General features: G+C 58.7%; 60 protein-coding genes, 2 pseudogenes and 1 other annotated feature (2 of these 63 running past the window's edge). Of the genes and pseudogenes, 46 read left to right on the top strand and 16 right to left on the bottom strand.

The window, feature by feature from the left end; all coding sequences use genetic code 11:
- The 3 genes in view from ACFSNN_RS32800 to ACFSNN_RS32810 are tightly spaced (at most 36 nt apart) and all read left to right on the top strand, a layout consistent with a single transcriptional unit that may run on beyond the window.
- On the top strand, positions 1-985 hold the 3' portion of the coding sequence (locus ACFSNN_RS32800; protein WP_134464712.1) for an acyl-CoA dehydrogenase family protein. It extends 170 nt beyond the left edge of the window; only the last 985 of its 1,155 coding nucleotides appear in the window; its start codon lies off the left edge, out of view; the stop codon is at positions 983-985.
- A complete protein-coding gene (locus ACFSNN_RS32805; protein WP_134464710.1) occupies positions 982-1,437 on the top strand; it encodes a MaoC family dehydratase in 456 nt (151 codons plus the stop codon). The genes ACFSNN_RS32800 and ACFSNN_RS32805 overlap by 4 nt, the downstream gene beginning before the upstream one ends.
- A gap of 36 nt (positions 1,438-1,473) precedes the next feature.
- Positions 1,474-2,376: an SDR family NAD(P)-dependent oxidoreductase gene (locus tag ACFSNN_RS32810; RefSeq protein ID WP_134464708.1), complete on the top strand. Its 903-nt coding sequence runs from the start codon at positions 1,474-1,476 to the stop codon at positions 2,374-2,376.
- A gap of 177 nt (positions 2,377-2,553) precedes the next feature.
- Here ACFSNN_RS32810 and ACFSNN_RS32815 read toward each other — a convergent pair whose 3' ends face one another.
- Both ACFSNN_RS32815 and ACFSNN_RS32820 read right to left on the bottom strand, forming a co-directional pair.
- A complete protein-coding gene (locus tag ACFSNN_RS32815; RefSeq protein WP_134464706.1) occupies positions 2,554-3,699 on the bottom strand; it encodes an acyl-CoA dehydrogenase family protein in 1,146 nt (381 codons plus the stop codon).
- On the bottom strand, positions 3,696-4,847 hold the full coding sequence (locus ACFSNN_RS32820) for a CaiB/BaiF CoA transferase family protein (RefSeq protein WP_134464704.1): 1,152 nt from the start codon (positions 4,845-4,847) through the stop codon (positions 3,696-3,698). Before ACFSNN_RS32820 ends, ACFSNN_RS32815 begins: the two co-directional genes overlap by 4 nt.
- A 358-nt stretch (positions 4,848-5,205) precedes the next feature.
- Between ACFSNN_RS32820 and ACFSNN_RS32825 the strand changes: the two genes are divergently transcribed.
- Positions 5,206-6,321: a porin gene (locus ACFSNN_RS32825; protein WP_134464702.1), complete on the top strand. Its 1,116-nt coding sequence runs from the start codon at positions 5,206-5,208 to the stop codon at positions 6,319-6,321.
- A gap of 77 nt (positions 6,322-6,398) precedes the next feature.
- Positions 6,399-7,145: an SDR family NAD(P)-dependent oxidoreductase gene (locus ACFSNN_RS32830; protein WP_134464700.1), complete on the top strand. Its 747-nt coding sequence runs from the start codon at positions 6,399-6,401 to the stop codon at positions 7,143-7,145.
- Positions 7,146-7,294: 149 nt separating this feature from the next.
- Here ACFSNN_RS32830 and ACFSNN_RS32835 read toward each other — a convergent pair.
- The 4 genes and pseudogenes from ACFSNN_RS32835 to ACFSNN_RS32850 all read right to left on the bottom strand — a co-directional run.
- Positions 7,295-7,459 (bottom strand): annotated as a pseudogene (locus ACFSNN_RS32835) (IS6 family transposase); the annotation flags it as partial.
- A 55-nt stretch (positions 7,460-7,514) separates the two neighbouring features.
- Positions 7,515-8,090, bottom strand: coding sequence for an S-(hydroxymethyl)glutathione synthase (gfa, locus tag ACFSNN_RS32840; protein WP_134464698.1), 576 nt, complete (start codon positions 8,088-8,090; stop codon positions 7,515-7,517).
- Between the two features lie 18 nt (positions 8,091-8,108).
- Positions 8,109-9,218 (bottom strand): S-(hydroxymethyl)glutathione dehydrogenase/class III alcohol dehydrogenase, encoded by a 1,110-nt coding sequence (locus ACFSNN_RS32845; protein ID WP_134464696.1) that lies wholly within the window; start codon positions 9,216-9,218, stop codon positions 8,109-8,111.
- 272 nt (positions 9,219-9,490) lie between these two features.
- Positions 9,491-10,165: a nitroreductase family protein gene (locus ACFSNN_RS32850; protein ID WP_134464694.1), complete on the bottom strand. Its 675-nt coding sequence runs from the start codon at positions 10,163-10,165 to the stop codon at positions 9,491-9,493.
- Between the two features lie 1,049 nt (positions 10,166-11,214).
- On the opposite strand from ACFSNN_RS32850, the gene ACFSNN_RS32855 reads away from it, so the two are divergent.
- From ACFSNN_RS32855 to ACFSNN_RS32880, 6 genes are all read left to right on the top strand, one after another.
- A complete protein-coding gene (locus tag ACFSNN_RS32855) occupies positions 11,215-11,448 on the top strand; it encodes a hypothetical protein (protein ID WP_134464692.1) in 234 nt (77 codons plus the stop codon).
- Positions 11,449-11,558: 110 nt separating this feature from the next.
- Complete coding sequence (locus ACFSNN_RS32860; protein WP_134464690.1) at positions 11,559-11,987, top strand: hypothetical protein; 429 nt, start codon at positions 11,559-11,561, stop codon at positions 11,985-11,987.
- A 953-nt stretch (positions 11,988-12,940) separates the two neighbouring features.
- Positions 12,941-14,020: a porin gene (locus tag ACFSNN_RS32865; RefSeq protein ID WP_134464688.1), complete on the top strand. Its 1,080-nt coding sequence runs from the start codon at positions 12,941-12,943 to the stop codon at positions 14,018-14,020.
- 667 nt (positions 14,021-14,687) lie between these two features.
- On the top strand, positions 14,688-15,881 hold the full coding sequence (locus tag ACFSNN_RS32870; RefSeq protein WP_166799373.1) for an NAD(P)/FAD-dependent oxidoreductase: 1,194 nt from the start codon (positions 14,688-14,690) through the stop codon (positions 15,879-15,881).
- Between the two features lie 12 nt (positions 15,882-15,893).
- A complete protein-coding gene (locus tag ACFSNN_RS32875; RefSeq protein WP_134464684.1) occupies positions 15,894-16,115 on the top strand; it encodes a ferredoxin in 222 nt (73 codons plus the stop codon).
- A gap of 17 nt (positions 16,116-16,132) precedes the next feature.
- Positions 16,133-17,335, top strand: a complete 1,203-nt coding sequence (locus ACFSNN_RS32880) for an aromatic ring-hydroxylating oxygenase subunit alpha (protein ID WP_134464682.1) — start codon at positions 16,133-16,135, stop codon at positions 17,333-17,335.
- 509 nt (positions 17,336-17,844) lie between these two features.
- On the opposite strand, the gene ACFSNN_RS32885 is transcribed toward ACFSNN_RS32880, so the two are convergent.
- The 3 genes and pseudogenes from ACFSNN_RS32885 to ACFSNN_RS32895 all read right to left on the bottom strand — a co-directional run bounded on the left by ACFSNN_RS32885 (position 17,845) and on the right by ACFSNN_RS32895 (position 18,727).
- Positions 17,845-18,285, bottom strand: a complete 441-nt coding sequence (locus ACFSNN_RS32885; RefSeq protein WP_244322997.1) for a TetR family transcriptional regulator C-terminal domain-containing protein — start codon at positions 18,283-18,285, stop codon at positions 17,845-17,847.
- A 24-nt stretch (positions 18,286-18,309) separates the two neighbouring features.
- A pseudogene (locus tag ACFSNN_RS32890) lies at positions 18,310-18,417 on the bottom strand (TetR family transcriptional regulator); the annotation flags it as partial.
- Between the two features lie 94 nt (positions 18,418-18,511).
- Positions 18,512-18,727, bottom strand: coding sequence for a hypothetical protein (locus ACFSNN_RS32895; RefSeq protein WP_134464676.1), 216 nt, complete (start codon positions 18,725-18,727; stop codon positions 18,512-18,514).
- A 715-nt stretch (positions 18,728-19,442) separates the two neighbouring features.
- Between ACFSNN_RS32895 and cofG the strand changes: the two genes are divergently transcribed.
- The 16 genes from cofG (at position 19,443) to ACFSNN_RS32975 (ending at position 35,652) form a co-directional block, all read left to right on the top strand.
- Positions 19,443-20,609, top strand: coding sequence for a 7,8-didemethyl-8-hydroxy-5-deazariboflavin synthase CofG (gene cofG, locus ACFSNN_RS32900; protein WP_208949591.1), 1,167 nt, complete (start codon positions 19,443-19,445; stop codon positions 20,607-20,609).
- Positions 20,606-21,886: a 5-amino-6-(D-ribitylamino)uracil--L-tyrosine 4-hydroxyphenyl transferase CofH gene (gene cofH / locus ACFSNN_RS32905; RefSeq protein WP_134464674.1), complete on the top strand. Its 1,281-nt coding sequence runs from the start codon at positions 20,606-20,608 to the stop codon at positions 21,884-21,886. The genes cofG and cofH overlap by 4 nt, the downstream gene beginning before the upstream one ends.
- A complete protein-coding gene (cofD, locus tag ACFSNN_RS32910; protein WP_134464672.1) occupies positions 21,879-22,856 on the top strand; it encodes a 2-phospho-L-lactate transferase in 978 nt (325 codons plus the stop codon). Before cofH ends, cofD begins: the two co-directional genes overlap by 8 nt.
- A complete protein-coding gene (locus ACFSNN_RS32915) occupies positions 22,853-23,602 on the top strand; it encodes an NTP transferase domain-containing protein (protein WP_134464670.1) in 750 nt (249 codons plus the stop codon). Before cofD ends, ACFSNN_RS32915 begins: the two co-directional genes overlap by 4 nt.
- Positions 23,595-24,374 (top strand): coenzyme F420-0:L-glutamate ligase, encoded by a 780-nt coding sequence (gene cofE / locus ACFSNN_RS32920; RefSeq protein WP_208949590.1) that lies wholly within the window; start codon positions 23,595-23,597, stop codon positions 24,372-24,374. The genes ACFSNN_RS32915 and cofE overlap by 8 nt, the downstream gene beginning before the upstream one ends.
- On the top strand, positions 24,371-25,048 hold the full coding sequence (gene npdG / locus ACFSNN_RS32925) for an NADPH-dependent F420 reductase (RefSeq protein WP_134464668.1): 678 nt from the start codon (positions 24,371-24,373) through the stop codon (positions 25,046-25,048). The genes cofE and npdG overlap by 4 nt, the downstream gene beginning before the upstream one ends.
- A 37-nt stretch (positions 25,049-25,085) precedes the next feature.
- A complete protein-coding gene (locus ACFSNN_RS32930) occupies positions 25,086-26,096 on the top strand; it encodes a TIGR03842 family LLM class F420-dependent oxidoreductase (protein ID WP_134464666.1) in 1,011 nt (336 codons plus the stop codon).
- Positions 26,097-26,149: 53 nt separating this feature from the next.
- The gene (locus ACFSNN_RS32935) at positions 26,150-27,394 is read left to right on the top strand and encodes a Zn-dependent hydrolase (RefSeq protein ID WP_134465621.1); all 1,245 of its coding nucleotides are present in this window, start codon (positions 26,150-26,152) and stop codon (positions 27,392-27,394) included.
- A gap of 64 nt (positions 27,395-27,458) precedes the next feature.
- Positions 27,459-28,583 (top strand): alanine dehydrogenase, encoded by a 1,125-nt coding sequence (gene ald / locus ACFSNN_RS32940; protein WP_134465620.1) that lies wholly within the window; start codon positions 27,459-27,461, stop codon positions 28,581-28,583.
- Positions 28,584-28,738: 155 nt separating this feature from the next.
- The gene (locus ACFSNN_RS32945) at positions 28,739-29,869 is read left to right on the top strand and encodes a Re/Si-specific NAD(P)(+) transhydrogenase subunit alpha (RefSeq protein WP_134464664.1); all 1,131 of its coding nucleotides are present in this window, start codon (positions 28,739-28,741) and stop codon (positions 29,867-29,869) included.
- Positions 29,860-30,177, top strand: coding sequence for an NAD(P) transhydrogenase subunit alpha part 2 (locus ACFSNN_RS32950; protein WP_134464662.1), 318 nt, complete (start codon positions 29,860-29,862; stop codon positions 30,175-30,177). Before ACFSNN_RS32945 ends, ACFSNN_RS32950 begins: the two co-directional genes overlap by 10 nt.
- A 1-nt stretch (position 30,178) precedes the next feature.
- On the top strand, positions 30,179-31,603 hold the full coding sequence (locus tag ACFSNN_RS32955) for an NAD(P)(+) transhydrogenase (Re/Si-specific) subunit beta (RefSeq protein WP_134464660.1): 1,425 nt from the start codon (positions 30,179-30,181) through the stop codon (positions 31,601-31,603).
- 530 nt (positions 31,604-32,133) lie between these two features.
- Complete coding sequence (locus tag ACFSNN_RS32960; protein WP_134464658.1) at positions 32,134-32,568, top strand: hypothetical protein; 435 nt, start codon at positions 32,134-32,136, stop codon at positions 32,566-32,568.
- A gap of 89 nt (positions 32,569-32,657) precedes the next feature.
- Positions 32,658-32,846 carry a hypothetical protein gene (locus ACFSNN_RS32965; RefSeq protein WP_134464656.1) on the top strand — a complete coding sequence of 63 codons (189 nt, stop codon included), beginning with the start codon at positions 32,658-32,660 and terminating at the stop codon, positions 32,844-32,846.
- Between the two features lie 1,176 nt (positions 32,847-34,022).
- Positions 34,023-34,826, top strand: coding sequence for a hypothetical protein (locus ACFSNN_RS32970; RefSeq protein ID WP_134464654.1), 804 nt, complete (start codon positions 34,023-34,025; stop codon positions 34,824-34,826).
- Positions 34,827-35,055: 229 nt separating this feature from the next.
- The gene (locus ACFSNN_RS32975; protein WP_134464652.1) at positions 35,056-35,652 is read left to right on the top strand and encodes a hypothetical protein; all 597 of its coding nucleotides are present in this window, start codon (positions 35,056-35,058) and stop codon (positions 35,650-35,652) included.
- 292 nt (positions 35,653-35,944) lie between these two features.
- On the opposite strand, the gene ACFSNN_RS32980 is transcribed toward ACFSNN_RS32975, so the two are convergent.
- The 3 genes from ACFSNN_RS32980 to ACFSNN_RS32990 all read right to left on the bottom strand — a co-directional run bounded on the left by ACFSNN_RS32980 (position 35,945) and on the right by ACFSNN_RS32990 (position 40,414).
- Positions 35,945-37,179 (bottom strand): IS3 family transposase gene (locus ACFSNN_RS32980; protein WP_377747598.1). Its coding sequence is split into 2 segments (ribosomal slippage): positions 35,945-36,888 and positions 36,888-37,179, totalling 1,236 coding nucleotides; the frame shifts between segments, so codons are not numbered across the junction.
- Positions 36,785-36,901, bottom strand: a sequence feature (AL1L pseudoknot). It overlaps the preceding gene by 117 nt.
- Before the next feature lie 1,161 nt (positions 37,180-38,340).
- Positions 38,341-38,799: an HAD domain-containing protein gene (locus tag ACFSNN_RS32985; RefSeq protein WP_134464648.1), complete on the bottom strand. Its 459-nt coding sequence runs from the start codon at positions 38,797-38,799 to the stop codon at positions 38,341-38,343.
- Between the two features lie 391 nt (positions 38,800-39,190).
- Positions 39,191-40,414, bottom strand: coding sequence for a tyrosine-type recombinase/integrase (locus tag ACFSNN_RS32990; RefSeq protein WP_134464646.1), 1,224 nt, complete (start codon positions 40,412-40,414; stop codon positions 39,191-39,193).
- A gap of 581 nt (positions 40,415-40,995) precedes the next feature.
- Between ACFSNN_RS32990 and ACFSNN_RS32995 the strand changes: the two genes are divergently transcribed.
- The 19 genes from ACFSNN_RS32995 (at position 40,996) to ACFSNN_RS33085 (ending at position 50,798) form a co-directional block, all read left to right on the top strand.
- Positions 40,996-41,163, top strand: coding sequence for a hypothetical protein (locus ACFSNN_RS32995; RefSeq protein ID WP_166799372.1), 168 nt, complete (start codon positions 40,996-40,998; stop codon positions 41,161-41,163).
- A 97-nt stretch (positions 41,164-41,260) separates the two neighbouring features.
- Entirely contained in the window at positions 41,261-41,530 is a 270-nt protein-coding gene (locus tag ACFSNN_RS33000) for a hypothetical protein (protein WP_134464644.1), read from the top strand.
- A complete protein-coding gene (locus tag ACFSNN_RS33005; RefSeq protein WP_134464642.1) occupies positions 41,530-43,362 on the top strand; it encodes a replication endonuclease in 1,833 nt (610 codons plus the stop codon). The genes ACFSNN_RS33000 and ACFSNN_RS33005 overlap by 1 nt, the downstream gene beginning before the upstream one ends.
- Before the next feature lie 71 nt (positions 43,363-43,433).
- Complete coding sequence (locus ACFSNN_RS33010; protein ID WP_134464640.1) at positions 43,434-43,763, top strand: hypothetical protein; 330 nt, start codon at positions 43,434-43,436, stop codon at positions 43,761-43,763.
- A 68-nt stretch (positions 43,764-43,831) separates the two neighbouring features.
- Entirely contained in the window at positions 43,832-44,038 is a 207-nt protein-coding gene (locus ACFSNN_RS33015) for a hypothetical protein (RefSeq protein ID WP_134464638.1), read from the top strand.
- Complete coding sequence (locus tag ACFSNN_RS33020) at positions 44,029-44,517, top strand: hypothetical protein (RefSeq protein ID WP_134464636.1); 489 nt, start codon at positions 44,029-44,031, stop codon at positions 44,515-44,517. Before ACFSNN_RS33015 ends, ACFSNN_RS33020 begins: the two co-directional genes overlap by 10 nt.
- Positions 44,517-45,158 (top strand): hypothetical protein, encoded by a 642-nt coding sequence (locus ACFSNN_RS33025; RefSeq protein ID WP_134464634.1) that lies wholly within the window; start codon positions 44,517-44,519, stop codon positions 45,156-45,158. The genes ACFSNN_RS33020 and ACFSNN_RS33025 overlap by 1 nt, the downstream gene beginning before the upstream one ends.
- A gap of 215 nt (positions 45,159-45,373) precedes the next feature.
- Positions 45,374-45,502, top strand: a complete 129-nt coding sequence (locus tag ACFSNN_RS33030) for a hypothetical protein (RefSeq protein WP_279631181.1) — start codon at positions 45,374-45,376, stop codon at positions 45,500-45,502.
- A 4-nt stretch (positions 45,503-45,506) separates the two neighbouring features.
- Positions 45,507-46,328: a major capsid protein P2 gene (locus ACFSNN_RS33035; RefSeq protein WP_134464632.1), complete on the top strand. Its 822-nt coding sequence runs from the start codon at positions 45,507-45,509 to the stop codon at positions 46,326-46,328.
- 9 nt (positions 46,329-46,337) lie between these two features.
- Positions 46,338-46,691, top strand: coding sequence for a hypothetical protein (locus ACFSNN_RS33040; protein ID WP_134464630.1), 354 nt, complete (start codon positions 46,338-46,340; stop codon positions 46,689-46,691).
- Positions 46,691-47,119 carry a hypothetical protein gene (locus ACFSNN_RS33045; RefSeq protein WP_134464628.1) on the top strand — a complete coding sequence of 143 codons (429 nt, stop codon included), beginning with the start codon at positions 46,691-46,693 and terminating at the stop codon, positions 47,117-47,119. The genes ACFSNN_RS33040 and ACFSNN_RS33045 overlap by 1 nt, the downstream gene beginning before the upstream one ends.
- Positions 47,101-47,541 carry a hypothetical protein gene (locus ACFSNN_RS33050; RefSeq protein ID WP_244322995.1) on the top strand — a complete coding sequence of 147 codons (441 nt, stop codon included), beginning with the start codon at positions 47,101-47,103 and terminating at the stop codon, positions 47,539-47,541. The genes ACFSNN_RS33045 and ACFSNN_RS33050 overlap by 19 nt, the downstream gene beginning before the upstream one ends.
- Positions 47,538-48,128 (top strand): hypothetical protein, encoded by a 591-nt coding sequence (locus ACFSNN_RS33055; RefSeq protein WP_134464626.1) that lies wholly within the window; start codon positions 47,538-47,540, stop codon positions 48,126-48,128. Before ACFSNN_RS33050 ends, ACFSNN_RS33055 begins: the two co-directional genes overlap by 4 nt.
- Complete coding sequence (locus ACFSNN_RS33060) at positions 48,125-48,883, top strand: hypothetical protein (protein WP_134464624.1); 759 nt, start codon at positions 48,125-48,127, stop codon at positions 48,881-48,883. Before ACFSNN_RS33055 ends, ACFSNN_RS33060 begins: the two co-directional genes overlap by 4 nt.
- Positions 48,883-49,512 carry a lysozyme gene (locus ACFSNN_RS33065; RefSeq protein ID WP_134464623.1) on the top strand — a complete coding sequence of 210 codons (630 nt, stop codon included), beginning with the start codon at positions 48,883-48,885 and terminating at the stop codon, positions 49,510-49,512. The genes ACFSNN_RS33060 and ACFSNN_RS33065 overlap by 1 nt, the downstream gene beginning before the upstream one ends.
- Positions 49,509-49,958 carry a hypothetical protein gene (locus tag ACFSNN_RS33070; protein ID WP_134464621.1) on the top strand — a complete coding sequence of 150 codons (450 nt, stop codon included), beginning with the start codon at positions 49,509-49,511 and terminating at the stop codon, positions 49,956-49,958. The genes ACFSNN_RS33065 and ACFSNN_RS33070 overlap by 4 nt, the downstream gene beginning before the upstream one ends.
- Before the next feature lie 3 nt (positions 49,959-49,961).
- Positions 49,962-50,372, top strand: coding sequence for a hypothetical protein (locus ACFSNN_RS33075; RefSeq protein ID WP_134464619.1), 411 nt, complete (start codon positions 49,962-49,964; stop codon positions 50,370-50,372).
- Positions 50,373-50,436: 64 nt separating this feature from the next.
- A complete protein-coding gene (locus ACFSNN_RS33080; protein ID WP_134464617.1) occupies positions 50,437-50,625 on the top strand; it encodes a hypothetical protein in 189 nt (62 codons plus the stop codon).
- Positions 50,625-50,798, top strand: a complete 174-nt coding sequence (locus tag ACFSNN_RS33085; RefSeq protein ID WP_166799371.1) for a hypothetical protein — start codon at positions 50,625-50,627, stop codon at positions 50,796-50,798. The genes ACFSNN_RS33080 and ACFSNN_RS33085 overlap by 1 nt, the downstream gene beginning before the upstream one ends.
- 91 nt (positions 50,799-50,889) lie before the next feature.
- On the opposite strand, the gene ACFSNN_RS33090 is transcribed toward ACFSNN_RS33085, so the two are convergent.
- The 4 genes from ACFSNN_RS33090 to ACFSNN_RS33105 all read right to left on the bottom strand — a co-directional run.
- Complete coding sequence (locus tag ACFSNN_RS33090) at positions 50,890-51,069, bottom strand: hypothetical protein (RefSeq protein ID WP_134464615.1); 180 nt, start codon at positions 51,067-51,069, stop codon at positions 50,890-50,892.
- Between the two features lie 28 nt (positions 51,070-51,097).
- Positions 51,098-51,553 carry a hypothetical protein gene (locus tag ACFSNN_RS33095; protein ID WP_134464613.1) on the bottom strand — a complete coding sequence of 152 codons (456 nt, stop codon included), beginning with the start codon at positions 51,551-51,553 and terminating at the stop codon, positions 51,098-51,100.
- 363 nt (positions 51,554-51,916) lie between these two features.
- Positions 51,917-53,290, bottom strand: a complete 1,374-nt coding sequence (locus tag ACFSNN_RS33100; protein ID WP_134464611.1) for an alkaline phosphatase family protein — start codon at positions 53,288-53,290, stop codon at positions 51,917-51,919.
- A 181-nt stretch (positions 53,291-53,471) separates the two neighbouring features.
- Positions 53,472-54,362 carry the 3' portion of a quinone oxidoreductase family protein gene (locus ACFSNN_RS33105; RefSeq protein ID WP_134464610.1) on the bottom strand. The gene runs 69 nt beyond the window's last position, so 891 of the gene's 960 nt are visible here — the last part of the coding sequence; its start codon lies beyond the right edge, outside the window; the stop codon is at positions 53,472-53,474.

The following is a 54,362-nucleotide window of genomic DNA, read 5'->3' on the forward strand; positions in this document are numbered from 1 at the left end:
GCCCGAGTGCTGTGGCGGCTTTGACGGTTCGCTGATCGACACGGTGTTGATCGCCTCGGAACTCGGTCGCGGACTCGTCGTGGAGCCTTACCTCGGCTGTGCGGTGCTGGCGGCGCAAACGCTCCTCGCGGGCGCCACGCGGGCGCAACGCGAGCAATGGCTACCGGCGCTCGCCGACGGCTCGCGCAAGTTCGCGCTCGCGTATGGCGAGGCGCAGTCGCGTGGCTTTCCCGAGTTGGTCGAAACGAGCGCGACGCCGACGCCGGATGGCTACTCGCTCACCGGCTGCAAGACACTCGTGCTGGGCGGCGCGGATGCCGACAGCTTCATCGTATCGGCACGTGCGCAGGACGCCGACGGCATCACGCTCATGCTGGTGCCGGCGCACGCACCGGGCCTTTCTCGCCGTGTGCTGCCTTTGCACGACGGCAGCTTCGCCGCCGAACTGACGTACGACGGCGTGCGCGTGCCCCGTGAAGCGGTGCTCGGTGTGCCGGGACACGGACTCACGGCGCTCCAGCACGCACTCTCTCACGCGACAGCGGCGCTCGGCGCGGAACTGGTCGGTGTGATGGAAAGGTCCATCGAACTCACCGCCGAATATCTGAGCGTGCGCAAGCAGTTTGGCGTGCCAATCGGCAGCTTCCAGGCGCTGCAGCACCGTCTCGCGGACATGGCGGCGGAAATGGAACTCGCGCGCTCGATGCTCTATGCGCTGCTCGGCTCGCTTGAAAACGACGCGCCACCCGCTCGCCTGCGAGCGGTCTCACAGGCCAAATCGGTGATCGGCCGCGCCGCGCGCTTCGTGTGCGGCCAGGCGATCCAGTTGCATGGCGGAATCGGCATGACCGAGGAATACCAGGTCGGTCACTACTACAAACGGGCGGTCGTCGCCGACGTGCTGTTCGGCAGCAGCGACCAGCACGATGCCGCTTGCGCCGCGCAGTTGCAGAACGAATTGCTTCAAAAGGAAAACCACGCATGAAGAGTTTCCAGAAAATCACCGATCTGCGGCCGCTCGTCGGCGAATCGCTCGGCACGAGCGAGTGGCTGTTGATCGATCAGCAACGCGTCAATCAGTTCGCGGACGCAACAGGGGACCACCAGTGGATCCACGTCGACGTGGAGCGCGCGCAGAAAGGTCCGTTCGGCGGCACGATCGCGCATGGTTTCCTCACGCTGAGCCTGCTGCCCGCGTTCTTCGCGACCGCCTTCGAAATCAGGGAAACGAAAAGTGGCCTGAATTACGGGCTCGACAAGGTGCGCTTCATCGCACCGGTCCCGGTCGGCAAGCGGCTGCGCGCGCACTTCAAGCTCATGGAGTGGGGCGAGTTGAAAGGCGGCGGTGCGCAGATGAAAATCGAAATGACCGTCGAATGCGAGGGCGCGGACAAGCCCGCGTGCGTCGCTGAGTCGATTACGCGCCTATTCCCCTGATATTCCATGACTGACAATGTTCGAGGAGATTCAAGCATGAGTATTCGTTTCGATGGCAAGGTCGCGATCGTGACCGGCGCGGGCGCCGGCCTCGGCCGAGCACATGCGCTGGCGTTCGCGGCGCGTGGCGCGAAGGTGGTCGTCAATGATTTCGGCGGCGCGCGCGATGGCACGGGCGGTTCGTCCGAAGCAGCGCTCGCGGTGGTCGAAGAGATTCGCCAGGCAGGCGGCATGGCGATCGTCGACGGCGCGAACGTGGCCGACTATGAGCAGGTGCAGGCAATGGTCAAGCGCGCGGTGAGCGAGTTCGGCCGCGCCGACATTCTCGTCAGCAACGCGGGCATTCTGCGCGACAAGAGCTTCACGAAGCTCGAAATGGCTGACATCAAGGCGGTTCTCGACGTTCATCTGATGGGTGCGATCAACTGCTCGAAGGCGGTATGGGACGTCATGCGCGAGCAGAACTACGGCCGCATCGTCATGACTACTTCGTCGTCCGGCATGTACGGCAATTTCGGGCAATCGAACTACGGCGCGGCGAAGATGGCGGTGATCGGCCTGATGAACGCGCTCACGACCGAAGGCCGGAAGAACAACATCCTGGTCAACACGATCGCACCGGTTGCGGCGACACGCATGACCGCCGACATCCTGCCCGAAGCAATGCTTGAGCGTATCCAGCCGGAGCGCGTGACGCCGGCCGTGTTGTTCCTCGCGAGCGAGAACGCGCCGTCGAAAACCATCATCGCAGCGGGCGGCGGTGCATTCGCCGCGGCGACCGTCGTCGAATGCGCGCCGGTGCTGCTGGCCGATGACGACGTCACGCCGGAAGGCGTCGCCGCTCGCTTCGGCGATATCGCTGACTGGAGCAGCGCGCGTGCGTACGGCGAGTCCGGCGAACAGGTGCAGCGTTTCCTGAAGCTCGTCTGCGACATATAACGGTATCAACGTGACGTGAACCGAACGAACCGCCGCTTTTGCGGCGGTTTTTTTGTCGCTCAAGCGTTTGCTCAAAGCAATTCAACGGAACGTGCAAACGATGGGCGAAAAAAAGCTTGCATGAAGTTCTTTCATGCAAGCCAGACTTCTCTTCGACCTTAGAGCCTCAATGGCCGCTCAATCCAGGTTGCGCGAAATGATCAGCTTCTGGATGTGGCTCGTTCCTTCGTAGATCTTGCAGATGCGGACATCGCGCAGATAGCGTTCGACCGGGAAATCGGTCAGGTACCCATACCCGCCATGAATCTGCAAAGCGTCGGAGCATACCTTCTCCGCAATCTCGCTCGCGAACAATTTGGCAATGGACGCTTCCTTGATGCAGTCGAAACCGGCATCGCGCAGACGTGCGGCGTGAAGGCAGTATTGCCATGCAACGTCGACCTGCGCGGCCATATCCGCAAGATCGAAAGCGACGGCTTGAAGTTTGGTGAGCGGGGCGCCGTACGCCTCGCGTTCGCGCGCGTACTTGACGGCGGCGTCCAGCGCCCCCCGCGCTACGCCCGCCGAGATGAACGCGATGCCGATACGGCCGTCCGAGACACCCCCCATCACAGTGCGATAGCCGTTGCCCTCCAGACCAAGCAGGTTTTCCGCCGGCACCCGGTAGTCTTCGAGCGCGATTTGTGCCGTGTGCGCAGTGTGCTGACCGAGCTTGCTTTCGATACGAGTGACGCTGTAGCCCGGCGCCTTCGGGTCGATGATGAAGGTGCTCGCGCCGCGTTTGCCCGCTGCCTTGTCAGTAATGGCGAACGCAATCCCGACGCCGGCCTCGCTGCCGTTCGAAATGAACTGCTTGGTGCCGTTGAGCACGTAGTGGTCACCCTCGCGGCGGGCACTCGCGCGCAGCGCCGCGGTGTCGGAGCCCGCGTGCGGCTCGGTCAGCAAGAACGCGCCGATCGACTCGCCGCGCGCCATGGCGGGCAGGTAGCGCTGCTTTTGCGCTTCGGTGCCGTGCTCGACGATCGTGAGCGCAGTGAAATTGTGCACGTGCAGGATGGTGGCGAGCCCGGCATCGACTGCCGCGAATTCGTGCTGCGCGATGCAAAAGTCGAGGATGCCCGCGCCGGATCCTCCGTATTGCTCGGGGATCAGCATGCCCAGAAAGCCGAGTTCGGCGAGCGCCTTCAATTCGTTGCGCGGCCAGGTGGACTGGAGATCCCGTTCGGCGGCGGTGGGTGCGATGATTTCGTTCGCCACTCGGCGGGCGGTGTCGCGAATCAACGTCTGTTGCTCGGTGAGGAACGAGCGGTTGGTGTCGGTCATGGGTGTGTTCCGTTCACGTTTGAGGCAGGTTTCGGTTGGTTGAGCAGCCAGTCGCCCAGCACGTTGTCCTGGTGCTCGCCGCGCCGCGGGATCGCCCCGGGCCGGCCAGCTGGGGTTGCCGAAAAGCGCGGCGCCGGCGCGGCTTGCAGCACACCGTCTTCACGCGTATAGACACCGCGTGCATGCATGTGCGGATGGGTGGCCGCCTCGTCGGGGCTGAGCACCGGCGCAAAGCAGGCGTCGGTTCCTTCGAGTAGCACACACCATTCATCGCGGCTGCGCTCGGAAAAAAGCGCGGCGAAACGTTCGCGCAACTGCGGCCAACTGCTCGCGTCATAGGGCTTGTCGAAGAGCGGGTCGGCACCGAGGCCGAGCTTTTCGCGCAGTTCACGATAAAACTTGGGTTCGAGCGAGCCGACGGAAATAAAGCCGCCATCGGCGCAGCGATAGGTGTTGTACCAATGCGGGCCGTCCAGCAGGCTTTGGCCGCGCTCGCTGCGCATCTGCCCCGATGCCTGCAATGCAAGTAGCAGCGTCGTCATGTGCGCGCTGCCATCAACGATGGCAGCGTCCACCACCTGGCCCACGCCAGTCGCGCGCGCGTTCATGATTCCGGCGAGCAGGCCCACCGCGAGATACATCGCTCCGCCGCCCACATCGCCAACGAGGCTTGGGGGTGTCACGGGCGCTTCGCCGGGTTGTCCTGCATACCAGAGCGCACCAGACAGCGCGATGTAATTCAGGTCGTGGCCGGCCGCGTGAGCGAGCGGGCCGTCCTGCCCCCAGCCTGTCATGCGTCCGTAAATAAGGCGCGAATTGCGCGCGAGACAAATGTCGGGACCAAGGCCGAGTCGCTCCATTACGCCGGGACGCATGCCTTCAATGAGGGCGTCGCTCTGCTCGATGAGACGCAACACGGTCTCGACGCCTTCGTCCGTCTTGAGATCGACCGCCACGGAGCGTTTGCCGCGATTGGCAATTTGCGTGCCGCCGAGATCGAGCGCATCGGGACCGGCTTCGATGCGATCCACCACGACCACGTCCGCGCCGAGATCGGCGAACAGCATGGCGCAGAACGGACCGGGGCCGATGCCGGCGATTTCCAGAACTTTGAGCCCGGCGAGCGGACCCTGTCGTTTTGTTGTCATGAGTGATGGTCTCGGTACAGGTTGACGGGAGCCATCGTAGAGAGTGCGAGTAATGCCGCGCTCCCCCAATCTTGAGGGGGACAGCGCGACTTTTACGGAGCCTATTCTTGCGAGGCACCGCACTACATATCATTGCGCCTCGCTTATTTCCGTTCGATCCGTGCCATACGAGAGCAGATTGAGGCCCCCCAATAGCGAGGGGGTAGCGCATAAGTCGAAACGCCTATCCTTGATCGCAAGCGCCGCAACCCGAGTTCGAGATCAATCCCGTGACACGCCCAGCGGTTTCCGGTTGATGTCGATTCAAGCGGCTCTACCCGCGCAGTCCAAGACGCGGTCGACAATGAAGGAGACATGCATGCGTAATATCGGTAAAGGCCTCGTGGGCGTTTCGATGCTCATTGCGGCAGGCGGAGCGGCAGCGCAATCCAGTGTGACCTTGTATGGCGTGGCAGATACGTTTGTGCAATATCTCGGCAACGGTGCAGTTCATTCGTGGTCAATGCGAAGCGGCGGCAATTCGGGCTCCAATTTCGGGCTGAAGGGAAGTGAAGATCTTGGCGGCGGCCTCAAGGCCATATTTACGCTGGAGAATGGATACACCATTAATAACGGCGGATTCTTCGTCGACAGTTCCACGATGTTCTACCGGCAAGCCTGGGTGGGCTTGAGCGCGGAAAAGTATGGTTCGCTTACTTTTGGGCGCCAATATCAACCCACTTTCTGGGCGGTGTATCCCACCGATCCGTTCCGCGGCGATGAGGTTCTTTCGCCGTTGTCGGCTGCGGCGAGTGCTGTCGACAGGCACACGTTTGCCACGCAGAGTGCGGCCGGGCGTAGTAGCAACGCGATTGTCTATCAGTCGCCGATAGTAGCGGGGCTGAAGTTGTACGCGATGTACGGTTTCTCCGCGACTGTCACTCAGCCTGTTCCGCAGACCCTTGGCAATATTCTTGATCTTGCGCTGACCTATTCGGGTTATGGCGCGTACGTGGGTCTCGCGTACCAGAACCAGCATGCAGGCACTGCAGCGATTCCGGGGCTGCCGTCTGCGCTGAATCTGCTTGGCACGGAGCGCTTTACCGGTGCCTTGGGTTACCGGATCGGCATCGTGAATCTGCAGTTCAACTACACCTACAACCGCTCGAAAGACGCGCCCGCTGGGTCACTGGCCGCGCGTCTGGGTGCCAGCAATTCCTACAGCATCGCGGAAGTCGGGGCGACGATTCAGGCGAGCCCGGCCGATACGGTGGAAATAGCAGCCATCGAGCGCGACGTGCGTGGCGTGCATGACAACACGCCCGGTGTGCAACTCGGCTTCGAGCACCTGTTGTCCAAGCGGACGACACTTTACGCACGCGCAGGTTATATGAAGAACAACGGCTCCGCGATGATGAGCTGGCCCGGTATCAGCGTCAGCGGGCAGAACGCCACACAGACGATGGTGGCCACGGGCATGTCGTATCGCTTCTGATCTCGAATGGGCGTTGCGGCTGGCGCCCGTCGTTCGGGAAGTTCTTTTCGTTGCGTAACAGAAGGTCAAGAAAGAAGATGAATCTCCAGAACAAGGTGGCGATTGTGACAGGCGCAGCCTCAGGGCTCGGGCTTGCAACATGCAAGGGGCTGGCGGCAGCCGGCGCCACGGTGGTTGGTTTCGACCTCGACCAGGCACGGCTCGACGAAGCGCTGGGTGCGGACATGAAAGGTATCGCGGTCGACGTCTCCAATGAATCCAGTGTGAAGTCCGGTATCGACGCCGTGGTGGCTATGCATGGACGCATGCATGTAGCGGTCAATTGCGCCGGCGTTCTCGGTCCTTGCAAGACTTTATCGAAGGGACAACTGTTTCCCTCCGACCTGTGGAATCGCGTGCTGGGCGTTAACCTGACCGGGACTTTCAATGTCATTCGTCACGCCGCGCTCGTGATGAGCGCAAACGATCCTGAAGAAACCGGAGAGCGTGGCGTGATCATCAACACGTCTTCGGGCGCGGCCCGCGCCGGGCAGATGGGACAGGCCGCGTATAGCGCGAGCAAGGCGGGCGTGATCGGCATGACGCTGCCGATCGCACGCGATCTCGCCCAACACGGCATCCGGGTCGTGTCGATTGCGCCGGGGCTTTTCGAGTCGGGCATGTCGGCGGGAATGCCGCAGAAAGTCTCGGACGGTTTGATCGAAAAGATGCTGTTTCCAAGGCGTATGGGTAAGGCGGAAGAGTTTGCCGGGCTCGTGCGGCACATCGTCGAGAACGCGTATCTGAACGCGATGACGATCGATATCGACTGCGGCATGCGTTAAAGGAATCGGCCGGGGAGCAGGGGAGTTGACCTTGTAACTCAGAAAACGTGGACATCATTCGGTTGATGATGCAGCGGTTGGCGGGAACTCCCGGGGGGACCACCCCACGGGACTCCCGAACCGATCCAGCGTTTCACGAACGCCGATGTAAAGCGCTTCACCCAAAGCATGATCGTCGTGTGCGCTAGTGACAGGCCCCGTTTGGCCATCATCTCCATCAGCTGGCGCGGACTGAGCTTGTAGCGCAAGTACCAGCGCACACGCGGCGTGATGATTTCCCGATCGAAATGACGGCCATCAAACGATCCTTCCATACGTTTGAGCTTGCTCATCAGCGCCTGCCGGATCGTCAATGCATTCCGTGGAGAATCAAGCCTCGCGGTAGGTGCCCTTGGCCTTGGCTGCGTGAGTGGCCAGAACGTCCATCAACGTGGGGCTGAGACAGTCGTATGGCTCCAGGCCCTTGTCACGCAGCGTCTGCCGGACCTCGGGAAGCGTCGAGGGCGGCGTGCCGCTTTCAATGATCGACGAGACGAAAGCGGCGAAGCCGGGGCCGTCCCAGCCGGTATCGTTCGACAGTTCCGTGTGGATGAAGTCGAGCCCGTAGAACGCGTGGTCCTTATTCTCGATGCGGCCGTACAGATGCGTGCCGCAGGCTGTGCAGGCGTGGCGCTGGATCACGGCTTTGTCGTCCACGACCTTCAACTTCTCCGCGTTTGCCGTCACTGTCAGCTTGTCGCGCGATACGACACCCACGACGGAAAACAATGCGCCTGCGGGTTTCCAGCATTTGGTGCATCCGCAAGCATGATTGAACGCAACCTGCGAATCGACGCGGACCTCGACGGCGTCGTGCGCGCACTGGCAGCGCAGCGTGCCGCCCGCGAAGTCTTCGGCGCCTTCTTGAATCTCGCGGTCAACGGTGGGATGAATGGCTGAGGCCATGGTCTCTCTCCTTGTATATCAGTAGTGAACGACGGTGCGGATCGATTTGCCCTCGTGCATCAGGTCAAAGGCTTCGTTGATGCCCGAGAGCGGCTTGGTGTGGGTGACGAATGGCGCGAGCTGGATCTTGCCTTCCATCGCGTCTTCCACCATGCCCGGTAATTGCGAGCGGCCCTTCACGCCGCCGAAGGCCGTGCCCAGCCAGCGGCGGCCGGTCACGAGCTGGAACGGGCGCGTGGAGATTTCCTGACCCGCGCCGGCCACGCCGATGACGACCGACTGACCCCAGCCACGGTGCGCGCATTCGAGCGCCGCGCGCATCACGTTGACGCTGCCGATGCATTCGAAGCTGTGATCCACGCCCCAGCCTGTCATGTCGACGATCACCTGCTGAATGGGCTTCTCGTGGTCCTTGGGATTCACGCAGTCGGTCGCGCCAAAGGCGCGGGCCAGATCGAACTTGCCCGGATTGGTGTCGACGGCGATGATGCGGCCGGCCTTGGCGAGCTTCGCGCCCTGAATCACGGCGAGACCGATGCCACCGAGGCCAAATACGGCGACGGTATCGCCTTCCTGCACCTTAGCGGTGTTCTTCACCGCGCCCAGGCCCGTGGTCACGCCGCAGCCCAGCAGGCACACCTGCTCGGGATTGGCTTGCGGGTTGATTTTGGCGAGCGACACTTCGGCCACGACGGTGTACTCGCTGAACGTGGAGCAGCCCATGTAGTGGTAGAGCGGCTGGCCGTTGTAGCTGAAGCGGCTGGTGCCGTCGGGCATGACGCCCTTGCCCTGGGTCGCGCGCACGGACACGCACAGATTGGTCTTGCCGCTCTTGCAGAACAGACACTCGCCGCATTCGGCGGTGTAGAGCGGAATCACGTGATCGCCGGGTTTCACGCTGGTCACGCCTTCACCCACTTCGACGACGATCCCGGCGCCCTCGTGGCCGAGCACGACGGGGAAGAGGCCTTCGGGGTCGTCGCCGGAGAGCGTGAAGGCATCGGTATGGCAAACGCCGGTATGCGTGATCTTGACCAGCACCTCGCCCTTGCGGGGCGGTTCGACGTCGATCTCGACGATTTCAAGGGGCTTGCCCGGCGCAAACGCAACTGCAGCACGTGATTTCATGGCGGTCCTTCCCGTGTTTAAAAATACGTTTTCTCTGCACGCGAGGGTTGTGGCAGTCGTCCACAATTCGCGGCGAAATCAAAGGGGAAATGATGGGGATACCTGAAAGCCATCGGAGCGAGATTGATAGGCTCCTTGTTGGATTTTCGGAATCCTTGCAGGGATCATGGTGCTCTCAGCTTCCGCAAGTCGCGACATCCCATGGAGTGGCAGGCGCATTCTTTGCAAAGGCCGTGTTGAACCGGCGCGCGATGATGGAAGGGCGCCTTACTTCATTCAAGGCGTACTACCTCGCTCAACGGACGACGCTTCTTGGGCGTGCCGCCGTTTGCCGGGTAGCCGACAGTGAGAAGGGCGAGTGGTTCCCAGTCAGGCGGTAGCTTCAAAACGATCGACACCAGTTCCGGACAAAATAGCGGCGCGCGCATCCAGTAAGCGCCAAGGCCAACAGCGTGTGCCGCGACAAGAAAGTTCTGTACAGCCATGGCGGTCCCCATGATCGCCATAAGCCTTTCGGCGTCGGTGCGCACCGCGTCCGGATAGTTGTCCATATGGACCAGCGAAGTGCATACGATCACAACGGCCGGCGCTCCGGTGATGCGATCATATGACCGACTTACGTCCGCTGCCACCGTCTCCGGAGCGTCACCGTCCGCCATTCGGTCCGACCGCAACCTGGCTCCCATGCTCATTGCCAATTTGTTCTTCTCCTGTTCCGAGGGAACGAGGCGGAAGCGCCATGGCTGTCGATTATGTGCCGACGGAGCAGTAGTTGCGACCTCGATAAGCTTCAGAATTTGACTGGTAGGGATGCGTTTCGGTAAGTAGCGTCGAACTGAAGGACGGGTCTGCAACAGTCGGATACTTTCGAAATCGTCCATCGCCAAAGGCGACTCGAAGTGTGAACACGCCTCTTGGATTGCCGACTGTGATTCTCGTCCTGTCATGCCCCATCTCCTATGTAAACAGTTTCAAGACGACCAGTCATACGAGCTCGAACGGTGCTGTGCAGGGGGTGCATCTTTGCGTTGCTTGCCCGGATAGTCCGTGTTTAAACACCAGCCGACCATGTGCAGTTCTGAAGTCACGTCGTCTAGCGTCTCGGTGGGGAGGAAAAACCGTTAGGAAAATCGAGCAACACAGTTTCCTTCACGCCTGAGTGCGAGCCGCATGTCGCCGTCGATCAAAAAGCCGAGTGGTGTTGCGAGGCTAAACGGTCGACTTCTTCGCACCGTGCCTGTGGGCACGCGAGAGCCGTGTGGAGCGCAGACGCATACAAGGCCTTGCCCAAGGACTGTCCTGCTCGATCACCGCAACTTGAAGGGACGCGACGTAGTCCGGTAACACTGCGCCGGCATCTTTTGATGTTGTGTCGCACAAATTCTGATACGGATTTCCGGGAATGCGGACTTTGAGTTCCTACCCCGTCCGGTGAGCCGCCGCATAGATTCGCGCCAGGAAACCTCCATTCAGCACACCGCGCGGTTATGCAGTGAGTCGGCAAAGAAACGCGCACAGATCGCCAAAACTGTACTGTTCATTACGTTAGTACAGTGGACCACTGGGACATTGCGCTAGCTCCGGAAAGAAACTACGGTAGCTCGCGGAAAGCGATAGCCGTATATTTCACAGGCGCGCGAGTTGGCCTAGTCTGGTCACTCAGAATGGCGAGCAGCCGAACTTCAGGAGCGCAAATTGGCCGAGAGTTCATTGTCGTTACGCGCATTGATCGATAAGTGGTTTGAGCCTTCTTCAGGTCTGCGTATCAGCAAGTGCAACATGCTTGTGAGCAGCGCACGACGCTGCGTTCGTGTCGAGTCCAGGAGCACCGATATGGCCCATGTGATCTTCTTTTTCCAACATTGGGACGGTGCGTGGCGTGTCTATCCACCTGAGGCAAGGCAAATGGAAAGAAGCGCATTTTACGCTTCTGCAATCTAACATTTCGACGACGCGTGAACGTGCTGCAAGCGCCAGGAAGCTATGGAGGCGAAAAATGGACCTTTTAGAGATCGCTCGGCAATCGGGTATGACGGTGGTTCTCGATGCGAGAATCGGACAGATTGAATATCAAAGTGTTTACGGGTCCGTCAATTCTCTGAAGAAGCTCATCGAGACGATCGTCGCGTTGGTGAGTGATGACGTAACCGACGCTATCCATGTCTCTGGCGAAACGGGCTTCTGCGACGATGCGACCGCCGACTGCACGACGAATCGCCGGCTCCAATAAGGGAGCGAGAGAAGCGAAAGACATTCATATCAACTGCAGTGTCTTGAGCGCAATGCGCTATTTACAAGCGAGCGCGTGGTACGCAGATCACCGAATCTTGGAGTGCGATCATGGAGAGCGGGAATTTTTTGGGTCAGCAGCAGATTTTCGACCGGGCGATCGAGCACCTCCTATGCCAGGGCCGCGCGGCGTTGCTACCACGTGGTGGCGGCGCATATCGCGGATACTGCGGAGGCTGTCCAGTCGGTAGCTTCATCAAACCTCGAGACTACATAACGGCCATGGAAGGAGTGCCTGTCCGCTATATCGGCAAACAATCATCGGGGGAGGTGCCTGCCTATATGGATGTCGGTGTCTCGGCGCTCAGGAAAGCGTTATTGCGGGCTCACATCAATGTCTACGATCCAGTCACCGTTGAATTGCTCAGCTGTCTGCAGAATGTACACGATGCGTTTGGACAATGGGAGTGGAAAACGCGACTTCAATCGATTGCGCGTCAATTCAATCTATCTATCGCGAGGCTCGAGACGGCAGCTTGATGGCCGATGAGCTACTCCATTCGACTTGGCGTCTACCTCGATCGAGCTAGTGTTATCAGCTGTTATAAGACTTTGCGTACTGGTCGAGTGCTCAGCACGGTGAGGCATTTTTGACGCGATCGACGAGCCTCAACGCGGTATAGAGAACGCCCAAAACAGGTTCCTCGCTTTCGCTAACGGTGATTCGCAGATCGTGACGACATCTTCGTGAGCAATAGCCCGCTCAGAGCCGGTGCTGGCCTCGAAGAATTGAGCCAGCTGGCCACAGGTTTACTGGCTCGCGGACGCGAGCTTGCGTTTGTTTCCCTGCGCGTATTGAGTTGAACACCGCGCTCTCCCGCACGCCAGCCGGCCGCCAGAGCTTGCGCCCGGTATAGAAGCACACCGCGCTCTGCCCGTACACATGCAGGTTGCCTGGCAACTTGCCGGTAATGCTATCCAGCTTGATGTGGCCAATGGCCATCTCGTTCGGCTAGACATTCGTGCTGAAATTTTTCGGCGTCACTTCGGCTTCGACAACGCGCATGGCTCGAACCGTCATGGAGACTTGCGTATTTGTGCGCTACTTCCTTGTTGACCATTTTGCTGAGGAGCCATGCAGCGCTGATGGCAAGCGGCATTGCGCTGTGGAATCGATGATCGTTCCCGGCTGTTGTCTCCATCCCATCATTGTGAAAAGCCCAGGTTTTCCGATCCGGAGGCTGTACAGGCACAGGGGGCAATACGCTTTTTGCACAGAGTCGTTACGCGCATGCGCCAGGATTGAATACTGCACATGTCGCTGTTTATTTTGATTGATGACTCTATTGAACAAGGCCTTGCAGCGTTCGACCCGCGGATTCTATGAGGTTGTGCAGGTCGCGATTTGCTAGTCAAAGTTGGTTGGCGGCGACGATGTTCCTCTTTTCCAGAATCACTCTGAATGGCACACCAGATAATTATCAGGATAACATATGAAATATACGATTGAAAGTTTGACGAAAGTCATTGTGATCTCTTTCTGCGCAATTTCGGCCACGACATTTGGTTTGAAACCGGCCCTGGCACAGTCGAGCCTACAGCTATATGGGCAGATTGATGAGTGGGTCGGTGCTAGAAAGTGGCCTGGTGGGCAAACCGCCGCGCTTCTCGCTGGAGGCGGATTGTCCACATCATATTGGGGGCTAAAAGGTTCGGAAAATCTCGGGAATGGCTCAAGTGCAATTTTCGCGTTGGAAAGCTTTTTTCAACCGCAAAATGGCGGATACGGAAGTTATCCTGGTGACACGTTCTTTTCTAGAAATGCATACGTTGGGATTGAATCGCCATATGGAACGTTAACGGCGGGTCATCTGACGACCCAGCTATTCATCTCGACGCTTCTATTCAATCCATTCGTTGACTCATACGTGTTTTCACCCATGATCCAGCATACGTATTTGGGACTCGGTACGTTCCCGTCTTACAACACCGATCAAGGTTCTGCCGGTGGCTTTGCATGGAACAACGCGTTGCAGTACTCAACGCCGGCCTTCGGCGGCTGGAGTGGCGCAATCATGTATGGACTCGGAAATGCGGCGGGGCAAAACGGTGCAAAGAAATGGTCAGGGGAGGTAACGTACTCCGGTTCTGAATTATCTGCGACAGCGGTGTACCAGTATGTAAACTTTAACGCTCAGCCGGGTGATTTAAGCAGTCTCGTTACTGGGTTAAAGAGCCAAAGCATTGGTCAAATTGGCCTGTCTTACGATCTTAAGTTCGTCAAATTTTTCGGGCAATACATGTATACATGCGACACCCAGCAGTCAGGTAGCTGGCACGTCCAGACTGGTCAAGGCGGTGTAGCGGTACCGCTGGGCGTCGGAACGCTGATGGCCTCCGTTGCATATTCTCGCGACAGCGGAGGACTGGACCAGACGCGCAAGTCAGCTGCGATTGGCTACGACTATCCTCTCTCAAAGCGAACCGACGTTTACGCCGCGTATCTTTACGATCACTTTAACAAACAATCGTCCGGTCAGACATATGGTGTAGGTATTCGGGCGAAGTTCTGAGCATTAATGGTTTCCGGGCGTGTCACTTCCGTCGCCGCAGGGAAGTGCGGCGGCAAATTTGGCGTGTACGGAGTGCGCAAGGTGTGGCGCCGGTTGCTGTGCGACGGCGCGAAGTTCGCGCGCGGCACTATTGGACGGCTGATGAAGGCGATAGGTGTCGAAGATGTGCAGCGTTGGCGTCGGATCAAGACGACGCAGCGCGACGGTGCGGTGGTGTGTCCGCTGGATTGGGTTAAGTATCAGTTCCAATCCGATCGGCCAGATGCCCTGCGGGTAGCAGTTTTACGTATGTCTGGACGCGCTTCGGCTTTGTACGCGGCGTTTGTCACTGACAGGCCCGTCAGTCGCCATCAGCGAACTCGATTTGAGCTAGGCGCGTCTGTAGGCGACCCAAGGGCATCTCGCCTGGCCGGCATAGGCGTCCAGACGGACTGTACTGCCCGAACATGCTGCACAGTTTGTCGTTGCTACCACGACGATTGAGGAAAGCAACTGCGGACTGCACATGTTCGATTCGGTTTTGATCGTCGACTATCAAACCGGACATGACCACAAACGAGTTTTGTTGGTTCTCTATCTAACGGATGATTAAGGTTCAGGTTCGTGATAGGTCAACCGTCGAATAAGGTCAAGAGGCGGCACTATGTGTCTTAACCGGGTGATTGTAGTGGGCGGCAGCGTGGCGGGACTGCGTGCAGTGGAGACTCTGCGCCAGGAGGGCTTCGATGGCGAAGTCATGCTGGTCGGAGGCGAGTCGCACCTGCCCTATGACCGCCCGCCATTAACGAAACAGATTCTGACTGGAGAACTGGCGGCAGAGCAACTGTACTACCGGGATCTGGAATGGTTTGAGCGCAACGAGGTCGAGCTGTGCCTTGGAACCACTGCCAGTGCGCTGGACGTCCAGTCAAGCGTGCTGCAGGTCGGGAAACGGTCGCTCCGGTTCGATGGACTGATCATCGCAACGGGTGCGCAGCCCCGCCGATTGGCGCGGACCGCCGGGCTGGCGGGCATATACACGCTACGTACCATCGAAGACGCTCTCACGGTCAAGGAGCAGATGTTGCCCGGCGTGCGGTTGATCATCATCGGGGCGGGCTTTATTGGCTCGGAAGTGGCATCGAGCGCCGCGGCGTGCGGCGTTCAGGTCACCATTCTCGAAGTCGCCGATTCGGCGATGACGCGTGCAGTCGGCCCGCAACTAGGGCGCGTGCTCGGCGCATTGCATGACGAGTTCGGCGTCAGCACGGTGTGCAACGCTCGCGTTGTCGGCTTTGGTGGCAGTGACCGGGTCGAGTCCGTCCATCTGGAGGGTGGGTGGGAGCTCCCGGCAGACATTGTGGTGATGGGCATTGGCATTTCACCGAATACAGGCTGGCTGGCAAGTTCAGGATTAACGATCAGTGACGGAATGGTGTGCGACGAGAATCTGAACGCCGGACCGGATAACGTGTTTGGAGCCGGAGACGTCGTCGCATGGCCCAACGATTGGTGGGGCGGCGTAATGCGGGGCGAACAATGGCTGGTTGCCGCAGAGCAGGGCAGGCACGCCGCAAGGAACCTGCTTGCCGGCCCAGGCAACGCAACGCGCTTCTCTACCGTTCCCTACTTCTGGTCTGATCAATACGGTTGCCGCATTCAAGCGGCAGGTCGCACGGATCTAGGCGAGCTGATTACGCTAGCCGGCGAACTGCGCCAACGTCCATACGTTGGCGCATTCAGATACGAAGGACGGCTGACCGGAGTCGTGGCGATCAACGCGCCAAAGGAATTTGCTGGACTACGCCAGGCGTTGCAGACGAACAGCAGCTTCGATGCTGCGGTTGCAACTATTGAAACGCAATTGAAAGCGGTCGATTAACCAACGCGGGAGATGTTCGTGATCAAAGTGGAACTGGATCAATCAACGTGTTGTGGATCCAAAATGTGCGCGAGTCTTGCGCCCGGAGCCTTCGTCCTCCTCGAATCGGGTGTGGCGGGCGTACTGCCGGGTGCGCTTGACTGCCCATTCGAACAGTTGATGAAGGCGGCGAAAAGCTGCCCAACTCAGTGCATCACCATTTTCAGGGATGGTGAGGAAGTTAACCTCTACTAGAAAACTCGGAGACTAAGATGGCGCAAAACTGGCTGCATGCGAACCTGCCCCACCATCCACCGGAATGGCTCGCCTCGTCTGACAATATCGATCCAGGTAATCCGTGCAAACCGCCTGAATACCGCACACTGGTTCCACTAAGCCGTCCGGAGGCCTTATATGACCTCGGCTCGAATGCCGAAACGTGGAAATATTTTTGGCACGTGGCGGCGACAGTTAAGGAATTTCGGTCGCACGCACACGGAGCGAAAGGCCCAATGAGCACCATGCTGTTGGGCGAACGGATTGTTATTGCGGATCTCGGCGGCCGGATCTGTGCTTTCGATGATCGCTGCGCACATCGCGGTGCGTCATTGGGTCTGGGGTGGATTGAGGGCGATGAACTGCGTTGCCGTTACCACGGCTGGTGTTACAACAGCGCCGGGAAATGCACGGATATTCCGTCACAGCAGGAAGGCGACGCAATTCCAGCTCGTGCCAAGCTCAAAGAGTACGAGTGCGAAGTCAAATACGACCTGATCTGGGTCAGGCTCAAGAGTGGAGCGGACACAACGATCCCGCACTTTCCGGCGTGGGATGCGAGCGATATGACGTGTCACGCAGGTGAGCCATACTTGTGGCCGTCATCTGCGGGACGCCGGATCGAGAACTTCATTGACGTTACGCACTTCGCATATGGGCATCAGGGAACACTTGGCGGTCCGCCGCACACCAGATTCAAACCGTATCCAGTAACCCAGACAAAGAAGCGGCTTGAATTCATGGTGGACACGTTTCTCGCATTCAACCCTGGCGATACGACGTACGGACCGCCGAGCGGACCAGAATCGAAAATGCTTGGACCAGCTAAGTATCATGTACATATGCCGTTCACGGTCCTGCTATTCTTCAGGTGGTCAGAGTCGCGAGACACTCAGATCTTTATGCATGCCACTCCGATCGATGCAGAAAATTGCCGGAGCTACTGGTTCACCTGTCATACCAGCGACAACTCTTCGACGGAAGAACATCTCGCGCTGCAATCTATTGTTCTGACCGAAGACCTTCCTTTGGTGGCGTCGCATCGTCCTCGGGCAATCGGGGAATCTCATGAGGAGGTTTCCGTTCCCGCGGACAAGCCGGATATCATTTGGCGCAAGTGGGTACGCGAGATTGCGATCGCTGCCAAGGACGGCCCTGAAGCGCTGAATCGTGTTTTGAACGAAGAGAGCGAATATTGAACGAATTTGCGGCGAAGTTCCCGGACAACGTCAGCGTTGCTCGGCGAACGGAAGTGTTCACGCGCTAAGCATCCTGATGCTTATTGTCGATCAATATAAAAAACAAAAGCATTCCACATCGGCTTCTTCAGGTTTGCACTTGCGTTTGCTCCCGCAGCCTTGTCGCTAAAGGGCCATTAGCGGCGCCCGACGAAGAACGGGAAAATCGCGTTTTCGCAAGGGTTATGCCGACGCCCGTGCTATGCCGCGTCGTGGATCCACGCACCCAACGGTTCGGCGGATCCCCGTTCCGGCTCGCTCGGATTGTCGGCATTATCAGAGAGTTTCCGGAAAGGCGAAGAACGGATATGGAGGTCTGTAGCGGGTCGGCGTGCAAGTAAATTTGGGTAGTCTCGGCGCTATTACCGTCGAAGCTGCACACCGATCTCCGCTGAGCCTTCCTCCTGCCACGCGATTTACGCCTCAGAGCACCCCTGAGTAGCGTCGTTCGTGGAACGCATGCAGATGTTCTATAAGGGGTGACCCTTCTCGGGCAGCTTGAGCGTCCGCCTCACGATCGTCTTGAGCGTATCTCGCGCGACAGTCTGGTCCGCTTTCATCAATCTCTTTTTTCCCAGGACGAGGTGCATCTGCGCAGCAAAATCCGCGTAGGCTTGCGTCGCTGCCCAGATAGCGAAAATAAGGTGTTCGGCGTTGACGCGGTCAGCGAGCCCTGCATTCATCCAGTCTTCCAGGGTTCGTATGTTTTGATGAAGCATCGGTACGAGCCGTGCCTTGATTTCCTTACCGTAGTTCCTCGCGCCGCCAATCATTTCAAGTGCGTAAACCCTCGAACCAAACGGTCGCTTGATGGAGAAGTCGATTTTGGCGTCGATATAGGCGTCGAGTGCTTCGTCGGGTGGCAGGTCGGTATGAGTAAGCGCATCAAGGCTCTGCAGCCATGCATCCATTACGTCGTCCAATACGCGCTTGTAGAGCGCGAGTTTGTTCGGGAAGTAGTAAAGGAGATTTTGCTTTGATACACCGGAGCGCTCCGCAATGATAGCGACCGAAGCGCCGTCAAAGCCCAGTTGAGCGAAGACCTGTTCGGCTTGTGCCCTGGAACGAGCGGCCTACCTGAGCAGGCAGTCTGTCTTGTGATCTCGCTACCCTTTTAAGGAGCACGCTCCGACCTCGTCATCTGGCATTGTAAATCCGGCGAAGATAAACAATGCGCCGTGCGGCGAACGGTTTCAATCCATAGTGTCGCAGCGTATTCAGAATATTGTCAATTGCCGGTTCCAGGCGCGTCTGCAACTCTGCGGCCATCCGTTTGTATTCGCTCGCAGCAAGCGCATATTTGACGATGCGTTCCTCAAGAGTTGTGCTTTTCCGTGAGGTTTTGTTTTGCAAGGCGGTGAGCGTCGGTTACGTCAAGAGTCGTACCAATCGGCTTATGCAGTGCCGTCTGGATAAACAGAAGCTTAGGAGCACTCCGTTCACAGATCGTGAACGTGCTTACGCCTGACGCTCTCGAAATGCCCCGCGCGAAGGAAGGCGCTCCCCCTGCGTGCAAAGCGCCGCTTTCCAGCAATCCGTTTATCCCCGAAACAAGCTGCGACACGAACTCGCCACGCTTCGCTCGAAGACGAGTGTCTTCCAGGCAGCCGAAAGCGTCGAGGCGCCATCGGGATCTATGAGTTTGGAGCGGTGTGCAGTTCGGTCGTCCTGTACGGATGGTCGAATTTTATCGTCGCTGTGCATGGTCCGATTCAATTTGGCTTCGTACATTGAGTCATCAATTTACCACTTGGAAAAACTTTTACCTTGTGGAAGAGCGTGATCAACTTTGGAGTGCGACTGAGAGACAAGTCGCAATGAAGCGCCCAACTTGGCACTGTTGTTTTCCATGGCGCCTCGGAGATTCGCGGTGCGGCATTGCGGCGAGACTACCGGACATAAAGGAAGAAGGCATGCAATCAAAGGATCATTGCACGTTCAGCGCGGCTCAAAAAGCGACGGGTCTTGAGTACTTCACAAAGATCCCGAACCCGCCATTCTCGGCGATGTTTGAGGCGTACCGGCGAAAGGCAGAGCTTTGTGCGTCGAGCATGCCCGGGAGATCTGCATGAGTGCATTGACCCGCGAAGAAGCTTACGCGCTTGGAAACGTGCGCGGCATGGAACTGCAGCGTCTCATGGCCGACGCCGCCGACGCCCGCGATACCACTTGGGGCCGCAAAGTCACGTACTCACGGAAAGTGTTCATTCCACTTACGAACCTGTGTCGTGATAAATGTGGCTATTGCACGTTCGCAAAGGATCCCGGCACGCCTGGAGCAGGCTACCTGATGCCGGACCAGGTTCGCGAGATCGTGCGCCGAGGTGAAGCTCTCGGATGCAAGGAGGCGCTTTTTTCTCTAGGAGAGAAGCCGGAACTTCTTTATCCGGAGGCAAGGCGCATTCTCGAGACGCTCGGATACTCGACGACCATTGAATATGTTCTCGCGATGTGCGAGCTGGTTCTAAAAGAAAGCTCACTTGTGCCGCATGTGAACGCGGGTACGCTCGATGCGGCCGAGGTTCGTCAAGTCAAGGCGGTTGCCGGCAGTGCCGGGATCATGCTTGAGACGATCAGCCGCCGCCTCGTTGGTCGCGGGCGCGCCCATTTCGCCTGCCCGGACAAGACCCCTGTCCAGCGGTTACGCACGCTAAAGCGAGCGGGTGAGGCTGGTCTGCCTATGACAACCGGCATCCTCATCGGGATTGGTGAGACGTGGGACGAACGGGTCGATAGCCTCATTGCGATTGCCGAGATGCAAGCGTGCTATGGCCATATTCAGGAAGTAATCGTTCAGAATTTTCGGGCTAAACCAGGCACACTGATGGAGCACGCGCCGGAGCCCGATATGGACGACATGCTGCGCACGATCGCGGTTGCGCGCCTTTTACTACAGCCCAGCGTGTCAATCCAGGCGCCTCCAAATCTCAACGAAGCATTCGAGATGTATCTGGATGCTGGGATCAACGACTTTGGCGGAATTTCGCCTGTCACTGCCGACCATATCAACCCGGAACGCGCCTGGCCGGCCATCGACGAGATCTCGCGTCGTTCCGCGGCACTCGGCATGGAGCTTGTGGAGAGACTCACTACGTATCCAGCCTTTCTGAATCTGGAGAACGCTGCCCGATTCCTTGATGCGAAACCGTTTGTCGCCCTAATGTCGCTCGCGGGCATGGACGGTCACGCGCGGTATCAGGCTCATAGTGGTTTGAACGCGGAGGTTTTAGCATGAAGTCTCTTGCCTTCTCCAAGCTTCTTCCTCCCGCCGGTGCGAACCTCGAAGCTGTTCTGGCGAGCGCGACCGCAGTTACCCGAGATATTCTCGAACGTGTACTCGAGGGGCACGAACTCGACCGGATCGAGGCCGAACGGCTTCTTGACGCCGACGAGACGGATGTCCCTGCCATTGCGGCCGCGGCTGACGCCGTGCGTGAAACTCGGTGCGGCAATTCGGTCAGCTTCGTCGTGACGCGCAACATCAACTTCACCAACGTCTGCTACATGGGGTGCCGGTTTTGTGGCTTTGCGCAACGTCGCGAAAGCTCAGACGCCTACTGGCTGGACTTCGACGAGGTGGCTCACCGGGCGCGGGTCGCGTGGGAGCGAGGCGCTACAGAGGTATGTATGCAGGGTGGTCTTCATCCGGACCTGCCTCCCACGTATTACCGTGACGTGCTTCGAGCAGTCAAGCGCGAGGTTCCCGACCTACACGTCCACGCGTTCTCTCCGTTCGAAATCTGGTTTGGCGCGCGCAAACGAAAGATGCCCGTTTCCGCGTTCCTCGAAGAACTCAAGGCTGAGGGACTTGGGTCCATACCCGGCACCGCGGCCGAAATACTCGATACAGAGGTTCGGCAGAAGTTGACACGAGACAAGCTGTCCGCCGACGCCTGGGAAGCAACCATCCGGGCTGCCCATGCAGTCGGTCTGCGCAGTACGTCGACGATGATGTATGGACATATCGACACGCCTCGGCATTGGGCTCATCACCTGAATCGGTTGCGCAATATCCAGAAAGACACGGGTGGGTTTACCGAATTCGTGCCACTGGGTTTCGTCCATGCAGAGGCACCGCTCTACGTCGAAAAGCGCATTCCTGGCGTGCGGCCGGGCGCCACGCCATCGGAACACATCAAGGTTCACGCTGTTGCGCGCCTGATGCTGGCTGGCTGGATCGACAACATCCAGGTTTCGTGGGTAAAGCTCGGAGCTGACATGTCCCAGACGCTCCTGCATTCAGGGGTGAACGATATGGGCGGCACTTTGATGGACGAGAACATTTCGCGATCATCCGGGTCGTCGCATGGAGAAGAACTCACGGCGTTCGAGATGGTTCAACTGATCCGGGATGCGGGTCGCGACCCGATACGCCGCTCGACGCTCTACCAGACCCTCGAGAACTACCGCGATCACGACCCTGTAAATCTGGCTACCCTCAATCCGCGCGGCCAGAACCCCATCCATTTTATTTCCTACCGGCCGCCGGTTCAGCGAGTGGAACATGTGTGAGCGTATCCCCAAGGTAGTACTACTTGCCGGTGGTGTAGGGGGTGCGCGGATGGCGCGCGGGTTGGCCACCGTCCTGCCGGCAGGGAGTCTCTCCGTCATTGTCAATGTCGGCGACGATGAACACTTTCACGGCCTCAAGGTCTGCCCGGATCTGGATACGGTCGTCTATACGCTGAGTGGTCTCGTTCAGGCGCAACGAGGTTGGGGAGTTGCGGGAGATACAACTCATGCTCTCGACATGCTACGCAAACTCAAGGCTCCAGACACGTGGATGCACCTTGGAGATGGTGATATCGGATTACATCTGTTCCGGAGTGAGTGTCTTGCAAGAGGCGAGTCACTTACAAGCATTACCAATCGCATTACAAGCGCGCTGGGTACGCCCGCAACCATCATTCCAGCCAGCGACGGCGACGCCCCGACGCTTGTCGACACTGATCAGGGATTGATGCGCTTTCAACAGTGGTTTGTGCAAGAACGAGCACGTCCTGCCGTTCGTGCGATTCGGTATGAAACCGTGGGCACACGCGTGACGTCGTCGGCCGCCCTCGCATTGAGCGGCGCTGATCTGGTTGTCATTGCTCCATCGAATCCGCTCTTGTCGATCTACCCAATGTTGGCGCTACCTGGGTTTCGTGACGCGCTTTTGGGAAGCTCGGCCAGATGCGTCGGCGTGTCACCGCTCATTGGCGGGAGAGCCGTGAAGGGGCCGCTCGCCGAGATGCTGACCGATCTGAAACTCGGCACTGGGAATCGAGCGATCGCAACACTCTACCGTGATTTGCTGGATGCGCTGGTGATCGACAAATCCGACGACGCGGACTTTCCGGCGCTGATGGACGCAGGGCTTCCACATATCGAACTCGCGGCAACGCATATTTGCGATCGCGACAAAGCCAACGAACTTGCGCGGGCGGTACTCAAGGCTGGACAGCTCAATCCCTTGGGCTTTACCGAGGAGCTTGCATGAAAACCGTCATTGCCGTACCGATGAGGGATCTGCCGTCGGCGAAATCCCGGCTTGCTCAGGAGCTAGGCGCTGTCCAAACGAAACGGGTAGCGTTTGACCTTTTCGATCTCGGACAGAGATTCTTCTCTACTGAGTTCCCCGAGATCGACCGTGTCGTTGTCACACCGTGTCGCCAGATCACTCGGGTTGCGCTCGGGTACGGAAGCGAAGTGGTTCGGGAGCCTGACACCGCACGTCGAAACCGCGATGGGGAGACGGGACTAGACGCGGCCGCGATGCTGGCGCTGAATCGCGCACGCAAAGGAGGGTATGAGTGGCTCGTCATTCTTCCTGGTGATTTACCGCATCTTCTAAAACATGAGTTCCGAGAACTGCTCGCGCAACGCAATGAGCGGCGCGCGACGATTGTCCCTTCACATGATGGCGGCACTAACGCTCTTCTTCTTCCGGTACGTGACATTCCACATGAGTGGACATTCGCCTACGGACTTGGATCGGCCGAGCGTCATGCGGGATTGCTGGAGCAAGCTGGAATAGGTGTCAAGCGACTTGAGCTTCCCGCGCTTTCTCAGGACGTGGACACTACTGACGACTATATGCTGATCGCGAGCTGGTGGGCGGCAAACGGAGAACGCATTCCTTTGCTGAATGCCGCATCCGCAGCGGCCGCGTTTGCAAGGATGAAATCACGGGCCGATGCGCACATCAAACGCGGAGTGTTGCGAGTCGGAGCACGCCATGCATGAATGGCGCGACATGCGCGCGTTCGCTCTGCGTGGAATCCCCGAGGTCCAACCGCAGGACGATATCGCCGCGCACATTGTCAAGTCGATGGTGGAGATGGGTGAGACGTGGCATCCCACCGACATCGTGGTTGTCGCACAAAAAATCGTCTCCAAAGCGGAAGGGCGCGTGCGCGAACTTGACATGATCGCGCCGGGCAAAGCGGCCCGTGAAATCGCCGAAAAGAGCGGAAAGGACGCCCGCAAAGTCCAAGCCATTCTCGACGAAAGCAGCGAGATCCTGCGAGTGGTTCGTTGCAAGCCCGATGGAATCGTAATCGCTCGGCACCACTCCGGTTGGGTATGCGCGAATGCCGGGATTGACGAAAGCAACCTCGGTGGCTCCGCGAATCGCCTCCTGTTACTGCCGGTCGACCCGGACGCCAGCGCGCGACGAATCGCTACGGGTATCGAGGAGCGGGCACACATCCGCCCGGGCGTGATTATTACTGACACGTTTGGGCGCCCGTGGCGCAGAGGACTTGTCAATGTCGCGATTGGTCTATCCGGGGTAACTCCCATTATCGACTGGGTCGGGGAGAAGGATGCATTCGGCCGGGAGCTACTGGTTTCGCAACAAGCGGTTGCTGACGAAATTGCAGCGGCCAGCGGGCTTTTGATGCCCAAGGATGCGGCGACCCCCGTCGTCGTATTCCGCGGTTTGCACTGGCGTGCTAATCCGCACGCCAGCGCGCGTGATTACGTGCGACCTTTACATGAGGACCTCTTTAAATGACTATCGCGATTCTTGGGGGTACTGGCCCCCAGGGCCAGGGACTGGCGAAGCGCTTTGCAATCGCAGGTGTTCCCGTTGCTCTCGGCTCACGGGATGCAGAGCGGGCAGCACAGATTGCTGAAGAACTGAATGCATCACTTGCGGCTTGCGGCTCTTTCACGCCTATCCGCGGCTTGTCGAACGAGGACGCGGTCACTCAGGCAGATCGCATAGTGGTGCTTGCCGTGCCCTATTCGGCGCACGACACAACACTGCGAGCCGTGTCCGGGCGACTGCACGACAAGATCCTTGTGGATATTGTCGTGCCCCTTGCGCCAGGCAACCCGCGGGCGGTCGAGATGCCTCCGCAAGGCTCGGCAACTGAAGCGGCGCAGCACCTGCTCGGAGACGCTGTTTCAGTGGTTGGCGCCCTCCACAACGTGTCCGCTCACACGCTCAATCGCATTGACACGCCGATCAATTGCGACGTGCTCGTTGTTGGAAATCACGACGGCGCTAAAGAAGAAGTGATTGAACTCGTCAAGAAACTGCAGGTGAGTGCATATGACGCTGGTCCGGCGAGTGCCGCACGATGTGTCGAGGCAATGACTTCGATTCTGATTCGTTTGAATATCAGCAAAAAAGTTCCCTTCAGTCACGCAGGTGTTCGCATCTGGGCGCCTGGTGTGCCCTGATTTTCGTGACATCCCTATTAGATGCAAAGGAGCAGACATGGAATTCGGAATTTGTTTCAAGGGCTTCGTCGAAGCTGATCGCGCACGTTATCTCGTTCGCATGGCTGAACATGCAGGTTTCAGCTATTGCTGGTTTTACGACTCCCATATTCTCTGGCGCGAGGCGTACCCCGCAATGGCTATGCTGATGGAGCATACGCAAAAGATGCGCTTCGGCCCGCTCGTCACCAACCCCGAAGTGCGCGACTGGTCGCTGGCTGCTTCGCTGTTCGGCTCCCTTGCCAAGCAAAGTGGCGGCCGGTTCGAAATCGCTGTAGGCCGCGGAGACAGTTCCCTGCGCGTGATGGGAAAAAAGCCGACATCGCTGGACCGCGTGGCGGAATTCGTCCACAAGGTCAAGGCGATGGTGCGTGGCGAAGCGGTCACCTATGAGGGCTGCCCGAACCCGGTTCAGTTTCCCTGGTCCGTCGGCTATGACATGCCTGCCTGGATCGGCGCCTACGGTCCACTCGCGTTGAAGTGCGCAGGAGAGAACGCCGAAGGCGTCGTGCTGCAAATCGCAGAGCCCGGACTATGCAAATGGTTCGCCGACCAGTGCAAGTCGGCAGCACAGGCGGTTGGTCGTGATCCACAAAAGTTCCGCGTCATGGCGGCGGCACCAGCGTACTTCGGAAGCCTGGAAGAGGGCGTTGAGGCGACCAAGTGGTTCCCCGCGATGGTTGGCAATCACGTGGCCGATATCGTCGAGAAATACGGCAAGGATACTGACCTTGTTCCGCATAGCCTGACGAACTATGTCGAAAAGCGCAGCGGTTACGACTATTCAAAGCACGGCCAGAGCGACAACCCGTTTCTCGACTTCATCACGCCAGATATCGTCCAGTCCTTCTGCGTGCTTGGTCAGCCGCAAGATCACGTGCGAAAGCTGAACGAGTTGAAAGAAGCCGGTGTTACGCAGTTCAACATCTATCTCGACAACGGAGACGAGGAGAACATCATCGCCACGTACGGGCGAGAGATCATCCCGGCCTTCTCACGGAAGGCGTAAGCGCTCGACCTGAAACTATCTTCGATGGAGTTAAGGCCATGAGTAATGGGGTAATGACCGACGACACAGTATCGGTGAATCAGACGCGTCTCTGGAATTCGCTGATGGAACTGGCGGCAATCGGGGCCACGCCGAAAGGCGGTGTGAAGCGATTGGCGCTGACCGACCTCGACAAGAAAGGGCGTGACAAGGTCGTCGGTTGGGCACTAGAAGCAGGGCTTTCCGTGACGGTCGATCAGATAGGCAACATCTTCATGCGAAGACGCGGCAGGAACCCACACCTGCCTCCCGTAATGACGGGCAGCCACATCGACACGCAACCTACCGGTGGCAAGTTCGACGGAAATTACGGCGTTCTGGCTGGCCTCGAAATCGTCCGGACTCTCAATGAGAGGGGCATCGAGACAGAAGCTCCAATCGAAGTCACGGCGTGGACCAACGAAGAGGGGTCACGTTTCGTGCCGGTGATGATGGGCTCAGGCGTGTTCTGCGGCGCGTTCACATTGGAGCATGCGTACGCCGCGAAGGATGTCGATGGTCATAACGTTCGTGATGAACTGGAGCGCATTGGGTATCTCGGCGACGAACCATGCGGCAATCATCCGATTGGCTCGTATTTCGAGGCACATATCGAACAGGGCCCGGTTCTCGAGGATTCGGATCGTGTCATCGGCGTCGTGCCTGCGGTACTTGGACTGTCGTGGTACGACTGCGTGGTAACCGGCGTCGAGGCGCATGCCGGACCTACGCCGATGCCGCTCAGAAAGGACGCTCTGCAGGCCGCATCGGTTGTGATGCAGGAAGTCGTGGCCATCGCAAACCGGTATGCAACGAGTGGGCGGGGCACGGTTGGCTTCGTGCAAGTCTTTCCTAACAGCCGCAACGTGATCCCGGGCGAAGTACGGTTTTCTATCGATCTGCGAAATGAAACCGGGGCTTTGCTGGACAAAATGCATGAAGAGCTGGTTGCTTGCATCGTCTCAGTGCAGGCGTCGCACGGCGTCCGTATCTCGCTTCAACGCGTTTCGCATTATCCCCCCTGTCCGTTCGACGCGGGTTGCGTGGATGCTGTACGCCGCGCAACGGAGAAACTCGGGTATTCGCATATGGATGTGGTTTCAGGTGCGGGTCACGACGCTATTTACGCAGCGCGCGTAGCGCCTGCAGCGATGATCTTTGTACCGTGCAAGGACGGCATCAGTCACAACGAAATTGAGGATGCTCGTCCTGATCACCTGGCGGCGGGCTGCAACGTACTGCTTCACGCGATGCTCGAGCGTGCCACGAGCGCGAAGTGAGCAGGCCGCTTGCGAACGACAGATCTGCCTGCGAAGTTTTCATTCACGAAATGGAGGAGACATCATGCTAATTGGAGTTCCGAAAGAAATAAAAAACCACGAATATCGGGTTGGGCTTACGCCTTCTTCGGTGCGCGAATTGACTGGACGCGGTCATCGAGTTGTAGTCGAGCAGGGGGCTGGAGCGGCTATTGGGCTCAACGACGACCTCTACGAATGGGCGGGCGCGACTATCGCGAATGGCCCGGGGGAAGTATTCGAACGCGCCGATATGGTGGTGAAGGTGAAGGAGCCGCAGAGAACGGAATGGGAGATGCTCCGCAGCGGGCAGATTCTCTACACCTACCTGCATCTTGCACCGGATCCCGAACAGACAGCAGCGCTCGTGAAGTCGAAGGCCATCTGTATTGCCTACGAGACCATCACCGGGCCGAATGGCGGGCTTCCGCTGCTGGCACCGATGAGCGAGGTGGCAGGCCGAATGAGCATCCAGGCTGGCGCGTCGCACCTCGAAATAAGTAAGGGTGGACGGGGCGTATTGCTCGGTGGCGTTCCGGGCGTTTCGCCGGCGCACGTCGTGATCATCGGCGCGGGTGTGGTCGGCACGAACGCACTGCAGATGGCTATTGGTCTGGGTGCACGCGTGACGGTGCTGGACAAAAGCATCGACCGGCTTCGATCGTTGGACCTCGTGTTCGGCAACCGGATTACGACCGCCTATTCGACGGCGTCCAGTATCGAGGACGCGGTCGTCGACGCAGATCTGCTCATTGGAGGGGTCCTCGTGCCCGGTGCGGCCGCACCCAAACTTGTGACCCGCGCAATGATCGAGAAGATGAGGAGAGGGGCGGTCGCAGTGGATGTTGCCATCGACCAGGGCGGTTGCTTCGAGACGTCGCAAGGGACGACGCACGCCGCGCCGACGTATGAGATCGATGGAGTCATTCACTACTGCGTCACCAATATGCCAGGCGCTGTTGCCCGCACCTCGACGTTCGCGCTCAACGGTGCGACGCTTGGACACGCATTAGCCATTGCAGATCACGGTTGGCGCGAGGCACTGCGCGCCGACAGGCATCTGCGAAACGGTCTTAACGTATGTGAAGGCGAGGTCACCCATGAGGCAGTCGCTTCGGCACTTGGATACGAATACGTGAACCCGAGGAGCCTGCTCGAACAGTTGGTGTAATCGCCAAGCGGGCACGACGTCGATAGGTCCGATTGAAGATCACCATGCGGCCTGGCGAAAACCGTGGACATTCACGCGCCTCGCCAGCAGCGGATCATCACGCCGTAACGCGCGATCTCGACCCGATCGAATAACACGATGTGAGGACAGGCTCGATGTTAATAGGAATTCCAGCGGAGACGCTGCACGAGGAGCGGCGTGTAGCCGCCACGCCAGAGACGGTAAAGAAGTTCGTCGCAAGAGGTCATACGGTTCGTGTGCAACGTGGCGCCGGCATGCACGCAGGTCTCTCTGACGAGCAGTATTCAACAGCAGGCGCGGAGCTTTCCGATGATACAGATGCGCTTGCTGCACAACTGGTTCTGAAGGTCAGAGCGCCGACCCGGACCGAATTGACGAAGCTCAGAAGTGGAACGGCACTGGTCGGAATGCTTGACCCCTTCGATGCCGACGGTATTGCGGGGTTCGCGCGCGCGGGCCTTAGCGCTTTCGCGCTTGAAGCCGCGCCGCGGACCAGCCGGGCGCAAAGCATTGATGTACTCAGTTCCCAGGCGAATATTGCCGGTTACAAAGCCGTGGTGATCGCGGCAGAGCGTTTTCAGCGAATATTTCCCATGCTCATGACTGCGGCCGGTACGGTTAAAGCAGCACGGGTATTCGTTTTGGGTGTGGGCGTGGCGGGGCTGCAGGCCATTGCCACCGCCAGGCGCCTGGGGGCGGTCGTGGAAGCCTCGGATGTACGTCCGGCAGTCAAGGAACAGGTCGAGTCGCTCGGCGCAAAGTTCGTCGATGTGCCCTGCGAGACGCAGGAAGAACAGGACGCTGCGCAGGGGCAAGGCGGCTACGCGCGGATGATGCCCGAGAGCTGGTTGCAGCGTCAGAAAGTCGAAGTGGCGAACCGCGTGGCAGCGGCGGACATCGTGATCACGACGGCTCTGGTTCCAGGTCGCCGGGCTCCTGTTCTCGTGACCGAAGAAATGGTGAAAACCATGAAGCCGGGTTCGGTAGTGGTAGATCTCGCTGCCGCCGCGGGTGGTAATTGTCCGCTGACCACGCCTGGACAGACGATCTCGGTACATGGCGTCACTATCGTGGGTGAAACCAATCTTCCCGGTCTCGTCGCAACTGACGCAAGCACGCTTTACTCGAGGAATGTCCTTGAGTTTGTCCGTCTTTTGACCGGCGATGATGGAAATTTACGAATTGACCTAGAGGACGACATTATTGCTGCGTGCCTCATCGCGCACAACGGTCAAGAGAAAAGGAGCGACGCAAAATGGAAGTGATAGTGAGTCACACCGTAATCGACCTGACCGTGCTGGTGCTTGCCATCTATGTAGGCTATCACGTTGTCTGGAATGTCACGCCGGCATTGCACACGCCACTCATGGCAGTGACAAATGCAATTTCCGCCATCGTTATCGTCGGCGCGATTCCTGCCGCTGTGCAGACGGAAACCGCGCTGGGCCGTGGAGTTGGCGTTGTCGCAGTGGCGCTTGCCGCGGTTAACGTGTTCGGTGGATTTCTTGTGACGCGGCGGATGCTTGCCATGTTCAAGAAAAAGACAAAAACAGCGATTGCAGGGGAGCGATGAAATGAGTCCAAATATTGTCGCGCTCTTATACCTGACGGCGAGCGTCTGTTTCATCCAGGCTTTAAAAGGGTTGTCTCATCCCACTACATCGATTCGAGGCAACCTGTTCGGGATGAGTGGCATGGCCATCGCCGTCTTGACCACTGCCGCACTTGTACTCGAAAATGTTCGGGACACACCTCTGGCGATCGGTTGGGCCATCGTCGGAGTCGTCGTTGGGGGCGCAATAGGTGGCAGGTTGGCGCTACGGGTCGAGATGACGAAGATGCCGGAACTGGTGGCGTTCATGCACAGCATGATCGGCCTGTCCGCCGTACTTGTTGCGGTCGCGGAAGTAGCAGAGCCGTGGGCGTTCGGAGTAGTGGGAAAAGGCGAACCGCTTGCGGCCGGAAATCGTGTGGAACTGGCACTCGGGATCTTTATCGGAGCGCTGACTTTCACTGGGTCTGTTATTGCCTTTGGAAAACTCTCCGGCAAATACACATTTCGTCTGTTTCAGGGCTCACCGGTGCGTTTCAGCGGCCAACATAAACTGAATCTCCTGCTCGGTTTAGCGACTGCATATTTCTGCTACGAGTTCGTCGCTACGCAAGCATGGGCTGGGATTCTTATGGTGCTCATCCTGGGGCTGGCGCTCGGTGTCCTGCTGATCATCCCAATCGGCGGCGCCGATATGCCTGTCGTCGTATCGATGCTTAACAGTTACTCAGGTTGGGCAGCTGCCGGTATCGGATTCAGTCTCGGCAATTCGATGCTGATCATTGCGGGCTCGCTCGTTGGAAGCTCCGGCGCCATCTTGAGTTACATCATGTGCCGGGCAATGAATCGTTCGTTCCTTAGCGTCATTCTCGGTGGATTCGGAGCTTCGGCAGAGAGTCAGAACGCAGGCGCGTCTCAGCAACGGAACGTGAAGTCGGGTAGTGCTGACGACGTGGCCTTTGTGCTTGGAAACGCGGAAAGCGTGGTGATCGTTCCTGGCTATGGCCTCGCCGTCGCCAGAGCCCAGCATGCCGTCAAGGAGATGGCTGAGAAGCTCACGGGAAAGGGCGTCAACGTCAAATACGCGATTCACCCCGTCGCTGGTCGCATGCCTGGTCACATGAATGTTCTTCTCGCGGAGGCTGAAGTGCCATATGACCAGGTCTTCGAAATGGAGGATATCAACAGCGAGTTTGGTCAAGCCGATGTTGCGATTGTTCTGGGCGCGAACGATGTGGTTAATCCAGCGGCTTTGCAAAAGGGAAGCCCTATCTTCGGCATGCCGATTCTCGACGCCTACAAAGCAAAGACCGTCATTATCAACAAGCGATCCATGGCAGCGGGTTACGCGGGTCTCGACAACGAGCTCTTCTATATGGACAAGTCGATGATGGTGTTCGGCGACGCGAAAAAGGTGGTCGAAGACATCGTCAAGGCTATCGAATGAGTTGCTAGTGTCGACCTGCCAGTCCAAACGATTCGTCGAGGGTGTCAAGGTCGGCAAGACTCCATCGACGAGGTCTTGAGTTCAAGACTGACAGCGCAACCAACAACAAGAGATTTGTTGTTTCTTGGTACCTATGGTGAAGTGTTGCGTTAGTCTGGCTTGTCAGTTTTTTCTTATATTTCAACGGGTAAGGCGGCCAAGTTATCCACAAGGTATCTACTTTTTTGGTAATTCATGTTGCATAACCGTGATGCAGCAATTTGTTGCGCCCGTTGCTACCCGAGGACGCAACACTGTGAGATAGGTTAGCGTGGTTTTATCCTACTCAGTGTTGCGTTTCCGTCCCCCTTGCTGCCAGCCAGGAGGCGGCTTTGCGGGAGCGGCATTTTAATTTTCAAAAAAGCATTGACTTGCGACGGGACGCCGACGTCATCGGCCGGAAGCGTCGCGTGCAGCGTCTGGATCACTCAAGAATTTCGACTGTTTGCCGATATTGAAGTCGAGTGTCCTTTTCATTGAAGCCGAAACTCATGACCCAGCGATTCAAATCATGGCTGCTGGCGTTCGCCTGGAGCGCAGCGTGTGCCGGTATCGTGGCATGCCTGAACCTGGTATTCGACCGTCCGGAATATCCGCAGCCGTCCTGGTTGATCTATTTACATGTGGCTTGCGCATTCGTCGGCGCGCTTGCCATCACTCGTTTCATCCAGGGCATTCCCGCCGCACTGCAGGGGCCGAGTTCACGATCCACCGTCGCACAAGGTGTCGTCGCCCACAACAGGGTAGCCGTCGTGAACATCGTCGTGCCAGGGAAGAGTGCATTCTTCTCGACGGTCCGGTGCGTCATGATTCTCTGCTTTGTGCTGTGCCTCATGGCACAGTTTGTTCAAGTCGGCAAGCTTACGGATGACACGAGCGGTTCGCCTATCAGTCGCGGCCCGCAGTTGCGGAAGCTAAGTCTATGAGGCCGGTTTGCAAGCCGCGTCACGAGCGATCTGCGACAGCAAAGCCTCCAGAGGAAGTAAATGATGTGCGTCGTCGGTCGGCGCCTGAGATGCTTGTCGTCTCCCTGATCGCGCTGGGCATCGCGTCGATCTGCTTCGGACTTTACAGCCTGATTCAAGCATTCGACGTTTTCGATCTGCCGACCCCGTTTAGGATCTGGTTCTCGCGCGCGCTCGTTGCCATGGCGGTCGGCGTGTTCGCCCTGCATATCGGCGGAAAGCGCGCAGAGGCGCTCTAGGGCTCGGTCGGGAGACGCAGTACGGCCATGAGCGGACGCTCGACATTCGACGAAAGATTGCCGACAATTTCGCTATTCCGGACCTTGTTGGTGTGTCAAATGCCGCAGTTGGAAATTCTGCCGCCCGAGATTGCGCGTCGCTCAATTTCACCTAGGGAGACCGTCCTTCCGCTCGACGCGGCTATAGCTGCGGTCGATTGGTGTGCGACTAACAAGATTCACATTCTGGGTTGGGAAGGATGGGTTCAGTGTCCCGATGGCCGGGTTGGCCACGGCAATGCGCCACAGGGGACGACGAGTTTAGACGATCTTTCGGTACTGGATGCTGCCGACTTCTGCCGCCAGACAATCCGTGCTGCCGCACTGGAGTGGACGAAAACATCTCCGGAAACGACGGATCGACTCCACTTCTGTATCACCATCGAAGCGGGGGGGCGACGCAAGGCCATAGGCGATTAGCGGCCATGAGCGGACTCCCGCGAATGGCCGCTATTTGGAACTCTAGTTAGAGCTATCCGCATGCGCCCGGCGACTGGCTTATACAAGAGGGCATCGCCTCTGTGGATGATTGCTAGTAATTTCGGGCCGTACGAGCAAGCACAAGACCTACCAGGTCAGAGCGTGGATTTCCACTATTATCGATTTAAGCGCAGCCGATGCCACAAACCAACGATGATCAAGAATTATTTGCGGGACTACTGCCGAAGATTTTCCCGGGCGTCCTACCACTGAAAGCCTCTCAGACGTCTATCAATTTCCGCAAAATCGGTGTGTCCGCGGATACGACTCCTTAGGAGCGGGTGCTCGTTAATCTACCGAAGTTCGAGCATTTTTACGCGGCGCTAAATGACATGCACCAAAATGCATGACTACGAGCAAGTCGCCCATCACGCGTTATGTGTCGGAGCAATCGCGGAACGTCTTGAACAATGAGGCATCTACCCGTGGCTAGTGCGGCCAGCAGTATCAGGCTGTATGCCAATATGAGACGGTAGTCCGAGGCTGTGCCCAATGTATGCTTCGGGGCAGTCCGGTTGTCCCCTGTGGGCCGACTTGCGCCCGGCATGGCGGGCAGGCAGTACAGGGCCACTAAGAGAAGCCGTTGCAAAACTAGCTTATCATCTATAGAAAACAACCGCTTGACCAGCGAAACGCACAATAGACAAAGGCTGATTAATGGCAAATAATATCGATAAATTTAAAAAAGATTTGGAATCGCTCATTGCGCGCGGGGACAGCCTAGTGATGGCCATGCGCATCTCTGTTGCGACGCCAGAACAAGTCAAAGACTTCAAGCAGGAGCTTGGGGATAAAGCCGACGCGTATTTTAAGAGTTTACCGAAATTCGAGACCGCATATCAAGCGTGGTACTCCGAGTCACTTAGCTTGCTGCGTCAGATATTGCCCGACCGTCTTGACGACTTTGTTCGCCATTACGAAAAACCCAAAGGCAGACGAGATATCACCCAAACCAATTACACAATTGAAGACTACTTACAGGGCACAGTCGTAAAGCGCATGGGTGAAGTGGTAGTTGGGCAGCGTGCTGCTGTAAACCGATTCGAACAGCAGTGCGCGATAGTGGAAGCTGCAACCTCGCGATTCGATAGTTCCTTATATGACATAAGGAATATTGTTCACGCGGATTTGATGGACTCAGAAATCTCTACTGCCAAGGAGTTAAACAAGCACAAGTTTGTCAGAGCCGCCGGTGCTGTCGCTGGCGTCGTACTTGAACGCCACCTTCGCGAAGTCTGTCAGAACAGAAGTATTCTTCCGGGCAAGAAAAACCCGACCATTTCAGATTTCAACGAAAGTCTTAAGTCCAATGATGTAATCGGCGTTCCAGATTGGCGTTTCATACAACACCTCGCAGATATCAGAAACTTGTGCGATCACAGCAAAGACCCGGAACCGACGCAACCACAGGTGCAAGACCTGATTGTGGGAGTAGACAAGATCATTAAGACTGTGTTTTGACGTCTTGTCGTCGTTTAAGGGGCGTCCCGGTCAGCGAGACGCGCCTATAACGGATGATCCGGCCAGTTGCCTTTAGACGCTTGCTGAAGTCAGCTTTCATCACTCACGCTCTGGTCGCACGTCTCCGCTGCGAGTTCGCGCTACCATAGCGCGGGGTGGACACGGAAAGCGGCAGGAAAACAAACCACCATAGCCAAAAGATCAAACCAAACACTTCCGAGAGTGCAAAATGTCAAGCGATTGGGTATCAGCCTTGATGGGGCTAGTCGGTGCCATCATCGGGGGTCTATGCACGTTAATGGGCGTAAGGCAGCAACTAGCCGCTGGCACTGTTGAGCAAAAACGACGAGAGACAAATCATCATCGGGCAATTCTGCAAGCGTTACATGATGAACTTGAAACGGTCTCCGAGGTGTATAAATCTTCGATTGGAAATCAAATCGGCGCACTCCCCAAGGGGCAACCATTTTTATATTTCTGGCCCGTGTCATCGGAATATTTTAGCGTCTACCATAGTAGCGCTGTATTCATCGGCCATCTAAAAGATAACGATCTAAGAAAAGCCCTCATTCAGACTTACACCTACGCGAAAGCGCTTATAGATTCGTTTCGGTTAAACAATGGTTTTGTTGAAAAACATCAACAGGTCGCATTTATTACCAACCAAGCACCTACCGACGCGAACAGGCAAACGTTGCAAGCCACTTATCAACAGCTTGTTCTATACGCCGGTGTATTGCAGGAAAGCCACAAACGGCTTGAGCGCAGCATTGACGATACCTTGCGACGTCTCAAAAAGGCTGGTGTCCTCTGCGAGCAGGAATAGCATTATCGGCATACACGTGCAGAAACCTTAGAATCAATCTCGATCAGTTACCAATATTTAGAAAAATGACGCCGCAAGAAATTCAGTTACTGTCAGATGCCGTTAAGATCGGCTTTCCCGTTATCGGGACCATAACAGGCGCAGCAATAGGCGGGGCATCGACTTATTTTTTAAACAAAACCAATCATCGTCACGAATCGCGGAAAGAATTAACAAAGCGACGCTTTGACCTACTAATGCAAACCGCAAACGATGTAATGAACCGCCCCGGGAATCGTGGAGGCTGGTTGGTTTAAGTTGACGCCGACACTGCAACTGCGTTGCGGAGTTGCCGGTAGTAGTTTGCCTCAGCTTCAGCGGGTGGGATATAGCCGAGCAGCGCCATGAGCCGATGGTGGTTAAACCAGGCGACCCATTCGAGCGTTGCCAGTTCAACGGACTCACGCGTTTTCCACGGCGCACGACGATGAATCAGTTCTGCCTTGTACAAGCCGTTGATCGTTTCAGCCAGCGCGTTGTCATAGCTGTCTCCCCGGCTGCCGACCGACGGCTCGATGCCGGCCTCAGCCAGCCGCTCGCTGTAGCGAATGCTGACGTATTGCGAGCCCCTGTCGGAGTGGTGAATCAGCGTTCCGTCATTCTCCGGCCGGCGAGCGTACAGCGCCTGTTCAAGTGCGTCGAGAACGAAGTCCGTGGTCATCGACGAACTCACGCGCCAGCCGACGATACGACGGGCGAACACGTCAATTACGAAGGCCACATACAGCCAGCCCTGCCACGTCGAAACGTACGTGAAATCCGACACCCAAAGCTGGTTCGGCCGGTCAGCCCTGAACTGACGGTTGACCCGGTCGAGCGGACGCGGAGCCGATGCATCGGGAAAGGTCGTGCGAATGCGCTTTCCGCGCCTCACACCGCTCAAACCCTGTCGCTTCATCAGCCGCTCGACCGTGCAACGTGCCACCGTCATACCTTCCCGGTTCAACTGCTTCCAGACTTTGTCTGCACCGTAGACCTGCATGTTGGCCTGCCAGACCCGCTTGATTTCCGCACTCACAAACTCATCGCGTTTCGCGCGGGCACAGCGCCGCGACGGATCGCGCAACTGTGCGGCATGGCGCCGATAGCCCGACGGGGCAATCCGCAAGACCTTGCAGATCGGCTCGACCCCGAAGGTGTCGCGATGCTGATCAATAAAGGCCTTCAGGACTTCAGGCGGCGGTCGAGCTCCGCCTGGGCGAAAAATGCGCTCGCCAGCTTCAGAATCTCATTGGCACGGCGCAGTTCCTTGTTCTCACGCTCCAGTGCCTTGAGGCGTTCACGCTCCGACGTGGTGACGCCATCACGCTCACCGCCATCAACTTCCTCACGCTTGACCCAACCGAGCAGCGTCTGGCTCGTACAGCCGATCTTGGGGGCGATGGATTCGATCGCGGCCCATTGTGAGGGATATTCGCCCCGATGCTCTCGCACCATGCGCACGGCACGTTCGCGGACTTCAGCAGAAAACTTGTTCGACTTGTTCATGGCTCCATTCTCTCAAGAGTTGGAGCCTCCACGAAATCCGGGGCGGTTCATACTTCGTATTCTCGTAGGATAGCTACATTGATGTCAGCAGCACCAGACCATTTTTTTTTGGAGAAGTACCTGCCGCAGGACTGGCTAGACGACAATAGGGCTGGATTTCATCGATCGTCAGATTCGACAAACTTACATACAGCAAGAACACCACGCGGGGACCCCATCGTTTTCAATCACAGTCAGCGCCCCGTCGCCAATGCGAAATCGCTCAATCCTTAAGACATCCGTGGCGGAACCGGCTCGTCTTCCCCATCTCGTTGCTGCTTGTTCGTATTGGCGCGGCTCATTCTCAGTAGGCAAACGCACGTTGATATAGTAGCTCCTGAAAGGCAAGGAGGGCGCCTTTAAGGCGCACCAGCGCCGATGAAAAATAAACGTCGTCTAGCTTGTTTCACTTCTTGGGGAAACCGACGGTTTCGAAGGCTCGAAGGACAACGACATTGTCATGCAGCAGCTTTGCCGCCAAGATGACCTGGTGGCCTATCGCAACAGTTCCACCTAGCGTCGAAATCATCTCCCTCAAATTCTTATCGTCCTGTCCACAGTGCGGATGCTAGCGCGCGCGCCTGCGCCTACCATCAGCGCCGGCTGTGACAAAAGTGCCGCCAAGGGGAGCGGCTGGCTTGTCAGAGTGGGAGAGCCTAGGACTCGGACCATCGAACACGTTTAGCCGGTGGTGCGTTGGGTTTGCTTGCATAACAGGGCGGGGTGGCATCGCATGCGGGAGGCACCGGCCGCGCCAGTTGTAAATGCCGTTGTCTATGACCGTTTCCACGTCATCGAGCGTGCCATGAGCACGCGCGACTTTGCTGGTTGTAGGCGCCGCGTTCGGGTCTCCAATCTTGACCTGTCAGCGGTAGTCGCTTCCAAGCTATATACCTGTTTTTTGCGTACGGAAGATGAGCGAGATCTGCGGACGAGTCGGGCCACGTATACGGACATGAAAGCAAACGCTCTTCCGCCAGTCCAAGACATGGGCTTTGCATAGGTACATAGTTATACTACGGATTTTATATAAGCAAAGATATCACACGACAACAATAATTGACGCGACAATCGCGTCTCGCTCTCAAAGGGAGACTATGCCGCCAACCCCATTATCGACAACTAGCCTAGAAATTCTTCGATTCGGGAAACCACTCGTGGGTCATCGATCCCCCGCTCTGGGTCGCATTCGACCAATCGGGGTAGGAGCTCGGGGGTTGAAGAGAATTCTCTTGGCGCGTCATCGAGAATGAGATAGTCGGCTGGCGGAATGCGCCTCCGCCGCAGGTAGTCGAGAATTCGAAGTGCGCGGCTCTCAATGTGCCTGTCGGTCAGAGTGATGTGTGCAACTGCGCCCAGCCGTGGCAGGTACATCGCTCGCAGAATCCTGGCGTCAAACATGTAAATCCACGTGCTATGGATCGCAATCTCAACCGTTTTGCCGGCAATCAACTCTGCCAACCTATCTTGGAGCGCACATACCCCTGGTCCGGTTACCATGGGTCCTTCCGGACCATACTCCAGCTCGCCAACAGTAGACGGATGTAAGACTCCGTCGATGTCCAAAAAGATCGTTTTCATTGCTACCAAAAATGACACGGGGTTACATAGGACATGCGCGGTCAATAACCGCCACGAGTACGGGTATCGTCGCCACCCGGCAAATTCGTTCTGCAACGATAGCCAATGGCGCTAGCCCATCCGCGGCGCTCCAGTTCGAAGCCTGCGAGAGGGCAACCTGCCTCGGGGTTCCACCGGAGCCCCAAGTCGTGCCGAGCCAAGCCGAGCGAGGACCACTGAACGTCCTCGACCTGTTGCTCGGGTTCGATTGACAAAAGCTTAACCAGACGGCGCGCCACTTTCGATTGGCGCGGTATCGGGACACGATTCAGCCTTGACCCTTGATTCCTTTTCCGAGTTCAGCACTTAACCCTCTGGCAATCCCTAGAACACACCACTCGGCTTCTAATGCCTACAGCTTTAGCTTCGCCACCATGTCGAGAAGCTCAATGGGATCTACATCCCGATATTTCGCGACCGACTGCTGCAACGATGCGATGCCGATTTGCTTCTGTATGACATTCTGCGCTATGCCGCACTGCGCAGCGATCGCTGCAAATGTGGTACGAAACCAATGTGGCGTAGCCTTGGCGAACAGAGCAGATGTCTGCACGTCGGAAGACGCGTAGTGCAGGCTGGCGATCTTAAGTGCATCCATTGAGATCGCATAGACCGTTTGCGCAGAAAGGTACCCTGGTGGCGTGCGTCGGCCGGACAAGGGAAGTAACACGGGAGAGCTTTCGCCCCAAAACGAGTCATCCGTCTCGTATACCTGCCGGTAACGGCGCAAAGCTTCTAACGCGGTGGAGTTCACTGCGATCTTTCGAGGAAAGGCTTCGCCTCGCCCGACACTCATTGTCCAGTACGAGCGGTGGGTCGACGGCTGCTTTTCACAAGCGATATCGAACATATCCGCTTTAGCCAACTCTTCCCCCCGCAAACCAGTATTGAGCAGAAAACGAACCACGAAGAGGTGTCGTTCGGCCGTAGCTATGGATCGAGCGGACTGGAAGGGCGAGGCGGCAGCCTGCTGTTCCAACGCCTGGATCAGCTTCCTAAGCGCCGGGGGCGGAATGTGGCTTTCTCTTAAGCTATCAATACGTTCACCGACTGCTCGTTTCCTCGTCGGTCGCTCCAACGGAATAGGATTTCCCAAAACATAACGGACCGCTACCAAATATGAAAAACAGGCACGCAAAATGATCTTTGCTTGTGACCGACTTTTCGCGGAAAGCGCATCTTCGTACGGCCGCCATCGCTCGGTCTTACGCCTACCATAACGTGGACCGCACCATGTGTCGGGCGGGGCCCTCATAAATAGATCGTAAGCGTCAATATCGTCTGGGGTTACGCCGCCAATCGACTTGTGTTGAATCAAAACGAGCCAGTTATAGAATCGCTCAATTTCCTTTCTGTACGAGCGGAGCGTTGGGCCAGATTCACGGTGCTCAAGTAGCCAGGCGTTGATTGCTTCTAGATCGTCCTTGGCGTCAATGGCGCAACTTTCGGCAGGAGCGCGATTTGAAGCCACCTCGTTAATGACGTGAGTTTGCGGGTGCGACGTAAGCAGGTAATCCAGCCGCAGTGGAACGCAGTGCGCGGCGTCACTGGAATCAAACGCTTCGTCGTGTGACATGGCCCCGGTCAGATGCTGTCGAATTCGCAATTGATTTTGCTTCTCACGCGCGGCGCAGGTCAAGGCCCACGTGCGTTCTGTCCATCATAGCTCGGACCTGCGCACTTCTTTAGGTATTTGTCTATGACGAACGCCTGGCGTGCTTGTTTTTCTTCCGACGTAAAACTCCTACCTGAACATGACGTACGAGTTTCGTACCTAATCTGCATACCCAAGGTGGATTTGCACCAAAAGCGAGAAACTGGCGATGTTTCTCAAAAAAGGTTAGAAATTTACGTTCACAGAGTTCTGTTGCGGTATCTAGGGTCAAAAAGTAGTCAAGCAAGCAACACTCTAAAACATACCAACAGGGGTGATAATTTATAGTCTGTAAAGCAGTTTCTGACAGACGCATTACCCGCCGAACTCCCCCCCCGTCATACCTTCCCGTTTCGCCCCGGTTGGCTAACCGGCTGTGCATCCTGCACGCGCCGGAATGCTTACCAAAAGCTAACAGTTTCATTGACACATTCTCCTGAAAAACGGACGCCCCGGACCGGGCGCCCCGCTTTTCACGGTAATGGAACCGGGGTCGGATCATCATGAAAAAAAGCAATCGCGTGCAACCTGCAATAGCCGCGTGCCTGTCGTGGCGTGCAGGCTGTTACGTCGCGGAATACGGCGCGGCCATCGCCACGCCGGGCCAGTTGCGTAACGCGGTGCTGTTTTCTGATGCGCTGCTCGCACGCCTGATGCGGAGGCCGGTATGACGTGCTTCGAGTGGGTGTGCACGTGGTCGGTGTGCGTCGCGGGCGCGGGCGTCACGGTGGTGATTGCCGCAGCGATTGAAAAGTGGAGAAACGGGTAATGCGGAACTCGGCCGCCTTTGTCGATTTGGGCTACCGGGAAGACCCGCCCGAAGACCCGCCCGAAGATAACGTGTATCCGTTTCCGGGCAGTGTTGCAGTAGCGGCTCACCTGTCGCACACGCCGCGCACGATGCCGCGCGCGGCGCCTGCACCCGCTACACCGACGGGTGACGCGGCGCTCGATCGCATCTACCAGATACTCAGCGAGCGTAAGGCAACCCGGCGCGGGGCAGTAGCGAGCCCGCGCCGTTTCGAGGCTTGCATCTGATGTGGATCTACGCGCACGCCGTCGCATCGGTTCTGCCTACGCTCGGCGCGATGAATAACGCCCGCCAGCGCCTGCCGATGAAATGGTATCGGCGCGCGTACCGTGCCGCAGAAGCGGCCGGCCGCGCGAGTGCGCGCAAGGCCAACGCCCCGCACATGTTCGACACGGCGGCGGCCGAAAAGTCGATGGTCGCTTTCGTCGACGAACACGCGCCGGCCACGCTGCCGGTGCGCCCCGATGCGTCAGACATGCAGATATGCGACAAGGCGCGGCGCATTGCTGATGACGTCGTGTTGCGTACGCTCGGGCTCGATGCGGATGACGCGCGCCAGGTGTGCATGCGGACATGCGATGACTACGCGGTCAAGATGCCGGCGTTCGACGATGCCGCGCAGCAGGTGGCGCGCGTGAAGTGTGAACTGTGGTGGCGCCGCCAACTGCGCCGCCTGCATATCCGCTCGCTTGAACATTCGAACGTGCGCCTGCATTACGTGCACTACAAGTCCGAACCGTACGCGAGCGATGACGCGGTGCGCCGGCGCATCGCACAGAACCGGCGCAATGAAAAAACGCTCGAGTCGGTCACGCTGGAAAACGAACTCGGCCACCGTTTCACGCTCGCGGAACTGGCGGCCAAGTCGGTATCAAACAAGGCGCTCAAGCGCGGCGAACTGATGACGCGCCTACGCGGTTGTGAAGACCTCGCGGTCGCGGCCGGCTTTGAAGGTGTGATGTTCACGCTCACGTGTCCGTCACGCTTTCATGCTATCCGGCAACTCGCAGGCGGCACACGGTTCATTGCGAACAAGAAATACAACGGCGCCAATGCGCGCGACGGTCAACAGTACTTGCGCAAGGTATGGGCGCGCATCCGGGCGCAACTGCAACGCGAGGGCGTGACCTACTTCGGGATGCGCGTGGCAGAGCCGCACCACGATTCGACGCCGCACTGGCACGGGCTGATCTTTTCGAACAACGTCGAGCGCGTGTGCGCGGTGATGAAGGCGCACGGCCTGAAGGATTCGCCCAAGGAACGCGGCGCCGCAGAACGGCGCGTGAACTTCACACGCATAGATAGCGCCAAGGGCTCGGCCGTCGGCTACATCGCGAAGTACATCGCGAAGAACATCGACGGCGCGCACGTGGGCGAACACAAGACGCAGGAAAAATTCGTCGTGCAGTCGGACATGTGGGGCGAGGACGAAATCACGCCTTCACAACGCGTCGAGGCATGGGCGGCATTGTGGGGCATCCGCCAGTTTCAGCAGTTCGGCGGCGCACCGGTCGGCGTGTGGCGTGAGCTGCGCCGGGTGAAGGCGGCAGACCTGCCGACGGCCGATGAATCGCCCGAAATTGTCGCGGCGTGGCAGGCGGCGCAAAAGACCGAAACGCATCGCGCGGACTGGGCTGAATACGCCCGCGCAATGGGCGGCGTCGCGGGCGAGGCGCGCAGGATTGTCGTGAAGAAAACGACCGAACATCGCGCCGGCCGCTATGGCATCGCGCCGGTGCAGGTGCCGCACGGCGTGGCTGCGCTCGGCATCGCCACGGTGATTGATGGGATGTGCAAGTACACGCGTGAAACGGAAATCTTTGTTCCGGCAACGCGCTATGAATGGAAGAAGGTTCAGCGCAGCGGCGAAGCCGCGAGCACTCGGACTCGTGTCAATAACTGTACGCAAGGGGCTGGAAATGACGGAATCGGTAGACCGGTCGAAGCTGATCGAGGCGCAAAAACAGGCAACGGAACTGCGCGCGAGCATCGCAAAGCTGACGGCGGTCGAAAAAATGATGGGCGCGAAATACCTGCAACCGGTTTTGCGCCTCATTGAAGCGGTGGATTTGCTGTAACGGGACGCGGCCGGCCGATTCCGGCCGCAACACACCAACGTAGGGGTATCACATGAAAGCATCGGAAATGATCGCGGCGGCTCTCGCCAGTATCGAAAACCTGTCGCAGTTCGTACGGGACGACGGCGCCAACTATCTCGCGGACGCGCGCAACACGCTGGCGGTCGCGCTGGACACGTCGCGCGCCGAAGAAGCCGCGCCGCAGGCGGCGCCGATTGACGGCGCCGCAGTGCTCGACGCCGTGCATGCGGTGGGCGCGGCGGTCGCGGCACTGCCGGCGCCGGTTGAACCGGTGGCGCCGGTCGATCACACGGCCGACGTGCTGGCGGCCATTGCCGCAGTGTCGGCCAAGGTCGATGCACTGAAGCCGGCCGGGGCGTAAGCATGAGCGCGGCCGGGAAACAGACTTGCAAGTGCCCGATATGCGGCGGTGATGCGCGCTGGTCGGTGATGAAAACCGGCCGCGTCTCGATCACGCATGGCGCGTGCGGCGTGCAGGTGTTTGCACGCGGTGATGAGGCAGACGAAATGATGCGGGATAAATTCATCGCGGGCGGCGCCAGCGTGGCGCCGAACGTAACGAACGTACAGGAGGCCGGCGAGCCGGCGCCCGTAACGTACGTACAGGACGGGGAGGGCTTCGGCGTATGGAACTAGTCGAGTGGGAGCTACTGGAACGGCGCGCGGCGGCCTTCGAGTTTCAGGAACAGGAGGCGCGCACGGCGCCGCTACCGGGCGAGCCTGAGCCCGTCAATCCGGTGCAGGAGGTGGGCGACTGCCTGAAGCTCGTTCGTGACCTCCTGACGCCGCTCCTGCCCTATCTGCCGGGGATTTATACCGATGAGGTCGTGGCGGAACTCGCGGGCAAGGTAGTGCCGGTCATGGACAAGTACGGGCTGAGTGTTGAGGGCGTGGGCGACCTGTTCGGGCCTGAACTGTCGCTCGCGGTCACGGTGCTGCCGCTCGCGTACGTCACGTACAAGGTGCACGGCCAGTACAAGGCGGCGCTCGATGCAGAGCGCACGGTCGATATGCCCAAGCCGCAGGCGCAGGCGGCGCCGGTCGCGGTGGCGCCGGTGCGGGCGATGGTGGCGGTCAGGGATACAGGCGGGCAACTGAGCATGCAGGGGGCGTAATGGCAGACGGTTCAAAGAATCAGGCGAACATCATCGCGGTGATGGGCGCGAGTGGGTCGGGCAAATCGGCATGGATCAAGCAGCAGCTACGCGCCGGCAAGCCGCGCGGCCTGCTCGTATGGGACCCGCAGGACGAATTCGACGAGTTCGGCCGGCCGGTGTCGAACATGCGCGAACTGGTGCAGGCGGTGAAGGATGCGCCGGCCGACGGCTATCGCCTGGTGTACAAACCGGGCATGGCGTTCAGTACGTACGGCGGCAAGTTCGACGTGTTTTGCCAACTGGCGTACATGGCGCAGGGCGGTTGTGTTGTGGTCGACGAACTGGGCGACGTGACCGAGCCAAGCCGCGCGCCGGATGGCTGGTCGATCCTGTCACGCAAGGGACGGCATCAAGGCATTACGCTGTTCGGCGCCGCGCAACGGCCGGCGAACATTGATAAGGATTTCATCGGCAATGCGTCGCTGGTGCACTGCTCGCGGCTCTCGTATGAGAACGACATCAAGGTCATGGCGAACTCGCTCGGCGTGCCGCAGCAGGAAATACGCGACATGCGCGCCGATGAAACGACCGGGGATTTTGACTGGATCGAGCGCGCGCAGAAAACCGGCGCGGTGCGTCGCGGAAAACTGACGTTCTGAGCCCGTACGTAACGTAACAGGCGCCCCTATCCGGGGCGTTTTTTTTTGCCCACTGTTCGACCTGCAAACCAATTCAAACCCCTGTGGAGGGAACAGTGAAGGTGAAAGACATTCTGAAGGCCGTCGGCGTGACGGTCGTGACGATGATCATCATCAACAACGGCACGAAGTATCTGCCGGCGTCGGTGCAGAAGATCATCAAGGGCGCCTGAGTCATGAACGACATCAAGGCGGCACTCAAGACAACCGCGACGGTGCTCGCGGTCATTTTCGTGCTTCGGCAATTGCCGATCACGTCGAACCTCGTCGGCGTCGCGCTGACGGGCAACACTGCGGCGGGCTAAACACATGGCAATCATTCAACAACTGCCGGCGTTTCAGAACGTCGTCGCAAGCGGCGTGGCCACGCTGATGGTGCCGAAGTACTCCAATACGCTGACGCGCATTGTGATGGACCTCGGCGGCACGACCTTCACCAAGGCGATGATCACCGACATCAAGGTCAAGATTGGCGTGCGTACGGTGTACAACTGCTCGGGCGCGGTGCTGGACACCATCAACCAGTACAAGGGCATCTACAACGCGGCCAACCAGTTGACCATCGACTTTACCGAGCGCGACGCACCGAGCATCGACGGCAAGGAAATCGGCGGTTACGACATGTCGGCGTTGCCGGACCAGATCAAGGTCGAAGTGACCATCGCAGGCGCCACGGCTCCCTCGCTGAACGCATGGGCTTTCCTGACGGCGCCGCAGGGTCAGGCGGGCGCGCTGGTGCACAAGCTCCTGTACTTCCCGGCATCGACGGCGGTCGCGGGCAAGTTCCCGGTGAACTTCAACCCGATGGGCGCGCTGATCAAGCGTATCCACCACTTCTATGCGGGCACGTCGTGGGCCGGCAACGGTGACGGCAACATCAACCGTGTGGAAATCAAGAAGAACGGTATCACCATCGTGGATATGGCCGATCACGTGCGCCGCTTCGTGCAGAACGAGTATCGCAAGGTGCCGCAGGCCGGCCACTTCGTGACCGATTTCATCGTGGACAACAACCAGTCCGGGATGCTGATCACGCAGGACGCGAAATCCTTCGAGTGCAACACGTACCTCACGGCCGGCGACACCATCGGCACGTACGTGGAAATGCTCGACCTGCCGTACAACGCTTAAGGGGCTGGCATGTGGACAACGGATGCAAACGGTCAAGCCGTGTGGGTCGATACCAGCACGCAGACCACGCAACCCGCGTCGATGTGGTCGGCTCCGGTCAGCACGCAGAACGCCGTCTCGAGTCCCAGCGAATTGAATCCTTCGGCTGGGACTTGGGGCGACGTGCTCGCGTACGGGCTGGCGCGCGGCATCGACGTGGCGACGATCAAGGCACTCTCGCCTGACAACAATCAGCCGCTCATGCCGGGTGTGGTGACGGTCAACGCGAACGGCTATCCGGTCGCGGCGGTCGGCATCAATCGCACGCTGCTGCTGGTGATGGCAATCGGCGCAATCGTGCTGTTCGCAGAGGCGAAGCACTAATGGCGCTCTCTCCCGCACAGATGGCGCTGCTCGGCGGCGCCAATGGGGCGCTGGGCGCCTACGCGGGCTCGCAGGGTGGCGGCAGTGCCGGCGCCGGCATGATGGCGGGCGGCATGTCGTCGCTGGCCTATTCGAACCCGTATAGCGCGGCGGCGATGGCGGCAGGCTCGGCATTCAGTTCGATGATGGGCGGCTCTGATCCGTCCAACTCGTCGGGCGTGACGGGCGGCTACCGGGTGGACACCGGCGCAACGACGCTGGACGGCTCCGGCTGGACCGTTTCGACGGGGAGTTCCAAGGCGTCGAGCGTGCCAACGGCGGCCAGTGCCACGCAGGCAGTCGCACAGACGGCGATTGCGGCCACGCAGAATCCGATGCTGCTGCTCGCGGCGGTGGCAATGGTGATGGTATGGCGCCGGCACTCGTAGACCTCGCATGCATCCCGGAACCGTTCGACGGTGAGCGGTTACAGGAGGTCGCGCGGGCATTCGAGGAAACGCCGGGGCTGTGGGCCAAGGTGGACACAAGCGGCGGCACGCTGGGCGCGGCGGAACTGGTGCATGGGCATACGCTCTGCCGGGTGTATGCGGACGGTGAGCCGGTGCTGCTGTATGTCCTGCAGTTCTACCAGGTGGAGAACCGGACAGAGGCGTTTATCACGGCGGCATTCGGGCGCGCGGCGTTCGACCTGTGCCGCGCAGTGTTGCCGCTGATCGAGCGGCAGTGTGCCGGGTGTGCGGGGCTGGGCATTCGTACAAAACGGCGGGGGCTAATGCGCAAGCTGGGCGCGGCGGGCTATGCGGTCGTCAATGAGGCGAACGGCGTAGCGGAAATGAGGAAAGCATTGTGATTAAGAGTCGCGCACAGATTGGATTGATGGCGCTCGGACTGCCGGCCACGCCGCTGAACATCGGCGGGCCGTCGGCGTCGCGCCAGAGCACGGACACCAGCACAACCAACAACACGACCAACACGACAACCAATGTAACGGACCGGCGCATGGTCACGGACGGCGGCGGCGCAGCGGTCAACGGTAGCAATAACGCGACGTTCAGCAACGTCACGAACAACACGACGGACCTCGGCGCCATTGCCGGCGCGATGGACCTCGCGAAAACCAGCATTCAGACCTCGCACGACAACATGACATCGGCGGTCGGGCTCGCGGACCAGACGTTCAACAAGTCGGTCGATACCAATGCGGCGATGTTCGGCATCAACGCAGCGAACATGATGAGCGGCTTTTCGAAGCTGCTCGATGCGTCGAGCGCGGTCATGCAGACTGCGAAAGACGTGAACCAGACCGCAACGCAGGATGTCGCGCAGGCATGGCAGGCGCAGGCATCGACCAGCAGCGGCCAGAAATTCATGGTGGCGGGCGGGCTGGTGCTCGCCGGCATCGTGGCCATTGCGGCACTTCGGGATCATCGGAAATGAGCATTCAGGCATACGACATCAATCTGGCGCCGGCCGGCTCGCAGGGCTCGACGCAGATCATCGAATCGACGGCGCAGATTTGCGACTTCCTGAGCTCGGGCTCCGCGTTCGACCAGATCGAGGTGCGGCCGAATTTTACGCAGGGCTCGGCCGTGCTGAAGCTCGGGCAGGGTTTTGACTTCGGCGCGCTGGTGGATCGCTGGCTGATCGTCAACAAGGGCACGACGGCCGTTAGCGGTCAGGTGATGCTCTCGACCTCGGGCTTTCGCAATTTCCGCATTAGCGGAGATGTCAACGTGCTGGACGGCGGCAAGTCGCGCACGTTGCAGAACGGCGCGTTTCTCGGCACGGGCTTCGCGTCGGCGCTCGCGTCGAACTACTCGCATGTGATGCTGTGGAACCCTCCGGGCAGTGGCAAGAATGTCATTGTCGAATCGTTCAATGCGACCAGTCCGAACGGCGCCTATATCGCGGCGCTGATTTTCCAGAACGCCACGATAGGCACATTGCAGGCGGCCACGGTCGCATCGAAGCTCGCGGGCGGTGCGGCCGGCGTCGCGCAGATTTACAAGGCGCAGCAGGCAACCGTTCCGGCCGGCACGCAGATGATCAGCGTCGGCGGCGCTGCCAACGCGGTGGTAACGAACACGTTCAAGGAACCCTTGGTTATCCCTCCCGGCTGGGGCGTGGTGTCGGCGTTCGTGAACGTGCAGGGCATCGGCAACCAGACCGGTTTCGAGTGGTATGAGGAGTAATGGACCGCGCTCTGTTTTCCGGCGTCGTCGCGCTAATCGCTGGCGTCTCTGTGTACCTGCTGTACCAGCAGGCGGCGACGGTCGCGGCGCAGACCGGCGAGAGTGATTACACGGCGCTTGATGCAGCAACAACACTGGTCGACGAAATGACAAACGGAATTGCAAACGCGGTGGCGCCTACGCCGGCATCGCAGATGGATATCAGCGCACAGGGCGAGCTATTCATCCGCTCGCGTGAGCGCTGCTCGCTGACGAAATACCGGCTGGGCGACGGTGGAGAAACAATCGGATGGGGGCACTACGGCGCCTATGGAACGCTGCCGGCGTCGATCACGCAGGCGCAGGCGGATGCGATGTTTGCCGATGACGTGCAGAGCCGCGCCGCGAAGTGGGTCAGGTTGTATGTCACGGTGGACGTGACACAGGAACAGTTCGACGCGCTGTGCTCGATTGCCTACAACATGAGCCCGCGCAGCTTCAAGAAGTTCGCGGATTCGGTCAACGCGGGCAACGGTATAGACGGCATCGCGAACCAGTCGGTTAGCTGGGTGCCGGCCAATTTACAGAACGGCATCCAGAACCGGCGCAACGCCGAAATGATGCTGTTCGATTCGGGAGTGTACGCATGAGCAAGGGCGGCAATAGCGATGTCTTGATGCTGGGTGCGCTGGCGGTCGGCGCGTATATGGTGCTGCGCTCGCGTACCGTGATGGCGGCGCCGCGCACGGTGACACAGCCGCGCACGGTGCTGGGCGGGCTGTCGAATGGCGGTCTTTTCCCCAGCGCGGGGGCGGTGCGCAACGTGACGGGATCGCCTGACGTGGTGGCATCGGGCGGCTACTCGAATGGTTCGACGGGCTCGTTTTTCAGCGATATCACTTCGTACGACAACGCCAACGCGGCGGTCGCGTCGCAGATCAGCGCTGACCTGATGCTGGGCGGCGGCGCCGTGCCGGTGAATTACGACTGGTCGCAGTGGAACAGCCGCAACACGTCGCAATTCACGCTCCCGGACCTGACCAACAGCAACCAGAACGCATACGGCGGTTTCGACAATCCCGCGAACTACGGCTAAGTGATGGCTGTCTCTGACGACCTCAAATTCAAGCTGATCATTGCCGGCGTCGGTGTGCTGGTGGTGGCGTACGCGGCGAAGAAAGCGGCCGGCGCCGGTCAGGGCGTGATTGATTCGGTGACGGGGGCGCTCGGCAGTGCTTACGATTCGGCGGCGAATGCGGTCGGTGAGGGCTTCACGTTCGTGGCGAATCTCCCGCCTACCGCATGGAATGCCGCACAGGCGCCGCAAACGAACCTTGGGCCGTTCAACAGCACGGCAACCAGCATTGTGAATGGGCCGTCCAATCTGCTCGACGCGGCGAGCATGGGCATGATCGGCGGCAGTGGTGGCAACACAGGCAACGGCGGCATCGGTGCATGGTTGTGGAACATCGTGGACGGCAACGCATTTAAACCGAACGGCCAACCGTAAAGGAGGCCGGCATGACAAGCAGTCAGTTTTTTCCGAAAGTAGTTCATCCAAAATAGGAGTCCTCATGTTCAAGTTTTTGCAGCGATTGAAAGAACCCAGCACGCATGCGGCACTGGCGACGCTGGTCGGTGTGGCGGGCGCGGTCGCGGTGGGTCAGGGCGTCGATCCGCACGTGGTCGCACAGGTGGGTGTGGTCGGTCAGGCCGTGTTTGGTCTGCTCGGCGCATTCATGCCGGAAGGCAAGGCCGCGTAATGGATGGCTCGCTGATCCTTTCGGTGCTAACAATCGTGTCGTCGTCGGGCGCGGTGTATGCCGGCATCCGGGCAGATCAGCGGGCACTCCGGCGCGAGCTAGGCGACGTCAAGCAGGACGTGAAGCGCGCACACACGCGCATTGACCAACAACTTTTGAGGGCCGTCAAATGACCAGGCGAAAAGCAACGCCCAAGCGTGACAGCAAGGGCCGATTCAAGAAACGGAAGTAAAAAAAAGCCGCCTCAACAGGGCGGCTTTTTTGTCAGCGGGCCGGAATCGGCGGCGGCTCACAGTAGTGCGTCACGCCGTCAATGCTCCAGGTGGGCGAGCGGACATCGTAATGAAATTCGTGATACTCGGCGACGGCAGGACGGCCGGCGACAAGCACGAAATACGGCCGGTATTCGGTCGGTGGCTGGGTTTTGGCATCAATCCATTGCATGTGGTTCTCCAGAGGCGTGGCGGGCCGATTATGCCACGTGCCGGCGCGGGCGCGGCGGCGGGTTGGTCGGGCTGTACACCTCGTTCGCGGCGGCGCCGGGTGCTTTCTGTAGCTTGTCGGACAGGTCGGTCACGAGCGCTTCGAGTTGCTTGATGCGCCGTTCGTTCGCTTCGCATGCCTGCTTCTGCCAGTGCCAGCCGTCGATGTCGCGGGCGGTGTAGCCAACGCCGGCCGCCGTGTACAGCTTGTCGCCAAAGAAGTGAAAACCGCGCCAGTCGTCGGTCATGCCGGGTAAGCGGCCTTCCTGCCAGATGCGCAGCAGCGCCAGCGCGGCATGCGGGATACGCACGGCGCCGGTGCGCCAGCGCATGAGCGTGGTTCGGTGCACGCCCAGCACGTCGAGCGCGAACGCTTCGCCCACGGACCGGACCGCATGGTCAATCAGGGCTTGGGCTTCCTCGGGGGTCGGGGGCACGTGGTTCATGCGGCGCCTCCCTTTGTGGTGGTGCATCCTGCACTGCTCGCGGAAATATTTGGTAACGGAGTGTGCGCGATGCATCTTTGTCTGTAACCGCAGAACTGACCGGTAAAAACCCGGCAATTGGGTAAATAAGACAGATAAGGGTAAACACCTAGTTGCCTGGAACCCCTTGTATTGGTGCGGTTCCGAACAGTTCCATAGAAGGTGCCTATCTGTGCAGATTGCACGATAGTTGAGGAAATGTTACGCGTCGTGCAGGATGCGCAGCAGGACGAAACGGGATGTAACAGGGTCAGGGCGAACGGTTGATAATTTATATTATGTCAAATCAAACCCGGCGGTGCCGACATCGCCACACCGCCGTCCTCAATGCTTACCATACACAGAAAGATACTCCGCCAGTCCCGTCCACTGCGGCGAGCTCAGCAATTGCGGATGATCCCTTGCCACCTGCAGCGCGACATTATGAAAAGCCTGCGTCGTATCCGACACGCCCGCTTGCACCGCGCCGTTGAATGCAGCCGCCGTGGTCTGTAGCGGCGCACCCGCCAACGCAGGCGGAGGTTGAAGCACAGGCTGACTATTCAGAGCGCTCGCCAGCGGATCGAGCTGCGCATTGCGAGTGCTGACAGCGGCGGAATACTGCTTCTGCGCGTCGAACTTCTCCGCAAGCATCTGCAGCACCGCAGTGTGATCGAGTTTTCCCGAGTAGACGCCGCCCGGCGTGACATACGGCGACACCAGAAAAGCCGGCACGCGCAGACCGCTGGTCTTGAAAGAATATCCCGCGATGTCGGCCGCAATGTCCAAAGGCGCCACATGATCGAAGAACCCGCCGTGCTCGTCGTACGTCACGATCAGCAGCGTCTCTTGCCACCGGGTCGGATTCGAAATCAAGGTCCGGTAGATATCCGCAATGAACTCCTGCCCTTCGGCCATCCCCGTTGGACAATGATCGTCGTTAGCGGTGTTATGAGGACCGTCGGTATATTCCGGCTCGATGAAAATCACTTTCGGCAGAATGCTGTTGCCTTGCCAGTCACGAGCAAACCTCGAATACCGCCGGAAGTTTCCGCCGGCATCGTTGAGCGGCAGTGTCAAGGACAGCAGGATTTCCGGAAGCCATTCCTTCATCAGGCTGAAGAACGGAAAGAAGCTCCCCGACTGATAGACACACCAGGGTATGCCGCGCTCGCGAAGCCAATCGTACGCAAGGGGCTGATCGGGCAGAAAGCTCAGCCCTTGCACGTTGTCGCTGATAAGGCTGGTCCCCGCCATCGCCATCAGGCGATTTGCCTGGGTTCCCGAGGGTAATGGAGCAAACCAGTTGTCGCACACAGTGAAGTGTTTCGCGAGAAAGTCGAAAGTGGGCACGGTGCGAGCGTCGTAATAACCCATCACGTCGGCCAGATTCGACGCTGCCGGTTTTCGGGTTGCATAGCTCTGCACGAACCCGCCGAGTTCCGGGCATCCTCCCGGCGCACACGGCGTGTTGATCTGCGTGGCGATCGGGGTGCGGTCGTGAGGCGGATCCGAGATGGCGGGCCCGGCCGGACCCAATGCATGGATGGGATATTGCTTGCCGTTGTATACGTTGATGAAGTTCGCCTGCCACGCCGGATCTGCGGAAAGGCCGTTGACCTGGCTGCCGTTCAGGCTCAGATAGCCGAGTGCGTGATCGAAGGAACGGTTTTCCATCATGACGATCACGATGGTGTCAATCTGGTCCAGAGCAGTCATTGAAGCTCCTTGTGCACCTGGCATTCACCGCAAACCGATTCGTATCGGACAAGGTAGACGAAAACCATGGCTTTCGCGTCTCGGGTAATTCCCTAGGGCCACGTCGGCGCAGGCGGATTTTCACCGGCAAGGTGACGTCGCATTCGCAGTCGATCTTCAGCGTGATCGGGGCATGACGATCTTACGGTGCGGGAATAAACACCGTGCGTGTCGCGCTGCTTGCGTTTTCCCAGTGCGCGCTCAACACCGCGAGCGGGATGGCTTGAGTTGCAATCTGCAATCCGGCGGGCACGGCGGCATTGAATACGGCGTTCATCGTGTCGAGCAGCCGCGCGAAAGGAATACTGCCGATACCGCTGCCCATCAGCGTGATGTTCGCTGAACGAAGCACCGCGCCTGGCAACTGGATATCCGCGCCGCTCACCGAACCGATCTGAACGAAGCGCACCGGATAGTCGTCCGGTGAAGCCTTTGCTGCTGCGATAAGCACCGACTGCGCGCTGGCGCCCCAGAGATAATCGAGCACCACGTCCACGCCGTCGCGGAAGATATTTTCGAACGCGCGCGTGAGACCGCTCTCGTCCTGCGCGAGAGAGATCGTGCTATCGGCGCCTGCAAGCGCCAGCGATTCGAGCGCTGCGGCATTGCGGCCGGTTGCGATAACGCGCCCTGCTCCGAGATGCTTCGCGATCTGCACAGCCAGCCGACCCGACGTACCCGTTGCTCCGTTGATGAACACCGTCTCGCCGGCCACGAAGCGCGTTCGCTCGATCAGCGCCGCCCACGACGACATGCCTGGAATCGCGATGGCAGCGGCGGTGACATCGTCGAGCGCGTCGGGTAACGCGATGCAATGCGTGGCGCACACTAGACTGTGCTCGGCCATCGAGCCGAACGGCGCTTGCGGCTTGAAGAAGTAGACACGCCGTCCGTCTTCCAGCCGCCCGGCCCCGTCGACACCCGCAACGAACGGAAAGCTCCCCGTCGACGAATAGTGCGAGCCCCCTGCCCTCGACCGCGCCACGTGACTCAGCGCGGAAGCCGTCACGTCGACGACGTACTCGCCGGCCGC

The sequence above is a fragment of the Paraburkholderia dipogonis genome (assembly GCF_042680985.1).
In the GTDB taxonomy this organism is placed as follows: domain Bacteria; phylum Pseudomonadota; class Gammaproteobacteria; order Burkholderiales; family Burkholderiaceae; genus Paraburkholderia; species Paraburkholderia phytofirmans.

Bases quoted from the DNA above. Each gene is read 5' to 3' on its own strand.
- ACFSNN_RS32805 (WP_134464710.1), top strand. From the start codon at position 982: ATGAAGAGTTTCCAGAAAATCACCGATCTGCGGCCGCTCGTCGGCGAA.
- ACFSNN_RS32810 (WP_134464708.1), top strand. From the start codon at position 1,474: ATGAGTATTCGTTTCGATGGCAAGGTCGCGATCGTGACCGGCGCGGGC.
- ACFSNN_RS32815 (WP_134464706.1), bottom strand. From the start codon at position 3,699: ATGACCGACACCAACCGCTCGTTCCTCACCGAGCAACAGACGTTGATT.
- ACFSNN_RS32820 (WP_134464704.1), bottom strand. From the start codon at position 4,847: ATGACAACAAAACGACAGGGTCCGCTCGCCGGGCTCAAAGTTCTGGAA.
- ACFSNN_RS32825 (WP_134464702.1), top strand. From the start codon at position 5,206: ATGCGTAATATCGGTAAAGGCCTCGTGGGCGTTTCGATGCTCATTGCG.
- ACFSNN_RS32830 (WP_134464700.1), top strand. From the start codon at position 6,399: ATGAATCTCCAGAACAAGGTGGCGATTGTGACAGGCGCAGCCTCAGGG.
- gfa (WP_134464698.1), bottom strand. From the start codon at position 8,090: ATGGCCTCAGCCATTCATCCCACCGTTGACCGCGAGATTCAAGAAGGC.
- ACFSNN_RS32845 (WP_134464696.1), bottom strand. From the start codon at position 9,218: ATGAAATCACGTGCTGCAGTTGCGTTTGCGCCGGGCAAGCCCCTTGAA.
- ACFSNN_RS32850 (WP_134464694.1), bottom strand. From the start codon at position 10,165: ATGACAGGACGAGAATCACAGTCGGCAATCCAAGAGGCGTGTTCACAC.
- ACFSNN_RS32855 (WP_134464692.1), top strand. From the start codon at position 11,215: ATGGACCTTTTAGAGATCGCTCGGCAATCGGGTATGACGGTGGTTCTC.
- ACFSNN_RS32860 (WP_134464690.1), top strand. From the start codon at position 11,559: ATGGAGAGCGGGAATTTTTTGGGTCAGCAGCAGATTTTCGACCGGGCG.
- ACFSNN_RS32865 (WP_134464688.1), top strand. From the start codon at position 12,941: ATGAAATATACGATTGAAAGTTTGACGAAAGTCATTGTGATCTCTTTC.
- ACFSNN_RS32875 (WP_134464684.1), top strand. From the start codon at position 15,894: ATGTTCGTGATCAAAGTGGAACTGGATCAATCAACGTGTTGTGGATCC.
- ACFSNN_RS32880 (WP_134464682.1), top strand. From the start codon at position 16,133: ATGGCGCAAAACTGGCTGCATGCGAACCTGCCCCACCATCCACCGGAA.
- ACFSNN_RS32885 (WP_244322997.1), bottom strand. From the start codon at position 18,285: ATGGATGCATGGCTGCAGAGCCTTGATGCGCTTACTCATACCGACCTG.
- cofG (WP_208949591.1), top strand. From the start codon at position 19,443: ATGAGTGCATTGACCCGCGAAGAAGCTTACGCGCTTGGAAACGTGCGC.
- cofH (WP_134464674.1), top strand. From the start codon at position 20,606: ATGAAGTCTCTTGCCTTCTCCAAGCTTCTTCCTCCCGCCGGTGCGAAC.
- cofD (WP_134464672.1), top strand. From the start codon at position 21,879: ATGTGTGAGCGTATCCCCAAGGTAGTACTACTTGCCGGTGGTGTAGGG.
- ACFSNN_RS32915 (WP_134464670.1), top strand. From the start codon at position 22,853: ATGAAAACCGTCATTGCCGTACCGATGAGGGATCTGCCGTCGGCGAAA.
- cofE (WP_208949590.1), top strand. From the start codon at position 23,595: ATGCATGAATGGCGCGACATGCGCGCGTTCGCTCTGCGTGGAATCCCC.
- npdG (WP_134464668.1), top strand. From the start codon at position 24,371: ATGACTATCGCGATTCTTGGGGGTACTGGCCCCCAGGGCCAGGGACTG.
- ACFSNN_RS32930 (WP_134464666.1), top strand. From the start codon at position 25,086: ATGGAATTCGGAATTTGTTTCAAGGGCTTCGTCGAAGCTGATCGCGCA.
- ACFSNN_RS32935 (WP_134465621.1), top strand. From the start codon at position 26,150: ATGACCGACGACACAGTATCGGTGAATCAGACGCGTCTCTGGAATTCG.
- ald (WP_134465620.1), top strand. From the start codon at position 27,459: ATGCTAATTGGAGTTCCGAAAGAAATAAAAAACCACGAATATCGGGTT.
- ACFSNN_RS32945 (WP_134464664.1), top strand. From the start codon at position 28,739: ATGTTAATAGGAATTCCAGCGGAGACGCTGCACGAGGAGCGGCGTGTA.
- ACFSNN_RS32950 (WP_134464662.1), top strand. From the start codon at position 29,860: ATGGAAGTGATAGTGAGTCACACCGTAATCGACCTGACCGTGCTGGTG.
- ACFSNN_RS32955 (WP_134464660.1), top strand. From the start codon at position 30,179: ATGAGTCCAAATATTGTCGCGCTCTTATACCTGACGGCGAGCGTCTGT.
- ACFSNN_RS32960 (WP_134464658.1), top strand. From the start codon at position 32,134: ATGACCCAGCGATTCAAATCATGGCTGCTGGCGTTCGCCTGGAGCGCA.
- ACFSNN_RS32965 (WP_134464656.1), top strand. From the start codon at position 32,658: ATGCTTGTCGTCTCCCTGATCGCGCTGGGCATCGCGTCGATCTGCTTC.
- ACFSNN_RS32970 (WP_134464654.1), top strand. From the start codon at position 34,023: ATGGCAAATAATATCGATAAATTTAAAAAAGATTTGGAATCGCTCATT.
- ACFSNN_RS32975 (WP_134464652.1), top strand. From the start codon at position 35,056: ATGTCAAGCGATTGGGTATCAGCCTTGATGGGGCTAGTCGGTGCCATC.
- ACFSNN_RS32985 (WP_134464648.1), bottom strand. From the start codon at position 38,799: ATGAAAACGATCTTTTTGGACATCGACGGAGTCTTACATCCGTCTACT.
- ACFSNN_RS32990 (WP_134464646.1), bottom strand. From the start codon at position 40,414: ATGTCACACGACGAAGCGTTTGATTCCAGTGACGCCGCGCACTGCGTT.
- ACFSNN_RS32995 (WP_166799372.1), top strand. From the start codon at position 40,996: ATGAAAAAAAGCAATCGCGTGCAACCTGCAATAGCCGCGTGCCTGTCG.
- ACFSNN_RS33000 (WP_134464644.1), top strand. From the start codon at position 41,261: ATGCGGAACTCGGCCGCCTTTGTCGATTTGGGCTACCGGGAAGACCCG.
- ACFSNN_RS33005 (WP_134464642.1), top strand. From the start codon at position 41,530: ATGTGGATCTACGCGCACGCCGTCGCATCGGTTCTGCCTACGCTCGGC.
- ACFSNN_RS33010 (WP_134464640.1), top strand. From the start codon at position 43,434: ATGAAAGCATCGGAAATGATCGCGGCGGCTCTCGCCAGTATCGAAAAC.
- ACFSNN_RS33015 (WP_134464638.1), top strand. From the start codon at position 43,832: ATGAAAACCGGCCGCGTCTCGATCACGCATGGCGCGTGCGGCGTGCAG.
- ACFSNN_RS33020 (WP_134464636.1), top strand. From the start codon at position 44,029: ATGGAACTAGTCGAGTGGGAGCTACTGGAACGGCGCGCGGCGGCCTTC.
- ACFSNN_RS33025 (WP_134464634.1), top strand. From the start codon at position 44,517: ATGGCAGACGGTTCAAAGAATCAGGCGAACATCATCGCGGTGATGGGC.
- ACFSNN_RS33030 (WP_279631181.1), top strand. From the start codon at position 45,374: ATGAACGACATCAAGGCGGCACTCAAGACAACCGCGACGGTGCTCGCG.
- ACFSNN_RS33035 (WP_134464632.1), top strand. From the start codon at position 45,507: ATGGCAATCATTCAACAACTGCCGGCGTTTCAGAACGTCGTCGCAAGC.
- ACFSNN_RS33040 (WP_134464630.1), top strand. From the start codon at position 46,338: ATGTGGACAACGGATGCAAACGGTCAAGCCGTGTGGGTCGATACCAGC.
- ACFSNN_RS33045 (WP_134464628.1), top strand. From the start codon at position 46,691: ATGGCGCTCTCTCCCGCACAGATGGCGCTGCTCGGCGGCGCCAATGGG.
- ACFSNN_RS33050 (WP_244322995.1), top strand. From the start codon at position 47,101: ATGGCGCCGGCACTCGTAGACCTCGCATGCATCCCGGAACCGTTCGAC.
- ACFSNN_RS33060 (WP_134464624.1), top strand. From the start codon at position 48,125: ATGAGCATTCAGGCATACGACATCAATCTGGCGCCGGCCGGCTCGCAG.
- ACFSNN_RS33065 (WP_134464623.1), top strand. From the start codon at position 48,883: ATGGACCGCGCTCTGTTTTCCGGCGTCGTCGCGCTAATCGCTGGCGTC.
- ACFSNN_RS33070 (WP_134464621.1), top strand. From the start codon at position 49,509: ATGAGCAAGGGCGGCAATAGCGATGTCTTGATGCTGGGTGCGCTGGCG.
- ACFSNN_RS33075 (WP_134464619.1), top strand. From the start codon at position 49,962: ATGGCTGTCTCTGACGACCTCAAATTCAAGCTGATCATTGCCGGCGTC.
- ACFSNN_RS33080 (WP_134464617.1), top strand. From the start codon at position 50,437: ATGTTCAAGTTTTTGCAGCGATTGAAAGAACCCAGCACGCATGCGGCA.
- ACFSNN_RS33085 (WP_166799371.1), top strand. From the start codon at position 50,625: ATGGATGGCTCGCTGATCCTTTCGGTGCTAACAATCGTGTCGTCGTCG.
- ACFSNN_RS33090 (WP_134464615.1), bottom strand. From the start codon at position 51,069: ATGCAATGGATTGATGCCAAAACCCAGCCACCGACCGAATACCGGCCG.
- ACFSNN_RS33095 (WP_134464613.1), bottom strand. From the start codon at position 51,553: ATGAACCACGTGCCCCCGACCCCCGAGGAAGCCCAAGCCCTGATTGAC.
- ACFSNN_RS33100 (WP_134464611.1), bottom strand. From the start codon at position 53,290: ATGACTGCTCTGGACCAGATTGACACCATCGTGATCGTCATGATGGAA.